A 57101-nucleotide genomic window follows, 5' to 3' on the forward strand; every position below is an offset into this window, starting at 1 on the left:
GCTGCTGTCAACACCTCTTTTTGACCGCTTTCGATCGAGAAGACCGAATCGTTAATAGAGCACTACAACCGCCCCACCAACTGCTTCCCAAGCTTCGATGACCTGAAGCCCTGCGCTGCCTAAAGTCGTTTAACTCATTGAAACTCAAGGAGTTTTTCGTTTCGACTGCGCCGGAAGTGGGGCGAATTATAGACGTCCAGAATTTGCCGTCAAGCGTTAATTACGCTTTTGTTGCAGAAGGTGCTTTGCGACCCATTAAGCGTGGAATCCGGCGCATAACCGGCGGAACTCTCAACATCAGCAGCAGGGCCCCTATAGAAGCGTAAATCGACCATTCCTTCAGATCCGCCCGCACGATCCACAACATATGCAGCAACCCAAGCCCCAGGATCGGATAAACCAGACGATGCAATTTCTTCCAACGCGCACCGAGTCGCCGCTGACTATAGCGATTGGAGGTAGCCGCCAGCGCCAACAGACCGAGAAACCCAAGTGCCCCGACGATAATGTAAGGCCGCTTGCTCAACTCAACACCCAGTTGCGACCAATCGAACCCCAAGATGAACGCCGTATACCCACTCAAATGCAGCACCACATAAGTAAAACACCACAAACCCAACTGGCGCCTGACCGCGATCCACCCCGCCCACCCCGTGAGTTTCTGCAACGGCGTCATGCTCAAGGTGATCAACAGCAAAATCAGCGTGCCCAGCCCAAGCCGATCCACCAGCACCTTGCCCGGGTCAGGCCCCAACTTATTCATCAACGCCTCGTAGAGCCAGAGCAACGGCCAAACCGCCGCCGTGACAAACACGCCGATTCGCCAGACTGGAAAGCGCATCAGTAATCCTTCCTCAAGTCCATCCCTGCATATAAAGAAGCGACTTCATCCTGATAGCCGTTAAACATTAAGGTATCGCGAACATTGGGACTGAACAGCCCGCTCGGCAGACGGCGCTCCCGCGCCTGGGTCCAACGCGGGTGATCGACGGTCGGGTTGACGTTGGCGTAGAAGCCGTACTCGTCCGACGCAATACTTTGCCAGGTCGTCTTGGGCTGCTCGCTGACCAGGCTGATGCGCACAATGGACTTAACACTTTTGAAACCGTACTTCCACGGCACCACCAAGCGCAACGGTGCACCGTTCTGGTTGGGCAATTCTCGTCCGTACATCCCTACTGCCATGATTGCCAGCGGATTCATCGCTTCATCCAGTCGCAAGCCCTCAACATAGGGCCAGTCGATCAAAGCGAACCCCGAACGCTGCCCAGGCATGGTCTTGGGATCCTGCAGGGTTTCAAAACGGATGTACTTGGCCTTGGAGGTCGGCTCGACCTGCTTGAGCAACGCGGAGATAGGAAAGCCAATCCACGGAATAACCATGGACCAGGCCTCCACGCAGCGCAGGCGATAGATTCGCTCCTCCAACTGATAAGGCTTCATGAAGTCTTCCAGAGCATAGCGCCCCGGCTTGCCCACTTCCCCGTCCACCACAACACTCCAGGGCTCGGTTTTCAAAGATCCGGCATTGGCCGCCGGGTCCCCTTTGCCGGTTCCGAACTCATAGAAATTGTTGTAATGGGTGGCATCCTTGAACGGCGTTATGGACTCGTCCTTGACCGTAACCGCCCCCCATTGGGTGGACGGCAGTTTCTCGGCGAACCAGGACGGCGCCTTGCCAGGCTCGACATCCGCATAACGCGCAGCATCGGCAGCACTGGCCCAACGCGGAAGACCACTCACGGCAAGACCTGCCACGGCGGCCCCCAGCATTTGACGACGGGATAGATAAAGGGATTCTGGCGTGACGTCCGACTCGAGGCAGTCAGACGACTTAGGGATCTTGATCAGCATGACAACTCCGCAGTATTGGAGGGCAGATGTACCAATAGACTGCGGAGTATGAGGGAAATTACATCACTCGGCTTTTTTGTGCCGGCGCAGGCGCAACAGGTATTGAATCGGACCGGAAGCGGCATAGGCGAGAAACACCAGCAACAAGATACGCGGTGGATCACTGAAGACCACCGCGAACACCAGCACCACTGCCAGAATCGCAACGAACGGCACGCGCCCCTTGAGATCCAGCTCCTTGAAGCTGTTGTACTTGATGTTACTGACCATCAGCATCCCGGCCGCCGCAACTAACAGCGCCACAAGGAACGACATCTTCGAACCCTGGATACCATAGTCGCTGAAAGCCCAGACAACGCCGGCCACGACACCTGCCGCCGCGGGACTTGCCAAGCCGATGAAGTAGCGCTTGTCGGCCGTACCGACCTGAGTGTTGAAACGCGCCAGACGCAACGCGGCACCGGCGACATAAATGAAGGCGACCATCCAGCCGACCTTGCCCATGTCCCCCAGCGCCCAACCAAACGCCAGCAGAGCCGGCGCCACGCCAAAAGCGACCATGTCCGACAGCGAATCATATTCGGCGCCGAACGCGCTCTGGGTATTGGTCATTCGGGCCACGCGCCCGTCCAGGCCGTCGAGCACCATGGCGACAAAGATCGCAATGGCAGCGAAGGCAAAGTAACGACTCGCCCCGGCACCATCGCCAGCACTCAAGGCAGCCTGGGCGCTCATGGAACTGATGATGGAATAGAAACCGGCGAACAGGTTCGCGGTGGTGAACAGATTCGGCAGCAGATAGATGCCACGGTGCCGGACCTTACGACCTTCAGCGTCATGTCCTTCTTCGACGTGCTCATCGATGGGCAGCAGGCTTTCGGCGTCAGGAGCCTGGTTTGGCTCGTCGGGGCGTTCGCTCATGGACAGTACCTTGCAACGGTGTGAAAAATTCGACAGGTGTCTGGGACGAGGGTTCGACCGCAAACGATGCAGCTTTATACCAGAAGCCACCGCCCAAACGAAAAAACGCGGCCAGGGCCGCGTTTTTCGATCAAGCTCGCGACTTAGTTCTTGGCTTTGTCGACGATCTTGTTGGCACCGATCCACGGCATCATCGAGCGCAGCTGCTCGCCAATGATTTCGATACCGTGGGCGGCGTTGTTGCGACGCTTGGCGGTCATCGAAGGATAGCCGGTAGCGCCTTCGCTGATGAACATCTTGGCGTATTCGCCGTCCTGAATACGTTTCAGGGCGTTGCGCATGGCCTGGCGGGACTCGGCGTTGATCACTTCCGGACCCGTCACGTACTCGCCGTATTCAGCGTTGTTGGAGATCGAGTAGTTCATGTTGGCGATACCGCCTTCGTACATGAGGTCAACGATCAACTTCAGTTCGTGCAGGCACTCGAAGTAGGCCATTTCCGGCGCGTAGCCAGCTTCAACCAGGGTTTCGAAACCGGCTTTGACCAGTTCGACAGTACCACCGCACAGCACGGCTTGTTCGCCGAACAGGTCGGTTTCAGTTTCGTCCTTGAAGGTGGTTTCGATGATGCCGGTACGACCGCCGCCAACACCCGCAGCGTAGGACAGAGCAACGTTCTTGGCGTTGCCGGAGGCGTCCTGATAGATCGCGATCAGGTCAGGGATACCGCCGCCCTTCACGAATTCGGAACGAACGGTGTGACCTGGAGCCTTCGGCGCGATCATGATCACGTCGAGGTCAGCGCGTGGCACTACCTGGTTGTAGTGGATCGCGAAGCCGTGGGAGAAGGCCAGGGTGGCGCCTTGCTTGATGTTCGGCTCGATTTCGTTCTTGTACAGCGCCGATTGGAACTCGTCCGGGGTCAGGATCATGACCAGGTCGGCGGCGGCAACGGCAGAAGCCACGTCGGTGACTTTCAGGCCGTGGGCCTCGGCCTTGGCAACGGTGGCCGAGCCTTTACGCAGGCCGACGGTCACGTCAACACCGGAGTCCTTCAGGTTGCACGCTTGGGCGTGGCCTTGGGAACCGTAACCGATGATGGCGACTTTCTTGCCCTGGATGATCGACAGGTCGCAGTCTTTATCGTAGAAAACTTTCATGAATTTCCCCTATATCCGGCCGTTCAGGCCATTCGCTAATTTGGTTTAGATGCTCAGTACTTTGTCGCCACGGGCAATCCCGGTGACGCCACTGCGTACGGTTTCCAGAATCGAGGCAGTGCCGATCGATTGAATGAAGCTGTCGAGCTTGTCGCTGGTACCGGTCAACTGAACGGTATAGACGCTGGCGCTGACATCGACGATCTGCCCACGATAAATATCGGTAGTGCGTTTGATCTCGGCGCGCTGGGCACCGGTGGCCTTGACCTTGACCAGCATCAGCTCGCGTTCGATATGCGCGCTTTCCGACAGGTCCACCAGCTTGACCACCTCGATCAGCTTGTTCAGGTTTTTGGTGATCTGCTCGATGACTTCATCGTGGCCCACGGTGGTCAGCGTCAGACGCGACAGGGTCGGGTCTTCGGTTGGCGCCACGGTCAGGCTTTCGATGTTGTAGTTGCGCTGCGAGAACAGGCCCACTACGCGAGACAGAGCACCCGGTTCGTTTTCCAGAAGCAGGGAAATAATATGTCGCATGATTAGGTACGCTCCGTCTTGCTCAGCCACATATCGCGCATGGAACCGTCTTTGATCTGCATCGGGTAGACGTGTTCGCTGGTATCGACCTTGATATCGAGGAACACCAGGCGATCTTTCATGGCGAAAGCTTCTTCAAGCCCCGACTTCAAGTCCTTCAAGTCAGTGATGCGGATGCCCACGTGACCATAGGCTTCGACCAGCTTGACGAAGTCCGGCAGCGACTCCATGTAGGAGTGCGAGTGACGGCTGCCATAGCTCATGTCCTGCCACTGGCGAACCATGCCCAGTACGCCATTGTTCAAGTTGACGATTTTCACCGGCAACCCGTATTGCAGACAGGTGGACAGCTCCTGAATGTTCATCTGGATGCTGCCCTCGCCCGTTACGCAGGCAACGTCATCATCAGGGAAGCTCAACTTGACACCCATGGCCGCCGGGAAACCGAAGCCCATGGTGCCCAGGCCACCGGAGTTGATCCAGCGGTTAGGCTTGTTGAACTTGTAGTACTGCGCGGCGAACATCTGGTGCTGACCAACGTCGGATGTCACAAAGGCATCGCCCTTGGTCACTTCGCACAGGGTTTCGATCACGGTCTGCGGCTTGATCACGCTGCCGTCGCCCTTGTCGAAAGGGAACAGGCCACGATCACCGCGCCACTCATCGACCTGCTTCCACCAACTGGCTACGGACTCCTTGTTCGGGGTCTCGCCGATTTCCTTGAGGATCGCGACCATTTCGCTCAGCACGCTCTCCACAGGACCGACAATCGGCACGTCTGCCTTGATGGTCTTGGAGATGGATGCCGGGTCGATGTCGATGTGGATGATCTTGGCGTTCGGGCAAAACTTTGCAGGGCCGTTGATAACACGGTCGTCGAAACGCGCGCCAACCGCCAGGATCACATCGGCATGGTGCATCGCCAGGTTCGCGGTGTAGCTGCCGTGCATGCCGAGCATGCCGATGAACTGACGGTCAGTGCCCGGGTAGGCGCCCAACCCCATCAGCGTATTGGTTACCGGCAGGTTGAGCATTTTCGCCAATTCGGTCAGCGGCGCGGAGCCACCACCGAGGATAACGCCGCCACCCGAGTACAGCACCGGACGCTTGGCCGCCAGCAGCATTTCGGCGGCCTTGCGGATTTGCCCGGAGTGCCCGCGCACAGCCGGGCTGTAGGAGCGCAGCTTGGCTTTCTTGGGGAAAATGTATTCGAACTTCTCGGCCGGGTTGGTCATGTCTTTCGGGACATCGACCACTACCGGGCCCGGACGACCGGATTCAGCCAGGTAGAAGGCTTTCTTCATGACCTCCGGGATTTCCGAAGCGTGCTTGATCATGAAGCTGTGCTTCACGATTGGCCGGGAGATACCGATCATGTCGGTTTCCTGGAACGCGTCGGTGCCGACCATGGTGCTGGGCACCTGACCGGAGATGATCACCATCGGGATGGAATCCATGTACGCCGTGGCGATACCGGTGATGGCGTTCGTGGCGCCAGGGCCGGATGTCACCAGGACCACGCCGGCTTTACCGGTGGCACGGGCATAGCCGTCAGCCATATGGGTCGCCGCTTGCTCATGACGAACCAGGATGTGGGTCACTTCCGGCTCTTTGAACAGGGCATCATAGACATGAAGAAGAGCACCACCGGGGTACCCGTAGATATATTTGACGCCTTCGTCACGCAAAAAGCGGACGAGCATCTCACCGCCAGATAAAAGCTCCACGTTGTTCACCTCTAAAACGCCAGAATACCGGCCCACAAAAAGGGACGGGTCTTAATAGGTTTACTTCTCGGCAGAGCATGAGCGACGGTGGTCGCCGACTACGTCAGCACTGACTGAGCAAGTATTGGGATCGTCCCAAGTGTTGCGGGCCTTTCCCACCCAGCGCGAGGTAACGCGTTGCGGGTGTAACAGGTCGGCGCGGATGTGCGCCTCATGATCTGCTGAGTGGGCCTGCTTCTGGCAGTCCCTCTACAGCGGACTTTGGATTCTTCTGTTTCGCCCTCTGCAAGTCAAGCCGTGAATGTGCTTTATTCGAAGTAAGCGCATGAGAACGCAAGAAAAAACCTTTAAACAGCAACTGTGTTAGCTTCAATTGCGCAACCCATGACAAGGAAACAGCATGCGAATGTTCTTCTTGACTGCCAGCCTGCTGGTTGGCCTGAGCCCGATGTGCATGGCCGGTCAGGTCTACAAATGGGTGGACGCCCAAGGGGTTACCCACTTTGGCTCCCAGCCGCCGCCAGGAGGACAGGCCACGACGGTGATCAAATCGTCCCCTTCCGCCGCCAGGCCAGAAGCCCCCCCGCCTGCCGGGGTCATTGGCGACCAGAAGACGATTGACCAACAGGTGAAGCAGCAGATTGCCGAACAGCAAGCTCAGCTCAAGGCCTTCTGCGAACAGACCCGAACCAACCTCGCGCAACTGCAGAACAACCCGAGGGTCCGCGAGGATGTGGAAGGGGAAATGCGCCGCCTCACAGAAGAGGAGCGGCGCCAGCGCATCGACGAAACCCGCAAGCAGATCGAGGAGCACTGCCAATAAGTGGCTGTCAGTTGACGTCGCTGATCAACTGGTCGAACTGCGCCAACAGTCGCTGCAACTCGATGCCTTGCCCCGGCCGCTGCGCATAGACCATTTCAGCCATCGCAAGGATGCCCGAGGCGTTGGGCAGCGGCAGGTCATTTTCCAGAATGGCTTTCATGCGCGGCAGGAAAATCCATTGCAGCCATTGCTCGAAGTCCAGTGTGTCGACCGCGAACGGCTCGACACTGGCCAACGCTTCGGCCGACGGCGAAACGCTGCTCCACCAGCCCTGGACCCGCAGTTCCCGCTCGATCAGCAGCAACTGATCGGCGATCTTGGGAAAGCGCGTATCCATCAGAGTGAAACCTTGGCCTTCTGACGGGCCAATGCCGCGCCGGCGGAGTCGCCTTGTTTCTCACGGGCCTGAGCGATCAATTCCCACAAGCTGGCCTGAAGCGCCGGACGACCGTTGGCGAATGTCAGGCCACGACGGGCCAATTGCTCGGCTTGCGGCGCATCGCCCTGGGCCATGCGCACCTGGGCCAGGCGATAAAGAACCTGGGGTTCGCGCGGCGCAACACGTTGGGCACGCTCCAGGCTGGAGGAGGCACCGTTGAGGTCACCACCGGCCTGCTGTTGTTGTGCGGTAGTGAGCAGCGCCAGTACTGGACCGTCCAATTGCTCATCGGCGGACAGACCGCCCGAGCTGGTCGACGGGATGCTGCCCGGTGCCGAAGGTATGCTGTAGCTGCCCTGGTCGATTGGCGAAGTATCGATAGGCCCTGGCGTGATCGGCCCCGGCGTGATGGGAGTGCTGCTGATCGGTGCCGACGTCGTGGCGCCGCCACCGGGCACCATCACCACAACCCCGGTGTCACCCTGGGGGATCGCCTGACCCTGTACCGGCCGCTGCACCGTCGTTTGACGGAAACCACCATTGGCCGAGACCCGCTCGCTGTTGGAAACGGCAGTACCGGAATCGACAACCGGAATCGAACCGCGTTGTACGGTAGAACATCCGCTGAGCAAAGCCACGGCAGTTACCGCTGGAATCAACCACTTGTTCACTTGAAACCCTCTTTGCTTAATTCATCCAGTCCTTGACCCAATCCATGACCGATTCGGCGGGATTTGGAATGCCACAGGCTGCACCGGGTGGTGGTTCGCTGCCGCGAATATACGGCATCTGCACCGCACCCGGGCAACTGGCGTCGGACCCTTGGCCGGTGCGCGAATCCACCCAGGCCTGAACGATGTTGTCCGGTTGCGGCATGTCCAGCGGCAACGGATCGGCCTTGCGCATGAAACTGGTCCAGACCTGCAATGCACCGGTGGCGCCAGTGAACGGGGTCTTGCCATTGTCGTCACGGCCGAGCCAGACCACTGCCAGCAGGTCCTGGCTGAAACCGGCAAACCAGCTGTCGCGCGAGTCGTTGCTGGTACCGGTCTTGCCCGCCAGCGTCAGGTTGCGCGGCAGTACGTTATAAACCGAACTGCCGGTGCCTTCACGCATGACCCGTTGCATGGCGCTCTGGATCAGATAAATGGACGCCGGGTCGAAACGCTGCTGGATCTGGAATGGGTAGCGCTTGAGCGGCTCGCCGTCGGCGGTGAGCACGCTGCGAATCCCGCGCATCGGCGTGTTGAAGCCGCCGTTGGCCAAGGTCTGGTACATGGCAGCCACTTCAATCGGCGTGAGGCCACCGGCTCCCAGCAGCATCGACGGGAACGCCGGGAATTCACGACTGACGCCCAGGCGGGCCAGGGTCTTGAGCACGTTCGGCACGCCGATCTCAAGCCCGAGACGAGCTGTCGACAGGTTGTAGGAATGCGCAAGCCCCTGATACAGGAACACCGTCCCGTGAGACCTGCGATCATAATTCTGCGGCTTCCACACCTGGCCGTCCGCGCCCTTGACCGAGAACGCCTCGTCGGACAGCCAACTGGTCAGCGTGTACTGGCTCGGCTTTTCCAGGGCGGTGAGGTAGACCGCCGGCTTGATCAGGGAGCCGATCGGGCGCACCGCATCCAGCGCCCGGTTGAAACCGGCATAATTGGCCTGTCGACTGCCGATCATGGCCTGGACTTCGCCGGTTTCCGGGTTGGTCACCACCATCGCAGCTTCAACTTCATCAGAGCCCTTACGCCCAGCCAACCGCTTGAAGGTGTCATTGACTGAGGCTTCGGCCTTCATCTGCAGGATCGGGTCGAAGCTGGTGAAGATCCGCAGGCCTTCTTCGGTCAAGTCTTCGTCGCGGTAGTCCTCACGCAGTTGACGCTTGACCAGGTCCATGAATCCAGGAAACGAGCTGTCTGCCAGACTGCCGCGCTTGGTCACGCCCAAAGGCATTTTTTTCGCCGCTTCGACTTGCTCGGCCGTCGCCACGCCTTGCTGTTGCAGCAAGTCGAGCACCAGGTTGCGCCGCTCAAGGGCGCGCTCCGGATGACGACGCGGGTTGTAGGAGGACGGCCCTTTAACCATACCCACCAGCAACGCCACCTGATGCAGCTTGAGCTCGGACAGCGGCTGGCTGAAGAAGAACTGGCTGGCCAGGCCGAAACCGTGCACCGCTCGCTGACCGTCCTGGCCGACGAAGACTTCATTGAGGTACGCCTCAAGAATCTCCCGCTTGTCGTAGTGCAGCTCCAGCAACAGCGCCATCATGGCTTCGGTAAGCTTGCGGCTGAGGCTGCGCTCATTGGTCAAATAGAAGTTCTTGACCAATTGTTGGGTCAGGGTACTGCCGCCCTGGCGCATACGGCCCGAGGATGTGTTGACCCAAATGGCTCGGGCAATCGACTTGGGCGAGACGCCGAAGTGATGGTAGAAATCGCGGTCCTCGACGGCGATCAGCGTATCGAGCAGGAACGGCGGCACCTGGTCGATCTTGATCAGGATCCGGTCCTCGAGGTTCTTGGGATATAGGCCACCGATCAACAGCGGTTCGAGGCGCACCACCGACAGCTTCGCATTGCTGGCACCGGTCAGCGCTGCCACGTAGTCGCCGGAGAAACGCACGCGCACCGCCTGCGCCTGCTCCATGCCTTCATAAAACTGGAAACCACGGGTATTGAGATCAACGGTATTGCCATTGACGGACGCGGCACCCGGGCCATTGGCAACGCTTTCACGACGATAGCCCAGGGCATCGAGCTCGGTCAGGAAATCATCCCGACTCAGCTTTTGTCCGACGAACAGCTCCAGAGGCCTGGCGTAGACCTTGGCCGGAATGGTCCAGCGCTTGCCGGAGAACTTCTCCTGGACCACGGCATCGAGGTAGACCGCAAAGCCAGCGAGCACGACGAGGCCCACGAGGCTGAGTTTAAGGGCCCAGCCCAGCCAGGGCCGCAGGCGACTGGCGGGTGGTTTCTTGGGGGTACGGGGGGATCGGGTACGAGTCATGGCGGCGGATTATACGCACTTTGCCGCGGTTCAACATGACCACACAACGGGCCCTCCTGTTTGCGTTAACGCGGCTTGCCGCCATAATGACGGCCTTGAATTTTTCCAGTCTCTGAAGGATCGCCCGTGAGCCAGTCCCTGATCGCTGCCCTGCAAAACCCGGCCCTCTATCCGCATCCCGTCGAAGGGTTCCAGGTCATCGAGACCCACATTTCCTGGGTATTGCTCACTGGGCCGTATGCCTACAAATTCAAAAAGCCGGTGAATTTCGGTTTCCTTGATTTCACCAGCCTCGACGCACGCAAGTATTTCTGTGGGGAAGAACTGCGTTTGAACCAGCGCCTGACCCAGGACCTGTATCTGGAGGTCATGCCGATTACCGGTACCCTAGAAGCGCCGCAACTGGGTGGCGAAGGCCCGGCTATCGAATACGCCCTGAAGATGCGCCAGTTTCCCCAGAGCCAACTGCTCAGCACACTCCAGGCCAATGGCGAACTGACCACGGCGCACGTCGACGAAATGGCCGCGCAGATCGCCCGTTTCCATCTCTCCACGCCCACAGTGCCCGCCGAAAACGACGCCGGCACCCCGGACAGCGTAATGGCACCGGTACGGCAGAACTTCGAACAGATTCGTCCGTTCCTCAGCGACAAGGCTGACCTGCTGCAACTCCAAGCCCTGCAAGCCTGGGCCGAAAGCAGCTTCGAACGCCTCAAACCACTGCTCAGTGAACGTAAAACCGAAGGTTTCATCCGCGAATGCCACGGTGACATCCACTTGGGTAACGCCACGGTGATCGATGGCAAGGTGGTGATTTTCGATTGCATCGAATTCAACGAGCCGTTCCGTTTCACCGATGTCTATGCCGACACTGCTTTCCTGGCGATGGACCTGGAAGACCGTGGTCTCAAGTCGTTGGCGCGACGTTTCGTCAGTCAATACCTGGAACTGACCGGCGACTATCGGGGCCTGGAACTGCTGAACTTCTACAAAGCCTACCGCGCCCTGGTCCGGGCCAAGGTCGCGCTGTTCAGCATGCCGGCCGAAGCCGACCCGGTGCAGCGCGCCACGACCCTGCGCCAGTACCGCAACTACGCGAACCTGGCCGAAAGCTACAGCACCATTCCCTCGCGCTTCCTGGCCATTACCCTTGGCGTTTCGGCCGTTGGCAAGAGCCATGTCGCGATGCGCCTGGTAGAAGCCCTGGGAGCCATCCGCTTGCGCTCGGACGTTGAACGCAAGCGTCTGTTTGGTGAGCAGCAAATACCCAACGATCCACAAGCCGGCATCTATAGCAGCGACGCCAGCGCTGCCACTTATGCCCGCCTGCATGAAATCGCCGGTGTCATCCTGCATGCCGGGTTCCCAGCAGTGATCGACGCCACTTACCTCAAGCACGATCAGCGCGCTACCGCGGCGCAGGTTGCCGAAGCCACAGGCGCTCCGTTCCTGATCCTCGATTGCAATGCGCCACAAGCGGTTATCGAAAGCAGGCTTGCGCAACGCCAGGCCGATCAAACAGATCCGTCCGACGCAAACCTGGCCGTCATCGCTGCACAACAGGCCAGCCGCGAAGCACTCACTCCTGCAGAGATCCTGTGCAGCAAACGGGTCCAGACCAATGAAAGCGGCACGCTCGACATCGTGGTCGCGCAGATTCGCCAGCGCTTGCCTGGCTTGTAAAAAACTATTTCGGCCGTGAGGTCTTCCCAGCCTTCACGGCCGCCAAATGGTGGCAGTATACTGGCGTCATAAAACCAACAGGTAATATGAAATGAGCCAACCCAAGCTTCTCGGTACCCCGCTGTATGCTTTGCTGCGCGAAGACGACATTGCCGGTTTCAACAATGAACGGCCTCAAGGCCCAGTTGATATGCGTGGTGGCGATTTTCGCGGACTTGATCTGCGAGAGCTCGATGCCGACGACGTGGATTTCACCGACGCTTACTTCCGCTCCGCAGATTTGCGCGGCATCGATTTTCGCAAGTCGTCCCTGGAAGGCGCGAGCCTGGCCCATGCGCAGATATCGGGCGCCTATTTCCCAGCGGAACTGTCTGCCGACGAGATTTTGATGTCGATGAACTTCGGCACCCGGCTGCGTTACCGCACTCGCTGAGCCAAGCCAGGCCTGTCGCAAACCGAATAGATCTCCAGCGCCCCCGCCTGCGCTGGACGATGCAGCTTGCCGCGCGCTCGCGCCTATCGTGCGTAATGCATTAGAAGCTTTTGCTTCAAATCCCACCAAAGAATCACACTTTTCCTACTGACCGCTACACTGCTGAGAAGCTTGCCCCACTGCACCAGTCGGCCGTCGCAAGGAGGCTCGATGAATGATGAACTGCAACATCTGAAAAACCTGGGCAAGACATCAGCCCAGTGGCTGCATGCCGTAGGCATCCACAGCGCCTCGGATTTGCGCCGCCTCGGAGCGGTTGATGCCTATCGCGCGGTACGCACCCGCGGTTTCCGGGCTTCGAAGGTATTGCTCTATGCCATAGAGGGCGCGTTGATGGATGTGCACTGGAATGACATCCCAGCCGAGCGCAAGGAAGCCTTGAACAAACAATTGGACGCCGTTTCGACGCGCCACAAAGCCTGACGATTCCCCTTGTTTGGCGCCGCGCGGCTTAGCCTGATAGTTATTTCAGCAAAACCAAAAAACAATGTTTGACTTGGTAATGAGAATCGCTATGATTACCACATCCGGTCGCGAGACTGGTCGATATTTGAAAAGCCCTTGGTTCGGACTCTCAGATATCTCCTCATCAGGCTAATCACGGTTATTTGACCCGGCTTTTGCCGGGTCTTTTTTTGTCTGCTCGTCAGCCCTTGGAATGTTCACGCATCTGCGCGCAGTAATCCTGAGGCGGCGCGGCCTTGGTGTACCACACGTAATCCGCCATGGCCGCGGTAACGTCGCTGCCCTCCTCGGCCAGCATCAGGACTGTCGGCGCCTCACTGGCGCCCAGATCCAGCACATGCAGCGGCACACCGACATCCTTTCGCCCATGCCAGGCACCGGCGAACAACAATGCAGGTAATGGCGCACCCAACAAACGTTCGGCCATGCGTCGGTCACGTTGTTGCTGGACGGCGAGCATCGCCGGCATCTGTGATTCGGGTAGCAGGCCGCAATGGGATTGGCGGATCTGCTCCAGCAACTGATCCTTCACACTGGCCGCCTTCGCACGAGCGCCTTGCAAGTCCGGCGCTTGCCGGTAGACGCGCTGGATCTCGGCGGTGTCCAGATTGGCGGCCAATAATGGATAGTCTTGCGCCAAGGCGAACTCGACGACCGGACCATACAGACTCCAGTCCCATCCCGGCGACCAATCCAGGGCACCGGGCAGATCGGCTGGCACGGCAGGTAGCTGGCGGACCACGTCAACCCGAGGCTGCTGGTGGGGCGTCAGCATTTCCAGCAGCAGGCTGCCTTGGGCCCGTTGTGCGGCCAAGGCTTTAAGCAGCCATAGCTGCAGCGTGTGGTGATCGCGATTGTCATGCTGTTCGCCCACCACCACTCGCGGCGCCCGCGCCAGGCGCTCGACCAACGCTTGGGGCGTGATGGCCCGGCCATTGTGCAAATCACGGATCTGCCCGTCGACCGGCGGCGGCACGGTGCTCTGACAGGCCGTCAGCACACTCAATGCCAGAATCAGAATCAGGCGCACGTCTACATCCTCAAGGAACCCTCAGCGGGCGATGATCAATGGATGTCCGCGCTCCGGATGAGGTTGCACCAACACTTCCAGGCCAAATACCGCTTTGAGCGGTTCCGGGCGCAGCACTTGCTGCGGGGTGTCCAGGGCCACCGGCCGACCAGACGCAAGCAACAGCAGGCGATCACAATAACGCGCAGCCAGGTTCAGGTCATGCAGGATCACCAACACGGCAGCGCCGTGATCGGCAAACTCACGCACCGCCTGCAGGATGGTGTGCTGATGCAGCGGATCAAGCATCGAGGTCGGTTCGTCCAGCAACAAGGTCTGCCCCGCCTCCCCTGGCCACAACTGCGCCAACACCCGCGCCAGATGCACTCGCTGGCGCTCGCCCCCGGACAGCGCCAGGTAACTGCGACCGTGCAGATGCGCCGCGTCTGAGGCGTGCAATGCCAAGGCAACGATTTGCTCGTCACGCACTCGACCACTCTGATGAGGCAGGCGTCCCATGCCGACCACTTCTTCGACGCGGAAGGCAAAATCCAGGGTCGATGACTGCGGCAATACCGCCAGGCGACGGGCACGCTCGGAGCCCTCCCACTGAATCAATGGCCGATCATCGAGCCAGACTTGCCCCTGGGCCGGTCGCAATTCACCGCACAGGCCCGCCAGCAACGTACTTTTACCTGCACCGTTGGGACCGAGTACACCCAACACTTGGCCGGGGCTGAGCTCAAGATCAACACCCGCCAACACCGTCTTGCGGCCACGTTGAATGTGCAAGTTCTGCGCTCGTAACATCAGGCGCGCCCTCGCAGCAATAGATAGAGGAAGAACGGCGCCCCGATGAATGCCGTGACGATGCCGATCGGCAATTCCGCCGGAGCCAGTGCCAGGCGCGCCACCAGGTCGGCGAACAGCAGCAGGCTCGCCCCCGCCAGCACCGAAGCTGGCAACAGAACTCGATGATCGGGACCGGCCATCAACCGTACCAGATGCGGTACCACCAGTCCGACAAACCCGATCAGGCCCGCCGCCGCCACTGCCGCGCCAACCCCCAGGGCCGTGCAAAACACCAGCTCACGCTTGAGCCCTTCGACATTAACGCCCAAATGGGCGGCCTCGGACTCACCCAGCAACAGAGCATTGAGCGCCCGGGCCCGACGTGGCAGCCAGAGTGCTACGCCAGCGCTGACCAGCAACAGCGGCCACAACCGCGCATAACTGGCCCCGTTCAGGCTCCCCAGGTTCCAGAACGTCAAGGTGCGCAGGGTCGCGTCGTCAGCCAGGTAGGTGAACAGACCCACCGCCGAACCGGACAGCGCGGTCAGGGCGATACCCGCCAGGAGCATGGTCGCGACATGGGTCTGGCCATTGCGCCGGCCGAGGCGATAAACCAGTGCCGTGACCCCAAGCCCGCCGAGAAATGCACAGAACGACAACAGGTAGGGACCGAACGCTTCGGGCAAGCCACCCAGCGCTGAGCCGCCAACAATGGCGAACGCCGCGCCCAGTGCCGCACCGCTGGACACCCCCACCAGCCCTGGGTCGGCCAGCGGGTTGCGGAACAGCCCCTGCATCGCCACCCCGGATAACGCCAATACCCCGCCCACCGCCAACCCCAGCAGCGTGCGCGGCAGACGGATCTGGCCGAGGATCAGTTCGGCCTGCTCCAGACCATCGGCGGCCACCGGCAACCCCATCAGGCGCAACGCGGCGCGCAAGGTATCGAACAGTGGCAAACTCACCGGCCCCAGGGCCAGGGACAGCCAGATCGCCAGCAGACACAACAGGCCCAGGCCAATGAACAAGGTGCGCGGCTTGACCAACGAGGTCATGGTGTCTTGGCCGGCTCGGTCGGGTAAAAACCGGCCGTCAGCTTCACCAGGCTTTGTGGCAACCGCGGGCCTAGCCCGCCGACCAGCAATGTCGGGTCAAGCTCGATAACACGCCCGGCCCTGGCGGCCCGGGTGGAGGAGAGAATCGGGTTTTCCCTGAACAACGCCGCACGTGCTTCTTCGCCACTTAACGCGCGATCGGCGAACACCAGCACTTCGGGATTCAAGCCGGCCAGGGTCTCCACCGAAAATGACTTGTAACCATTATGGGTCGCCAGGTTGTGACCGCCGGCCTGCTGCAACAGCCAATCGGCGGAAGTGCCGAGGCCTGCGACCAGTGGCTTGCCGCCAGCGCTCCCCACCAGCAGTAACACGCCGGGCGCCTTTTGCTTGAGCTGGATTTTACTCACCCGGGCTTTTTGCTGGCTGAGCTGCTGTTGATAACTGTCGAACAACTGCGCGGCCTGGGCCTCGGCGCCCAGCAGTTGCCCCAGGTGCCGCAGATTGCCCTGGAGGGTCGGCAGGTCGGGCGTGGCCGAGAACAGTTCAACCTGTACCCCGGCGCTGCGGATCTGCGACAGCACCGGTGGCGGCCCCATTTCCTCGGTACCCACAAGGATCTGCGGACGCAGACTCAATACCCCCTCGGCCGACAGCTGTCGCTGATAACCGATGCTGGGCAAATCCCGCAAGGCTTCGGGATGCTGACTGGTGGTGTCCACACCCACCAGTTTCGACTCACCGCCCAGCGCGCTGACCCACTCGGACACTGCTCCGCCGGCACTGACCCAGCGTTGCGGTAGTTCAGCCGCCGCCACGCCCTGACTGGCCAACATGACGACACAGAGCGTGACAACACGGATATTCAGGCGCATAGGGCAGTTTCCTCAAAGAAATATTCACAGGGCCGGGCAACAACCCGTCAGGCAAAGTATCCTCAGCCCTCAGCGAAGGAAGCGCCATTTGATAATTGTTTTCATTTGGACGTCAAGCGTGAACCTTTGGAGTGTGCCCTCTGTGGGAGCGAGCCTGCTCGCGATTAGCGGTGTGTCGACCCCACCGCTGCTGACTGATCGACCGCTATCGCGAGCAGACTCGCTCCCACATAAACTCGCTCACTCATAACCCTATGGGACCCACATGAAGTTTCTTTGTACCAGCGCGGAATTGCCCGACAGCAGCAGTCGCGGTTTCGACATCGATGGGCGCAAGCTACTGGCGGTGCGTCGCGCAGGTCAGGTTTATGTTTATCTCAACCGCTGCCCGCACCGCGGTGTGCCGCTGGAATGGCGCCCCCATGAATTTCTCGACCCCAGCGCCAGCCTGATCCAGTGCGCCACCCATGGCGCACTATTTCTGATCGAAAACGGTGAATGCGTCGCCGGCCCCTGCGCCGGGCAGTTCCTCGCTGCGCTAGATAGCCGGGAGGACGAACAAGGCGTCTGGGTCGAGTTGGAGCGGCTCGAGCAACACCGGTAACGGACGGTCCACCCACATCTGCTCAGGCGTCAGCCTCACCCCGTAGGCCAGCACTTCCACGCCAGCAGCCACAGCGTCGCGCAACGCCGCCGCGTACACCGGGTCGATTTCCTGTGCCGGACGCACTGCGTCGATGCCGCTAAGGTTGACACAATACAACTGCACCGCCCGCACGCCGTCCCGGGCCAAGTGAGCGAGCTCGCGCAGATGCCTGGCTCCACGCAAGGTCACCGCATCGGGAAACGCCGCCACGGTCGTGTCGTCAAAACCCAACGTGACACTTTTGACTTCGACCCAGGCAGAGCCGTCGTCATAGTCCAGGCGAAAATCGATACGACTGTTTTCCTGACCGTAAGCCACTTCACGCTTGAGCCCGGTAAAACCGTTCAGTTCGCTGATGACCCCGGCACGCAGGGCCTCCTCGATCAACGGGTTGGCTCGCGCGGTATTGATGCAGGCCAGCCGCCCCTGCGGGGTTTCGCCTATTTCCCAGGTGCCTGGCAATTTGCGCTTGGGGTCGCTGGAACGACTGAACCAGACTCGCGCGCCTTCGGCCATGCAATTGAGCATTGAGCCGGTGTTAGGGCAGTGAATAGTCAACAGTTCGCCTTGAACGGTCTCGATATCGGCGAGAAAACGCTTATAACGTCGAATCAGCCGACCTTCTTCCAGCGCAGGTGAAAAATCCATCAGCCTTGCCAGCTCCGCAGTCCGCGCTCGATTCGTTCCACCGCCTCCTGGAGCCGCGGCAGGCTCTGGGTGTAGGCGAAACGCACATGGTGCCCAGCCTGGTGGCGACCGAAATCCAGCCCCGGTGTGAACGCCACGTGTTCGGTTTCCAGAAAGTGCTGGCAGAACGCAAAAGCGTCGCCGCCGAATGCACGAATGTCGGCATACAGGTAAAACGCGCCTTCTGGTTCCACCGCAATGCCGAAACCCAACTCACGCAAGGCCGGCAGTAGAAAGTCGCGACGTAGCGCGAACTCGGCCCGACGTTGCTCGAATATCTCGATGGTCGCCGGTTCGAAACAGGCCAGCGCCGCATACTGGGCCATGCTCGGCGCACTGATGTAGAGGTTCTGCGCCAGTTTTTCCAGCTCACCGACAGCCGCCGAAGGGGCCACCAGCCAGCCAAGCCGCCAACCGGTCATGCCGAAATACTTGGAAAAACTATTAAGGACAAAAGCCTCGTCGTCGACTTCCAGCACGCTCGCAGCATCGGTGCCATAAGTCAGGCCGTGATAGATCTCATCCACCACCAGGTGACCGTTGTGGCTTTTGATGGCTTTGGACAGCCCGGCCAACTCGTCCCGACTGAGAATCGTCCCGGTCGGGTTGGCCGGCGACGCCACCAGCGCGCCTACGCTGTTCTGGTCCCAGTGGCGGTTTACCAGGTCCGGGGTCAATTGGTAACGAACGTCGGGGCCTACCGGCACCAGTTGCGCCGCACCTTCCACCAGCCGCAAGAAGTGACGGTTGCAGGGGTAACCGGGATCAGCCAACAGCCAGTGCTTGCCCGGGTCGACCAGCAAAGCACTGGCCAGCAGCAACGCGCCGGATCCACCCGGCGTGACCAGGATGCGCCTTGGGTCAATTTCCACGCCGTAGCGATGCCCATAAAAACCCGCGATGGCTTCGCGCAACTCGGGGATGCCACGGGCCGCCGTGTAACGGGTCTTTCCCGCCGCCAACGCGGCCTGGCCGGCCTGGATGATCGGCTGCGCCGTGGTGAAGTCCGGCTCGCCGATCTCCAGATGGATGACGTCGTGTCCGGCGGCCTGCAGTTCATTGGCACGGGCCAGTAGCGCCATCACATGGAACGGTTCAATGGCGCGGCTACGCGCACTGTAGGGCTGAGCCATTAGCCTTGCTTCTCACAAAAAGAACCGATTCTACCCAACTCTCTGGCCAACACAGAAACAACTGCGGGAACGCGCCCGAACTCAGGGGACCGGCGGCGTTGCAGGAAATGACTCCGGCGATTGGCCCAGGCTTGACTAGAATCAAGCATTGAGCAGGTTTGCTGCCCCACCGGACCGAACCCGACCACCCGTCGCAAGCCCCGGCCACCGCAGGCTCGACAACCGGGAGTAGCGCGGCCCGATTTGATCTGGTAAGTTCGCCCGCTTGCAGCCGCAGGGCCGGCAGGTGTCGGTGATGGAGCAATCCTGCGTAGTGGATTACAAGAGTAGAGGCGGTCCATTCATGCCCACCCAAGCAAAGCAGAATCAAAATCAGTCGCTCAGCGGGTTTGAGCCATATGTCCCGCAAGCCGGCGAAGAGTACATGGGCGCCCCCATGCGCGCGCACTTCACCAAGATCCTGAACAAGTGGAAACAGGACTTGATGCAGGAAGTCGACCGCACCGTTGATCATATGAAAGACGATGCCGCCAACTTCCCCGACCCGGCCGACCGAGCCAGTCAGGAAGAAGAATTCAGCCTCGAACTGCGCGCCCGCGACCGTGAGCGTAAGCTCATCAAGAAAATCGACAAGACATTGCAACTGATCGAAGATGAAGAATACGGTTGGTGCGAGTCCTGCGGCGTCGAGATCGGCGTCAAACGACTGGAAGCACGTCCGACCGCCGACATGTGTGTCGACTGCAAGACGCTGGCGGAAATCAAGGAAAAACAGGTCGGCAAATAAATTGTCGGGGCTGTAACCGAAAACGGAGCGTTCACACGCTCCGTTTTTTGTTTCTGATTACGTCCCACACGCCTGGTTCCCTTGTGGGAGCGAGCCTGCTCGCGATCGCGGTGGGTCAGTCACAGCAATGCCGACTGATGAGACGCTATCGCGAGCAGGCTCGCTCCCACAGAGGGGTGAGAGTGGTCATCAAGATATGTATTCCCACCGCGTAGACCCAGTAACATTTACCTTATGATCCCCAGCCCCCCCTACATCGGCCGCTTCGCCCCCACGCCCAGCGGCCACCTGCACTTCGGCTCACTGGTCGCCGCGCTGGCGTCCTATCTGGATGCCCGGGCCGTGGGCGGGCGCTGGTTGTTGCGCATGGAGGACCTCGACCCGCCACGGGAAGAGCCTGGCGCACAAGCGGCAATCTTGAAGGCACTGCAAAGCTACGGGTTTGAATGGGACGGCGAGATGGTCCGCCAGAGTGAGCGCCATGAGGCCTACGACCAGGTCATCAATCGCCTGCTCAGCCAGGGTCTGGCCTATGCCTGCACCTGCTCGCGCAAACAACTGGAACCGTATCAGGGCATTTATCCGGGACTGTGCCGCAACGCCGGCCACGACGCCAAAGACGCGGCCATCCGCCTGCGCGTCCCTGAGCTGGCGTATCACTTCAGCGATCGCGTACAAGGCCAGTTCCGCCAACACCTGGGCCGGGAAGTCGGCGATTTCGTGATTCGCCGTCGCGACGGACTCTATGCTTATCAACTGGCGGTGGTGCTGGATGACGCCTGGCAAGGGGTGACCGATATCGTGCGCGGCGCCGACCTACTGGACTCCACGCCACGCCAGCTCTACCTGCAAGAGCTGCTCGGTTTGCCACAACCGCGCTACCTGCATGTACCGCTGATCACTCAGCCGGACGGGCACAAGCTCGGCAAATCCTACCGCTCGCCTCCGCTGACGCCCGACCAGGCCACGCCGCTGTTGTTGCGGGCGTTGCGCGCGCTGGGACAACAGCCGGGCCCCGAACGGGTCGACGTCAGCCCCCAGGAGCTGCTGGACTGGGGCATTCGCCACTGGGATGCGGGCAAGATCCCGCGCACATTGACCCTGCCAGAGGCGCAAATCCGTTGACGGCGCTTGCAGCTTGGCGCTCATCCGTTACCATCGCCGCACGTTTTCGGGCACGCGCTTAAAAAAGAGAGGCCGGGATGTACATCTATCGCTTGGTCCTGCTCCTGGTAGTGGGGATTTATCTGTTCTCCCCGGCCATCATGGATTGGTGGATCGACGCCACGGGTGCCTGGTATCGGCCGTATCTGCTTTGGCTGATCCTGATCGTCGTGACCTTCATCCTGCAGAGCCAAAAAGATGCCGATGAGCTTTAGCCTGACCCAGATGATCCTGATCAGCGCCGCCTACCTGGCGGTGCTGTTCGGTGTAGCCTGGATCAGCGAACGGGGCATGATCCCCCGGGCGATCATCCGCCACCCGCTGACCTACACCCTGTCGCTGGGGGTCTACGCCAGCGCATGGGCGTTCTATGGCACGGTCGGGCTGGCCTATCAGTACGGCTACGGCTTTCTGTCCAGCTATCTGGGTGTATCGGGGGCCTTCCTGCTGGCGCCGGTGTTGCTCTACCCGATCCTGAAAATCACCCGCACCTACCAGCTATCATCCCTGGCCGACCTGTTCGCCTTTCGCTTTCGCAGCACCTGGGCCGGCGCGCTGACCACGATTTTCATGCTGGTGGGCGTACTGCCGTTGCTGGCCCTGCAGATCCAGGCAGTGGCCGACTCCATCAGCATCCTCACCCGCGAACCGGTGCAACATCGGGTGGCGCTGAGTTTCTGCGCGCTGATCATCCTCTTCACGATTTTCTTCGGTTCCCGCCACATCGCCACCCGGGAGAAACACGAAGGCCTGGTGTTCGCCATTGCCTTCGAATCGGTGATCAAACTGATCGCCATCGGCGGCGTCGGCCTCTATGCCCTGTACGGCGTATTCGATGGCCCGCAACAACTGGAGTTGTGGCTGCTGCAGAACCAGACCGCCCTTGCCGCCCTGCACACACCTCTGCAGGAAGGCCCGTGGCGCACGCTGTTGCTGGTGTTCTTCGCGTCAGCGATCGTCATGCCGCACATGTACCACATGACCTTTACCGAAAACCTCAATCCACGCTCGCTGGTGAGCGCGAGCTGGGGCCTGCCGCTGTTCCTGCTGCTGATGAGTCTGGCGGTGCCGCTGATCCTGTGGGCCGGGCTAAAGCTGGGGGCCAGCACCAATCCTGAGTATTTCACCCTCGGCATCGGCATCGCCGCCAACAGCAAGGCCCTGGCGTTGCTGGCCTACATCGGTGGCCTGTCGGCGGCCAGCGGCCTGATCATCGTCACCACGCTGGCGCTGTCAGGCATGGCCCTCAACCATCTGGTGCTGCCGCTCTACCAGCCGCCGGCCGAGGGCAATATCTACCGCTGGCTGAAATGGACCCGCCGGGCACTGATCGTCGCCATCATCATGGCCGGCTACGGCTTTTACCTGATGCTGGGAGAAGGACAGGACCTGGCCAACCTCGGCATTGTCGCGTTCGTCGCCACCTTGCAGTTCCTGCCCGGCGTACTGTCGGTGCTGTATTGGCCAACCGCCAACCGCCGTGGCTTTATCGCCGGTCTGCTGGCGGGGATCCTGGTGTGGCTGGTCGCCATGCTGTTGCCACTGCTGGGCAACATGCAAGGGTTCTATATTCCGCTGCTGAACATGATCTACGTGCTCGATGACACCAGTTGGCACATGGCGGCCATCGCTTCCCTGGCGGCGAACGTGCTGATGTTCACCCTGATTTCACTGTTCACCAACGCCAGCAGCGAAGAGGCCAGCGCCGCCGAAGCCTGCGCGGTGGACAACGTCCGCCGTCCGCAGCGTCGGGAATTGCACGCTGCCTCGCCCCAGGAGTTCGCCACGCAACTGGCCAAACCCTTGGGCGCCAAGGCCGCGCAAAAAGAAGTCGAACAGGCTCTGCGCGACCTCTACCTGCCCTTCGATGAACGCCGTCCATATGCCCTGCGTCGCCTGCGGGACCGGATCGAAGCCAACCTGTCCGGCCTGATGGGCCCCAGCGTTGCCCAGGACATGGTCGAGACGTTCCTGCCCTATAAGGCCGGCGGCGAGAACTATGTCACTGAAGACATCCACTTCATCGAGAGCCGTCTGGAAGACTACCACTCGCGCCTCACCGGCCTTGCCGCTGAACTCGACGCCTTGCGCCGCTACCACCGCCAGACCTTGCAGGAACTGCCGATGGGCGTGTGCTCCCTGGCCAAGGACCAGGAAATCCTGATGTGGAACAAGGCCATGGAAGAACTCACCGGAATCGCCGCCCAGCGTGTGGTCGGTTCACGCCTGAGTACCCTGAGTGAGCCGTGGAAAGGCCTGCTGCAAGGCTTCATCGACCTGCCGGATGAGCATTTGCACAAGCAGCACCTGGCCCTCGACGGCCAGACTCGCTGGCTTAACCTGCACAAGGCGGCGATCGACGAGCCGCTGGCACCGGGTAACAGCGGCCTGGTGTTGCTGGTGGAAGACCTCACCGACACTCAGATGCTCGAAGACAAGCTGGTTCACTCCGAACGGCTGGCCAGCATCGGTCGGCTGGCCGCCGGGGTGGCCCACGAAATCGGCAACCCGATCACCGGTATCGCCTGCCTGGCGCAAAACCTGCGCGAAGAGCGCGAGGACGATGGTGAGCTGACGGAAATCAGCGGCCAGATCCTCGAACAGACCAAGCGTGTGTCGCGTATCGTCCAGTCGCTGATGAGCTTCGCCCATGCCGGTGGCCACCAGCACAACGACGAACCCGTCTGTCTGGCCGAAGTGGCCCAGGACGCCATTGGTCTGCTGGCCCTTAACCGGCGCAATTTCGAGGTGCAATTCTTCAACCTGTGCGACCCGGACCATTGGGTCGACGGCGACCCCCAGCGGCTCGCCCAAGTACTGATCAACCTGCTGTCCAACGCCCGCGACGCCTCACCTGCGGGCAGCGCGGTGCGGGTCAAGAGCGAAGCCAGCGAACACACGATCGACCTGATCGTCGAAGACGAAGGCAGCGGTATTCCACAGAACATCATGGACCGATTGTTCGAACCTTTCTTCACCACCAAGGACCCGGGCGAAGGCACCGGTCTGGGCCTTGCACTGGTCTATTCCATCGTTGAAGAGCATTATGGACAAATCACCATCGACAGCCCGGCCGATGTACAAAGCCAACGCGGCACCCGTATACGGGTGACCTTGCCGCGTCATGTCGAAGCGACGTCCGCTGTGAACTGAGACCGTCGAGAGAATCGAATCAATGCCGCACATTTTGATCGTCGAAGACGAAACAATTATCCGCTCCGCCTTGCGCCGTCTGCTGGAACGCAATCAGTACCAGGTCAGCGAAGCCGGTTCAGTGCAGGAAGCACAAGAACGTTTCAGCATCCCCACGTTTGACCTGATCGTCAGCGACCTGCGCTTGCCAGGCGCCCCCGGGACGGAGCTGATCAAGCTCGGCCAGGGCACGCCAGTGCTGATCATGACCAGTTACGCCAGCCTGCGCTCGGCGGTCGACTCCATGAAAATGGGCGCGGTGGACTACATCGCCAAGCCGTTTGACCACGACGAGATGCTCCAGGCCGTAGCCCGCATCCTGCGCGACCGACAGACAGCAACCAGCAATGCGCCGGAACCGGCGAGCAAGACGACAGCCTCCGCCAAAGGCGGCGCCGGCAACCACAACGGCGAAATCGGCATCATCGGTTCCTGCCCGCCCATGCAGGACTTGTACAGCAAGATCCGCAAAGTGGCGCCCACCGACTCCAATGTCCTGGTCCAGGGCGAATCCGGCACCGGCAAGGAGCTGGTCGCCCGGGCGCTGCATAACCTGTCCCGGCGGGCCAAGGCCCCGATGATTTCGGTGAACTGCGCGGCGATTCCGGAAAGCCTGATCGAGTCCGAACTGTTCGGTCACGAAAAGGGTGCGTTCACCGGTGCCAGCGCCGGTCGCGCAGGGCTGGTGGAAGCGGCGGATGGTGGGACGCTGTTCCTCGATGAAATCGGTGAACTGCCCCTTGAAGCCCAGGCCCGTTTGCTGCGGGTGCTTCAGGAAGGCGAGATCCGTCGTGTCGGGTCGGTGCAGTCGCAGAAAGTCGATGTGCGCCTGATCGCAGCCACGCACCGCGATCTCAAGAGCCTGGCGAAGATCGGCCAGTTCCGTGAAGACTTGTATTACCGTTTGCACGTCATCGCCTTGAAGTTGCCGGCCCTGCGCGAGCGTGGCGCCGACGTCAACGAAATCGCCAATGCTTTCCTTGCCCGCCAGAGCGCGCGGGTCAACCGCACCGATCTCACGTTCGCCCCGGATGCTGAACAGGCCATTCGCCACTACGCTTGGCCAGGTAACGTTCGGGAGCTGGAAAACGCGGTAGAGCGAGCAGTGATTCTGTGCGAGAGCCCGGAAATCTCGGCCGACCTGCTGGGTATCGACATCGAGTTGAGTGACCTGGACGATGAAGAGTTCATCGGCCTGGCCCCACAACAGGGTGGTGCCAATAACTCCAGCCACGAGCCCACCGAAGATTTGTCCCTGGAAGATTACTTCCAGCATTTCGTCCTCGAACATCAGGACCACATGACCGAGACCGAACTGGCGCGCAAGCTGGGGGTTAGCCGCAAATGCCTGTGGGAACGCCGGCAGCGCCTGGGTATCCCACGCCGCAAGACCGGGGTCGCCAGCGAAAGCTAAGGCGCGCGGGTAACACCGCCAAATGTGAAAAAACTGTTACCTCAGCTTTTTCACGTAACAAAAGCCGGGGTTTACGGTAACGAAACCCCGGCTTTTTTTCGCCCCGAGAAAACCGAAAAACCCATAATCCCCCCGGTTTTGCTGGGGTTCGCAAAAGTTGGCACGCACCCTGCTATAGCTTTGGTACAAGAACAATAACAAGCCATGTAAACGATAATAAAAATAAGACGAATCGACTCACGCACAATAAAAACAAGACGGCGAGAGGCGCAGCTAACTGATTCTTTTGGAGAGGCGTTGTATTTGGGGCTTGCCCCACGACCAGGCCGAGAACAATAAAACTGTCTCAAGACAGGTGCCTGAACTGGTTGGATCGATTGATCACTGCAGCACAGCGACCAAAGCAATCCGTTTGCTCTTGACTCCCGGATGGGAGTGTCACGAAGGGAAAACCTCGTGGCGCGGGCACTCAACAAAAACAAGAAGCCCGAAACCAATAATAAAAATAGAGCACGCAACTAATTCTGGGGGAGCTTCGGCTCCCCCTGTGGTTTCTGTCGTTCCGCCTCCCCGCAGCCTACAAGGCTTGTCGCTTGAAGCTTGCAGCTCAAAACGCCTGCGTCCTACACCATCCCTCGACTAAATGCTAGAATCCCCGCCCATCATGCGGTCACTCTTCGTTTTTGGCCGAATATTCCTTCAAACAGTGCATCCCATGCTGAAGAAGCTGTTCCAGTCATTCCGTTCTCCCTTGCGTCGTACGCAACACATTCGCAGCACGCCTGAAGTGCTCAACAGTGGCCAGCATTCATTGCAAAAGGCCCAGTTCAGCCGTTACGCGGTGAACATCGTCGAACGCCTGCAGAACGCCGGTTACCAGGCTTATCTGGTGGGCGGGTGTGTGCGTGACATGCTGCTCAATATCACGCCCAAGGATTTCGATGTCGCCACCAGTGCCACGCCGGAACAGATCCGCGCCGAATTTCGCAACGCACGGATCATTGGCCGGCGCTTCAAGCTGGTCCACATCCACTTCGGCCGCGAAATCATCGAAGTGGCAACCTTCCGCGCCAACCACCCGCAAAACGATGAAGAAGAAGACAGCAACCAGTCTTCGCGCAACGAGAGCGGGCGCATCCTGCGCGATAACGTCTACGGCACGCTGGAAGAAGACGCGCAACGCCGCGACTTCACCATCAACGCCCTGTATTACGACCCGGTCAGCGAACGCATCCTCGACTACGCCAACGGCGTACATGACATCCGTAACCGCCTGATCCGCCTGATCGGCGACCCCAAGCAGCGTTACCAGGAAGACCCGGTGCGCATGCTTCGGGCCGTGCGTTTCGCCGCCAAACTGGATTTCGGCATCGAAAAACACAGCGCCACACCGATCCGCGAACTGGCTCCGATGCTGCGGGAGATCCCGTCGGCGCGTTTGTTCGAGGAGGTGCTCAAGCTGTTCCTGTCGGGCAACGCAGCGGACACCTTCGAAATGCTGGTGGACCTGCAGCTGTTCGATCCGCTGTTCCCGGCCAGCGCCGAAGCGCTGGAGTACAACCCGACCTACACCCACACCCTGATCAGCGAAGCGCTGATCAACACCGATTTGCGCATCAAGCAGAACAAACCGGTGACCCCGGCCTTCCTGTTTGCTGCATTGCTCTGGCCTGCCCTCCCGGCGCGGGTCCTGCGTCTGCAGGAGCGCGGCATGCCGCCGATCCCCGCCATGCAGGAAGCCGCCCACGAGCTGATCAGCGAACAGTGCCAGCGCATCGCGATTCCAAAACGCTTCACGATGCCGATCCGCGAAATCTGGGACATGCAGGAACGCCTTCCACGGCGCAGCGGCAAACGTGCCGACCTGCTGCTGGACAACCCGCGTTTCCGCGCCGGTTACGACTTCCTGCTGCTGCGTGAAAGCGCCGGCGAACAAACCGATGGCCTTGGTGAATGGTGGACCGACTACCAGGACGCCAACGACAGCGAGCGCCGCGACATGATCCGCGAGCTCAGCGGCAAGGACGACGGCGCCAGCGGCCCGCGCAAGCGTCGTCGCAGCAGCGGTGCCAAGCGCAAACGTGCCGGTGTCCCGAGCGCTTCGGACGAGTAACGATGGAACGCATCTACATCGGCATGGGCAGCAACCTCGCCGAGCCCGCCGAACAATTGCGCAGCGCTGTCCAGGCGCTGGCGCAACTGCCCGACACGCAACTGACGGGCGTGTCAGCGTTCTACCAAAGCGACTCCCTGCTGCCCGGCCAGCCACGCTACACCAATGCGGTCGCGGCGCTGGACACTCGCCTGGCGCCGCTGGACCTGCTCGATGCACTGCAAGCCATCGAAACCGGACAAGGTCGCGAACGCCTGGAGCACTGGGGTCCGCGCACCCTGGACTTGGATATCCTGCTGTTCGGCGATCGCCTGATCGACGAACCTCGCCTGAAAGTCCCCCACTACCATATCCAGGCCCGGGCCTTCGTGCTCTACCCTCTGGCGGAACTGGCACCCGCCAATCTGCGCCTGAGCGATGGACGCTTGCTCACGGACCTGCTTGCAGCGTGCCCGTTTGTCGGCCTGGAACGCTTGCCCCCGAATTGACGTAGCGATTCTGTGGGAGCGAGCCTGCTCGCGATAGCGGTGATTCAGCCAATGTAAATGTCGACTGACCCGCCGCTATCGCGAGCAGGCTCGCTCCCACAGGATTCGGACCCGGCAGTCACTTTCGAGACTCTCCCCCCACGCTGAAACGCATCAGTAACCCCGGTAACACCCGGCGGTAACACATCCAATTGACTTCCCGGGTACTCCTCACGACTATAGGCGTCCCGTTGCCGCCCACGCGGCGCTAAAGGGCGCAATCCAGGCCTTACAAGCACCACGCGTAGAAGGTGCGCCTGTATAAATGACGAATCATGCGCGTTACTCGCAGTAGTTCACGAGCGCCTAATGAGGACTTTTTCATGCCAGCTATTACCCTGACCACGCTGCAAGGTCTCAAGCAAAAAGGTGAAAAAATCACCATGCTGACCTGCTATGACGCAACCTTCGCCCACGTCTGCAATGAGGCCGGTGTCGAAGTGCTGCTGGTGGGCGACTCCCTCGGCATGGTGTTGCAAGGCCACGACAGCACGCTGCCGGTAAGCACCGCCGACATGGCCTATCACGTGGCCGCGGTCAAACGCGGTAACACCGATGCCCTGATCCTCGCCGACCTGCCATTCATGGCCTATGCCACCCTCGAACAGACCATGACCAACAGCGCCCAACTGATGCAGGCCGGCGCTCATATGGTGAAAATCGAAGGCGCGTTGTGGCTGGCCGATTCCATTCGCCTGCTGGCCGAGCGCGGTATCCCGGTGTGCGCACACCTGGGTTTGACGCCCCAAGCGGTGAATATCCTCGGCGGTTACAAGGTCCAGGGCCGCAATGAAAACCAGGCCCGTCAAATGCGCGCCGATGCGATTGCGCTGGAGCAAGCTGGCGCCGCGATGTTGCTGCTCGAATGCGTGCCCAGCGAACTGGCGGAGGAAATCACCCAGGCGGTGAAGATTCCGGTCATCGGCATCGGCGCCGGCAGCGCCACCGACGGCCAGGTACTGGTGCTGCACGACATGCTCGGCTTGTCGATCACCGGTCGCGTGCCCAAATTCGTGAAGAACTTCATGGCCGGGCAAGCGAACATTCAGGCCGCCCTGGGCGCCTACGTTGCCGAAGTCAAGGCGGCGACCTTCCCTGGCGTCGAGCACGGATTTTCTGCATGAACACCGTCAAAACCGTACGCGAACTGCGGGCCGCCGTGGCCCGCGCTCGCAGCGAAGGCAAACGCATCGCTTTCGTGCCGACCATGGGTAACCTGCACAGCGGCCATATGGCGCTGGTCACCAAAGCGGCGCAGCGGGCCGACTTCGTGGTGGCGAGCATTTTCGTCAACCCGCTGCAATTCGGTGTCGGCGAAGACCTGGACAAATACCCGCGCACTCTGGCGGCCGACCAGGAAAAGCTGCTCCAGGCCGGTTGCCATCTGCTGTTCGCGCCAACCGTCGAAGAAATGTACCCCGACGGCATGTCCGGGCAGACCCGGGTCAGCGTCCAGCAATTGTCCGAAGGCCTGTGCGGCGCCAGCCGTCCGGGGCATTTCGAGGGCGTGGCGACGGTGGTCAGCAAACTGTTCAACATGGTCCAGCCTGACCTAGCGGTGTTCGGCCAGAAGGACTTCCAGCAACTGGCAGTGATCCGCGCGCTGGTCCATGACCTGAACATGCCGATCCAGATCATCGGCGAGCCGACCGTTCGCGCCGAAGACGGCCTGGCGCTGTCGTCGCGCAACGGCTTCCTCAGCCCTGAACAACGCGCAGTGGCGCCCGTGGTCTATCGCAGCCTGAGCCAAATTGCCGAGGCGATCAGGCTGGGGCGGCGAGATTTTCCGGCGCTGGTGGCCGAGCAGATCAAGCAACTGGAAACTGCCGGCCTGCGTCCTGATTATCTGGAGGTTCGCCACGCCCGTACCTTGCAGCCGGCCACCGCCGAGGACCGCGACCTGGTGATTCTGGTTGCCGCTTTCCTGGGCACCACTCGGTTGATCGATAACCTGCACCTGGACCTCGACGCAAGCGCCTGAACCAACACCCGTCCCAGTCTGGGGATGGGCCTTGTAGGAGCAAACCTGTGGGAGCACAGCCTCGCTCCCACAAGGGATAGACGGTGTTTTTTACTGACTGCATTCTCACATCCCTTGCATATTGCCGCCTCCAGAGCCTTCGGGCAAACTGCCCGCCGTTCGGACCCGACCATAGGAAACATTCATGCACGCCATCATGCTCAAGGCCAAGCTGCACCGCGCCGAAGTCACTCACGCCGTGCTCGACTACGAAGGCTCCTGCGCCATTGATGGTGAGTGGCTGGACCTGTCGGGTATCCGTGAATACGAACAGATCCAGATCTACAACGTCGACAACGGGGAACGCTTCACCACCTACGCGATCCGTGGCGAAGAAGGCTCGCGAATGATTTCGGTCAACGGCGCTGCGGCGCACAAGGCCAAGGTGGGTGACCGGGTGATCATCTGTGCCTACGCCCATTACAGCGAAGCCGAACTGGCCAACTTCAAACCCCGCATGTTGTACATGGCCCCAGGCAACGAACTGAGCCACACCAGCAACGCCATCCCGGTTCAGATCGCCTGACCGAACCCCGGCCAGCGTGCGAGCCTGTGGGAGCAAAGCTTGCTCGCGATAGCAGTATGCCAGGCGACATCCATGCAACGGGTCCATTGCAGTCCCGAGCAAGCTTGGCTCCCACAGTCCGTCTGTCGGACCAATCCCGCCCCTGTTGTATAAAAAAGTACCGGGAAACGGTCTGACAAAGTCAAGACAGATCGCAACGCGAGGTTTACTGTAGTCGCCCTGTGCCCATAGATCGTGTCGACGTAGTTGTCCGGACGCCTCCTGAGGCCATGCCGGAATTTTTAGTGTACAAAAGGTCGTTCAAGTAAAAAGGAAACCCGCAGCGATGGCGTATTACCGAACCCCTCACGACGTGACCGCTCTGCCTGCCTGGCAAGCGCTGAATGACCACCGCAAAGCCATGCAGGATTTCAGCATGCGCGAAGCGTTCCATGCCGATCCGCAGCGTTTCAATCAATTCACCCTGTCGAGTTGCGGCCTGTTTCTCGACTACTCAAAAAACCTGATCAACGCCCAGACCCGTGACCTACTGGTGTGCCTGGCCAATGAAGTCGACCTCAAGGGTGCGATCAAGGCGCTGTTCGAAGGCGAAATCGTCAATGCCTCCGAGAACCGCCCGGCCCTGCACACCGCACTCCGCCGGCCGGTGGGCGACAAATTGCTGGTGAGCGGCGTCGACGTGATGCCGGACGTACACAAGGTGCTGAACCAGATCACCGATCTGGTAGGTCGCATTCATGACGGTCTGTGGCGCGGCTACACCGAGAAACCGATTACCGACGTGGTGAACATCGGCATCGGCGGCTCTTTCCTCGGCCCGGAACTGGTCTCCGAAGCGCTGTTGTCTTACGCGCAAAAAGGCGTGCGCTGTCACTACCTGGCGAACATCGACGGCAGCGAGTTCCATGAACTGACCATGAAGTTGCGCGCCGAGACCACGCTGTTCATCGTCTCGTCGAAATCCTTCAACACCCTCGAAACCCTGAAGAACGCCCAGGCTGCCCGTGCCTGGTACCTGGCCCAGGGCGGTTCCGAAGCGGAGCTGTACCGCCACTTCATCGCCGTATCGAGCAACAACGCAGCCGCCGTGGCCTTCGGCATCCGCGAAGAAAACATCTTCCCGATGTGGGATTGGGTCGGCGGACGCTACTCGCTGTGGTCGGCCATCGGCTTGCCGATCGCCCTGGCCATCGGCATGTCGAACTTCAAGGAATTGCTCTCCGGCGCCTACTCCATGGACCAGCATTTCCAGAGCGCGCCGTTCGAACAGAACATGCCGGTTCTGCTGGCGCTGCTGGGCGTGTGGTACGGCAACTTCTGGGGCGCGCAGAGCCACGCGATCCTGCCGTACGACCACTACCTGCGCAACATCACCAAGCACTTGCAGCAACTGGACATGGAATCCAACGGCAAGAGCGTGCGCCAGGACGGCACGCCGGTGTCTACCGACACAGGTCCTGTGATCTGGGGCGGCGTCGGTTGCAATGGCCAGCACGCCTATCACCAGTTGCTGCATCAGGGCACCCAACTGATCCCGGCGGACTTCATCGTGCCGATCGTCAGCTTCAACCCGGTTGCCGATCACCACCAGTGGCTGTACGCCAACTGCCTGTCCCAGAGCCAGGCGCTGATGCTGGGCAAGACCCGCGCAGAAGCCGAAGCGGAACTGCGTGACAAAGGCGCGAGCGAAGAAGATGTGCAGAAGCTGGCCTCCCACAAAGTGATCCCGGGCAACCGTCCGAGCAACACCCTGGTGGTCGAACGCATCAGCCCGCGTCGCCTTGGCGCATTGGTAGCGCTGTATGAACATAAAGTGTTCGTGCAAAGCGTGGTCTGGGGCATCAACGCTTTTGACCAATGGGGCGTGGAGCTGGGCAAGGAACTGGGCAAGGGCGTCTACAACCGCCTGGTGGGCAGCGAAGAAAGTGCGGCCGAAGACCCTTCGACCCAGGGTTTGATCAACTACTTCCGCGGGCGTCATCGCGGGTGATAGTCTGACAGGGCGGCTCACCCGCCCTGTCACCTTTCGTTCAGGACAGTTCCTACGGCTCGGGTCGCCCGCAAACCGTGGAGTACACGGTACTGTAGGAGCTGCCGAAGGCTGCGATCTTTTGATCTTGATCTTTCACTTGACGCTCAAGTGGCATTGAGAAAAAAGATCGCAGCCTTCGGCAGCTCCTACGAGGGTCGTGCAGCTCCCCTCTTGTCGCAAAAACAAGAATAAGGAACCGTCATGTTCGATATCAGCCAGTACCCCCAAGCCGATGCCGTCCGCCGGGCTGCGCAACTGAGTCAGGACGAGTACACGCGGCTCTACAAAGAATCCATCGAACACCCGAGCGCTTTCTGGGCCGAGCAGGCCACGCGCTTTCTCGACTGGATGACGCCCTGGCAAACCGTCCAGCGCTATGACCTCAAGATCGGCGACGCCAGCTGGTTCGCCGGGGGCAAGCTGAACGTCAGCGCCAATTGCATCGACCGCCATCTGCAGACACGTGGAGACCAGACGGCGATCATCTGGGAAGGCGACAATCCCGCCGAATCGGCAGAAATTACCTACAAGAAACTTCATCACCATGTTTGCCGCCTGGCCAACGTGCTGAAAAGCCGCGGCGTGAAGAAAGGTGACCGGGTCTGCATCTACATGCCGATGATCCCGGAGGCAGCCTACGCCATGCTTGCCTGCACCCGCATTGGCGCGGTGCATTCGGTGGTGTTCGGCGGCTTTTCGCCGGATTCGCTGCGCGACCGGATTCTCGACGCTGATTGCCGCACCGTGATCACAGCCGACGAAGGCGTGCGCGGAGGACGATTCATACCGCTCAAGCGCAACGTCGACAAGGCCCTGGAAAGTTGCCCGGACGTCAGCACCGTGCTGGTGGTCGAGCGCACCCAGGGCGAAGTGGCCTGGGTCGAAGGTCGCGACCTGTGGTACCACCAGGCCATGCATGACATGAGCGACGACTGCCCGCCGGAACCGATGGACGCCGAAGACCCGCTGTTCATCCTCTACACCTCCGGCAGCACCGGTAAACCCAAGGGTGTGCTGCACACCACTGGTGGTTATCTGCTGCAAGCGGCGATGACGTTCAAATACGTACTGGACTACCGCGACAACGAAGTGTTCTGGTGCACCGCCGATGTCGGCTGGGTCACCGGCCACAGCTACATCGTCTACGGACCGCTGGCCAACGGCGCCACCACGCTGATCTTCGAAGGCGTGCCGAGCTACCCCAGCAGTTCGCGTTTCTGGCAGGTGATCGACAAGCATCAAGTCAATATTTTCTACACGGCCCCGACCGCCCTGCGGGCGCTGATGCGCGAAGGTGCCGGACCGTTGCGGGAAACGTCGCGCAAAAGCCTGCGATTGCTCGGCAGCGTCGGTGAGCCGATCAACCCGGAGGCGTGGGAATGGTACTTCAACGTGGTGGGCGAACAGCGCTGCCCGATTGTCGACACCTGGTGGCAGACCGAAACCGGCGGCATCATGCTCAGCCCGCTGGTGAGTGCGCCGCGGCTCAAGCCGGGCTGCGCCACCCGACCGATGTTCGGCGTGCAACCGGTATTGCTGGATGAAACCGGCAAGGAAATCCACGGTGCGGGCAGCGGTGTGCTGGCGATCAAGGCAAGCTGGCCGGGGCAGATTCGCAGCGTTTATGGCGACCACCCACGCATGGTCGACACCTACTTCAAGCCCTATCCCGGCTATTACTTCACCGGCGACGGCGCCCGTCGAGACGAAGATGGCGATTACTGGATCACCGGGCGCATCGACGACGTGATCAACGTCTCCGGGCACCGCATTGGCACCGCCGAGGTGGAGAGCGCCCTGGTGCTGCACGACAACATCGCCGAAGCGGCAGTGGTCGGTTACCCCCATGACCTCAAGGGCCAGGGCATCTACGCTTTCGTCACGCCGATGGATGGAATCGAGGCCAACGACGCATTGAAGAAGGAATTGCTGGACCACGTCAGCAAGGAAATCGGCAGCTTCGCCAAACCGGAACTGATCCAGTGGGCGCCGGCACTGCCCAAGACCCGGTCAGGCAAGATCATGCGGCGCATCCTGCGCAAGATCGCCTGCAACGAGCTCGACAGCCTCGGCGACACCTCGACCCTGGCCGATCCGAGCGTGGTGGAGGGGCTGATCGACAAGCGCCTGAATCGCTGAGCCAAACGACTCGGTTCCCCTGAGGGATCGAGTCCTTGCGCCGCTGGACTGTGGGATAAGCTTGCTCGCGAAACAGGCACCTCGATTTCTGAAAGACCGCATCGCCTGCATCGCGGGCAAGCCTTGCTCCCACAAGGCCCTTCGCCATGGAAACTGCTAAACTCCCGCGCCTCATTTCCTTAAGGCGCGCCCGGCATGTCTTCCTTGAATCAGGCGCTGCGCGCCGCCCTCGATCAGCGTCAGGACCTGCTCGCCCAATTGCACCAGCAAGGCACCGACTGCTATCGCCTGTTCCATGGCAGCCAGGAAGGCGCCCCCGGCCTGACGGTCGACCGTTACGGCCCACAATTGCTGGTGCAGAGTTTCCACCAGTCACTGGAACGCGATGCCTTGTTGCAGTTGCACGGCAGCGTCAACAATCGCCTGGGCCTGGACACCCTGCTGGTCTACAACGATCGCGCCCGGGGCAATTCGCGCATCGACCGCCAGGACACTGTTTACCAGGCTGACGATGCCGCCCTGCAAGACCTCGTCGGCCATGAATGGGGCCTGAACTATCGCGTTCGCGGGCGCCATGCCGGGCAGGATCCTTTGCTGTTTCTCGACCTGCGCAACGCCCGGGGCTGGGTCAAGGAACACAGCCGTCACAAAAGCGTGCTGAACCTGTTCGCCTACACCTGCGGCGTCGGCCTGAGCGCCGCGGCCGGTGGCGCGCGAGAGGTGTGCAACCTGGACTTTGCCGAAGGCAACCTGGCGGTGGGTCGCGAGAACGGTCTGCTCAACCCCGACTTAGCACCCATGGATTTCGTGCAATCGGATTACTTCCCGGCCATCCGCCAACTGGCCGGCCTGCCCATCAGTCAGCGACGCGGGCAGAAACTGCCAGGTTATGTACGTCTGGAGCAACGCCAGTACGACCTGGTGCTGCTCGACCCGCCCGCCTGGGCCAAGAGCGCGTTCGGCACTGTCGACCTGTTGCGCGATTACCAGAGCCTGCTCAAGCCGGCGCTGCTCACCACCGCTGAAAATGGCGTGCTGATCTGCTGCAACAACCTGGCAAAAGTCTCCATGGACGACTGGCGCGAGCAGGTGCTGCGCTGCGCGGAAAAGGCCGGGCGCCCGGTGCGCGAATGGAAAACACTGACACCCGGCAGCGATTTTCCCTCGCTGGACCAGCAGCCGCCACTCAAGACGTTGATCCTCCAGCTCTGAACCAGCGGTTAACTCCTACACTGAAAACGGACAAATCTGATAAATCACAGTGGCTTCGGAACCGTAAACGCATGCCATACTCCAAGGCATTCCGAATTCACACCAGATGAAGCCGCACATGCCCAAAGGATTGATTCGCGCTTTCGGCGCCCTGTTGACCATACTGGCCCTCTACAGCCTGCTGGGTTTTCTGATATTGCCCGGCGTCGCCTTGCGGATCGCCAATCAACAACTGGCCGAGCATGCAACCGTGCCGGCCCGGATCCAGCGTATCGAACTCAACCCCTTCAGCCTTGAAGTCACCCTTTGGGGCCTGAATGTCGGCGAACCGGGCAAGGAGCAGGTCGCCTTCGAACGGCTGTACACCAACCTGCAGCTCGACAGCCTCTGGTCCGGCGCCCTGCACCTGACCGATATCGAGCTGGACAAGCCCAAGACCGAGATCCTGTTCGCCAAGGACGGTCAGCTGAACCTGCTGGGCCTGTTCAAGCTGCCGGCCAGCGAACCCACCCCGGCCGACCCTGACGCCAAGCCGTTTCCCCTGCGAGTCGACCGGATCAAACTGGCCGGCGGTTACGTACACTTTCAGGACCTGCGCCCCAGCGAGCCCATCGAATTTCTGTACGACACCCTTGATTTCGAGCTGAAGAACCTCAGCACACTGCCCGACGACAACGCCGACATGACCCTGGTGGCCGTCAGCCCTCAAGGAGGCCGGGTCGACTGGACCGGCAACTTCAGCCTCACGCCGATCGCCTCCGAGGGCAAGATCAAAGTCACCGACGGCCAGATGAAAGTCTGGTGGCCGTATGTACGCGACGCGGTACCGCTGGTGCTGGAAAACGGCGTGCTGAACCTCAGTACCGACTACAAGCTCAACCTCGCCAAGGGCACCGAACTGCTGCTCAACAACGTGGCCGTGAGCGTGGCCCCCTTCTCCATCAAGGCGCCCGATGGCCGGCCATTGGCGAAACTCGAACGCCTGGATGTGAGTGAAACAACCGTCGACCTGGCCAAGCAACAAGTCATCGTCGGCAAGATCCGCAGCCAGAAGCTGGAAACCTGGGCCGCTCGCGAGGCGGATGGGCAACTGGACTGGCAAAAACTCTTCGCCAGCCAGCCGGCCAAACCGCAGGTCAAGGTCGAACCGGCGTCGGCCCCGGCAGCCGCCGATTCGCCCGAGCCTGAACCCCAGGCACCGAGCAAGCCCTGGCAGGTGCTGTTGAAGGACGTGCAACTGCGCAATTACCAGGTGCATCTGGCCGACCGTCAGGCGCAACCTACCGTGGCCCTGGAGGTCGGCCCGCTGAACCTCGACCTGCAGAACTACGACACCCTCAACGGCTCACCCTTTACCCTCAAGCTGGATACCGGGGTGGGCAAACAGGGCAAGATCCTGGCTGACGGCGAGGTCAACCTGAACCCGGTCACCGCCCGCCTCAAGGTCAAGACCCAAGACATCGACTTGCGGGTCGCCCAGGCGTACATCAACCCGTTCATTCGCCTGGAACTGCGCTCCGGGATGCTCGGCAGCGACCTGGCGGTGGACCTCAAGAGCACCGAGCCGCTGGCGTTCGCCGTCACCGGACGCGCCCAGGTCGATCAACTGCACACCCTCGATACCCTCAGGACCCGGGATTTCATCAAGTGGAAGCAGTTGGTGCTCGAAGGGCTCAACTATCAGCACGGCGACAGCCTGTCGATCGACAAGGTCAACCTGTACCAGCCTTACGCACGATTCATGATCAACAGGGACCGCACCACCAACGTCGATGACCTGCTGATCCCGCAACCGCCCGACAGTGGTGCGAACAACAGCCCGGCAAAACCGGCATCCCAGGACAAACCGCTGGGCATCCACGTCGGCGGCATTGCCATCAACGACGGTTCGGCCAACTTCGCCGACTTCAGCCTGACGCCGAATTTCGCCACGGCCGTCCAGCAGCTCAACGGCCAGATCGGCACCATCGACAGCCGCCAGGCCAAGCCGGCCACCGTGGACATCAACGGCAAGGTCGACCGCTACGCGCCTGTCACCATCAAGGGGGCGCTCAACCCCTTCGACCCGATGGCCAGCCTCGACATCGCCACCAGCTTCAAACGGGTCGAGCTGACGACTCTGACGCCCTATTCCGGCAAATTCGCCGGCTATCGCATCCGCAAGGGCCGACTCAATCTCGACCTGCATTACCGGATCACCAAAGGCCAGTTGCAGGCCGACAACAAAGTGGTGGTCGAGCAACTGCAGCTGGGGGAAAAGGTCGACAGCCCGGACGCCGTGAGCCTGCCGCTCAAGCTGGCCGTCGCGCTGCTGAAGGACTCCGAAGGCAGGATTTCCATCGAGCTTCCGGTTTCCGGCGACCTCAATGACCCGCAATTCAGCGTGATGCCGATTGTCTGGCAAACCCTGCGCAACCTGGTAGTACGGGCGGCCCAGGCGCCATTCAAACTCATCGGCGGGCTGGTGGCCGGTGGTGCCTCGCAAGACTTGGGCAGCGTGTCATTCGCCCCGGGCTCAAGCGAACTGAATCCGGAAAACGAAGGCACGCTACTCAAGTTGTCCGAGGCCCTTGGTAAACGTCCGGAGTTGCGCCTGGAGATTGAAGGCACCGCCGCCCAAAGCAGCGATGGTCCGTTGCTCGCCGCCCAGCGTCTGGAACGCGAATACCAGTACAACTACTACAAGATGCTGCAGCGTCGGGGCGACAAGGTCCCTGCCAAGGCCGCGCTGCTGGAGGTGCCCGAGGATGAAAAGGCACCGCTGCTCGAAGGCATCTATCGCACCCGCCTCAAGACCCAGCCACCGGTCGAATGGACGCAACTGGATAAAAAGGCGCGCACGGAAAAACTGCGCGAAGGCGTGATCACCTTCTGGAGTGGCAACGAAGTGCTGTTGCGCCAGCTGGGGCAGGAGCGCGCCAGCAGCATCAAGGACTTCCTGGTGGACAAAGGGCAATTGGCCGATGACCGTGTGTATTTCATCGACGCCAGCCTCGGCCAGGCCGAAAGCGACGGGCGCGTGATCACCGCCATGCATCTGGATGCCGAATAAGATGAAGCGTCTGTGCGGGCTCAGCCTGGTCTTGCTGCTCGCCAGCGGCCAGGCGGCGGCCGACACATTGCGTTGTGGCAGCCAATTGATCAGCGTCGGTGACCGTTCCAGCGAAGTCCTGCAAAAATGCGGGCAACCCGCAGCGCGGGATGACCTGGGCTACAAACGCAGTGTCAATCGCCGGGAAGAATACCCGGTGGAAGAATGGACCTACGGCCCCAACAGCGGCATGTACCAGTACTTGCGCTTCGAAGGTAACCGGTTGGTGCAGATCACCAGCAAGCGGGGGCGCTGAGCGGTCCCCTGCTCATTCCGTTGGCACGGCGTGGGATGTGCCGCCGCTAATCGCGAGCAGGCTCGCTCCCACATTCGAACGCATCTTGCCGAAGAAACTCGTCCATTGTGGGAGCGGGCTTGCTCGCGAAAAGGGCAACTCGATTTCCCAGGCCGATCCCTGAATACTTTTCCATCGCGCAATAGAACAGGCCCCCGGCACGAATGCCGGGGGCCTGTAATGGCCACGTCCGTGTGGCCTTTCGCATGAACTCCAAAGCAACGGCAAACGTATGTCTCAGCCCGCTTGCCGTGCCTTCTCCCGGTCCAGGCGAGAAGCCTTGAGTCTTACTCGGATTTCAGGCCGTCAGCCGAAACGTCTCTGACGCCTTTGATTTTCTTGGTGATCGCCACGGCGGTATCTTTTTGCGCGTCGGTCAGGACGGTAGTCGACGACAGCGACACTACGCCTTTATTGGTTTCTACCTTGATATCGGAACCTGGAATGCCGTCTTCAGTGACCAGATCGGCTTTGACCTTGGTGGTGATCCAGGTATCAGAAACGTCTTCCTTGGCTTCTGTCACTTCACCAGCAGCCAGCATCATCGGAGCCTGAGTTGCTTGAGTGGTCTCGGCGAAAGCGCTAGCCATGGTCAGAGTCAGGGCGGTGGCAGCTGCGGCAGTGATAGCGAACTTCTTCATACGAGTAACTCCTGTTTTTCTCAAAAACTGCCGGAGGTGTTTCCCGGCAGGGTTATCAGGAGTAGTGCGAAGGCTGTGCCAGTTTTCGCCGATGAATTAATTCGTTTTAAATCAACATGTTAAGCGAAACGGTGATTTTCACAATCATGCAAAATGCATGGCTTGCTGATTTGGGACATGCAAGTTGCGGGTTTTCGGCGCTCGCTAAGTTTATGAATTGTTAAGGTTTTCCGTGGCAAGGGGAAAGCGCCCTCGCCACATGCTCAGCCAGACCCGAAATCAGGGTGCAGCAGCTGCACCCGTGCAACCGGCGGGCAAGAATTCCTGGACCGCCGTCGAGCCACACGTCCAAACACCTGCTGCTGAACGGGAAAGGGTGATCGCCTTGCCAAGAACGGGAGCTGGCGCGTTCAACAGGGTGCAGGCAATGGTTCCGGTTCCGTCCGCTGCAGTACCTGAAGCGGTCAAGGTGCAATTGCTGGTGGGCGATGTTCCACCGATGTTGGCTAACGTCGGGTTGGTTCCCTGGTTCATGACGTCCTCGAACGGCACTTTCAATGCGGAGACTTCCGCAAGCCCCGCCGTAGCCTTCGCCCGCGCCTGATACTTGGAATACTGCGGCAACGCAAACGTCGCCAGGATGCCGATGATCGCCACAACGATCAGCAACTCGATCAAGGTAAAACCGTTTTGCTTATTCATAGAGAATCTCCAAAGCATGAGGTGGAATCTCATGACCTGAACAGACCATTGCATGGCATGTGCCAAGCCTGACGCGCCCGCTGGCAAGGGACTTCACTGCGCACCGGCCCCGTGTCCTACCCCAACAACCGCACTATCTGACGTTTTTTGTCACCCCGCCCCGCTGGTTTGGTCTGGATGCTTGACTAGGCTATAAGTCATGAACTGTCCGCGTCCGGGATTCCCATGAATGACATCGCCTTAAGCGGTCTGGCCAAGCAATTGGTGCTGGCCGAACTGATCACCGAGCAAAGTGCGCAGCAGGCGTACCAACAAGCCCAAAGCAGTCGCATGCCCCTGGTCAGTTACCTGGTGCAGAACAAACTGGTCCAGAGCCGCCAGGTGGCGGAAATTGCCTCGGAGCATTTCGGCGTGGCGTTGCTGGATCTCAACAGCCTGGACAAGGAAACCCAACCCACCGGCCTTGTCAGCGAAAAACTGGTACGTCAGCATCACGCCCTGCCGCTGTGGCGGCGTGGCAACAAGCTGTTCGTGGGCATCTCCGACCCCACCAACCACCAGGCCATCAATGACATTCAGTTCAGCACCGGCCTGACCACCGAAGCGATCCTGGTGGAGGATGACAAGCTCAGCGATGCCATCGAGAAGTTTTTCGAATCCACCAGCACCGGCCTGGAAGGCATGGGCGATGTCGACCTCGACGGCCTGGACATCGAGTCGATCGATGATCACAAGCAGGACTCCATCGCCGGCCAGGATACCGACGACGCGCCCGTGGTGCGGTTCGTCAACAAGATGCTGCTGGACGCGATCAAGGGCGGCTCCTCCGACCTGCACTTTGAACCCTATGAAAAAATCTACCGGGTGCGGGTGCGTACCGACGGCATACTGCGGGAAGTGGCCCGCCCGCCGATCCAGTTGGCCACCCGCATCGCCGCGCGCCTGAAGGTCATGGCCAGCCTCGATATTTCCGAGCGGCGCAAACCCCAGGACGGGCGCCTGAAAATGCGCCTGTCGAAAAACAAGTCCATCGACTTCCGGGTCAACACACTGCCCACGCTCTGGGGTGAAAAAGTGGTGATCCGGATCCTCGACCCCTCCAGTGCGCAGATGGGTATCGATGCCCTGGGCTACGAGCCGGACCAGAAAGAGCTGTACATGGCCGCTCTCAAACAACCACAAGGGTTGATCCTGGTGACCGGGCCCACCGGCTCCGGCAAAACCGTGTCGCTCTATACCGGGCTGAATATCCTCAACACCGTGGACATCAATATTTCCACCGCTGAGGACCCCGTGGAGATCAACATGGAAGGCATCAACCAGGTCAACGTAAATCCACGCCAGGGCCTGGATTTCGCCCAGGCCCTGCGCTCGTTCCTGCGCCAGGACCCGGACGTGATCATGGTGGGCGAGATCCGCGACCTGGAAACCGCCGAAATTGCCATCAAGGCCGCCCAGACCGGACACATGGTGCTCTCCACCCTGCACACCAACAGCGCCGCCGAAACCCTGATCCGTCTGCACAACATGGGCATTCCCGGCTTCAACATCGCCACCGCGGTCCACCTGATCATCGCCCAGCGGCTGGCGCGCAAGCTGTGTCCCCATTGCAAAAGGGCCATCGAGATTCCCGAGGAAACCCTGCTCAAGGAAGGCTTCCCCCGGGAACGCATCGGCTCGTTCACGATCTATGAGCCGGTCGGTTGCGAACAGTGCAACAACGGCTACAAGGGGCGCGTGGGGGTTTACGAAGTGGTCAGGAATACGCCCGAGCTGCAACGGCTGATCATGGCCGAGGGCAACTCGTTGGAAATCGACCTGCAAATGCGCAAGGACGGTTTTAATGACCTGCGCGCGTCGGGACTGCTCAAAGTGATGCAAGGCATCACCAGTCTCGAAGAAATCAACCGGGTCACCAAGGATTGAACATGGCGGTCAAGGCAATAAAAACCGACGTTTACACGTGGGAAGGCAAAGACCGCAAAGGCACGAAAATGACCGGCGAACTGACCGGTCAGAGCCCGTCCCTGGTCAAGGCCCAGTTGCGTAAACAGGGCATCAATCCAGGCAAGGTACGCAAGAAGTCCACCTCGATATTCAGCAAGGGCAAGCGCATCAAACCGCTGGATATCGCCCTGTTCACCCGTCAGATGGCAACCATGCTCAAGGCCGGAGTGCCCTTGTTGCAGGCGTTCGACATCATCGGTGAAGGCTTCGACAACGCCAACATGCGCAAGCTGGTGGACGAGGTGAAACAGGAAGTCGCCGCCGGCAACAGCTTTGCCGCGTCGTTGCGCAAATGCCCGCAATACTTCGACGAGCTGTATTGCAATCTGGTGGACGCCGGTGAACAGGCTGGCGCCCTGGATACGCTGCTGGAGCGGGTCGCGACCTACAAGGAAAAAAGCGAAGCCCTCAAGGCCAAGATCAAGAAGGCCATGACCTACCCGGCAGCCGTGGTGCTGGTCGCCGCCGTGGTCACGGGGATTCTGCTGGTCAAGGTCGTGCCACAGTTCGAATCGGTGTTCTCCGGGTTCGGCGCCCAACTGCCGGCCTTCACGGTGATGGTCATCGGCCTGTCGGAATTCATGCAACAGTGGTGGTGGATGCTGCTAGGTGGCGCGGTGGCTGCGTTCTTCGGTGTCAAACACGCACTCAAGCGCTCCCAGGGCTTGCGTGACTGGCGCGATAAATGGCTGCTTAAACTGCCGCTGATCGGCACCTTGATGTACAAATCCGCCGTGGCCCGCTATGCCCGGACCCTTTCCACGACTTTCGCTGCCGGCGTGCCGCTGGTGGAAGCCCTGGACTCGGTCTCTGGCGCCACCGGCAACGTGGTGTTCAAACGTGCAGTACAGCGCATCCGGCAGGATGTCTCGACCGGGATGCAGTTGAATTTTTCCATGCGAGCTTCAGGCATATTCCCGAACATGGCGATCCAGATGACCGCCATCGGCGAGGAGTCCGGCGCGCTGGACGACATGCTCGACAAAGTGGCGAGCTTTTATGAAGCCGAGGTGGACAATCTGGTAGACAACCTCACCAGCCTGATGGAACCCTTCATCATGGTGGTCCTGGGGGTGGTTGTCGGCGGCCTGGTGGTCGCCATGTACTTGCCCATCTTTCAACTCGGCTCTGCGATCTGACATGCCCCTGACTGACTTTTTCGCGCTTTACCCCCTGGCCTTCGTGCTCGCCGCGTTATTGCTCGGACTGATCATCGGCAGTTTCCTCAACGTCCTGGTGTGGCGCCTGCCCAAGATGCTCTCGCGCGAATGGCGGCTGCAAGCCCATGACTTGCTGGGCCTGCCCGCCGAAGCCCCTGGTCCGGTCTACAACCTGATGCTGCCCCACTCCCAATGCCCGCACTGCGGCCACCGCATCCGGGCCTGGGAAAATATTCCGCTATTGAGTTACCTGGCGTTGCGCGGTCGTTGCTCCAGTTGTGCCGCGCCCATCGGCCGACGTTATCCCTTGACCGAGCTGGCCTGCGGCATCCTGTCGGCGTTCGTCGCCTGGCATTTCGGCTTTGGCTGGCAGGCCGCAATGGTGATGGTGCTCAGTTGGGGCCTGCTGGGCATGAGCCTGATCGATGCCGAGCATCAATTGTTGCCCGATACCCTGGTGCTGCCGTTGTTGTGGCTGGGCTTGATCGTCAACAGCTTCGGGTTGTTCGTCTCCTTGAGTCAGGCGATGTGGGGCGCCGTGGCCGGCTATCTGACGCTGTGGACGGTGTTCTGGGTGTTCAAATTGATCACTGGCAAGGAAGGCATGGGCTACGGGGATTTCAAGCTGCTGGCGATGCTGGGCGCTTGGGGTGGCTGGCAGATCCTGCCACTGACGTTGCTGTTGTCATCGCTGGTGGGCGCCGTTATCGGGGTCATTGTGCTGCGCCTGCGTGATGCACCGACGTCGACGCAAATCCCCTTTGGGCCCTATCTGGCCATTGCCGGCTGGATTGCCTTGCTCTGGGGTGGTCAAATAACCGACTTCTATTGGCAATCTGTCGGTTCCTAATGTCGATTCTAATGAATAGCCCCGCAGAAAAACCCTGGATTCTCGGCCTGACTGGCGGTATCGGCAGCGGCAAAAGCGCGGCGGCCCAGCACTTTATCGACCTGGGCGTGCATGTCGTCGACGCCGATCACGCGGCGCGCTGGGTGGTTGAGCGCGGACGCCCGGCGCTGGCTAAAATCGCCGAACACTTTGGCCCCGGGGTATTGCAGGCCGACGGCACACTGGACCGAGCGGCGCTGCGCCAACTGATCTTCGAAAATGCCGAGCAACGCCGCTGGCTCGAGGCGCTCCTGCATCCGTTGATCGCCGAGGAAATCGCTCATCATCTGGCCCAGGCACAATCGCCCTACGCGATTCTGGTGTCGCCGCTGTTGATCGAGTCGGGACAGTACGCCATGACCCAGCGGATCCTGGTGATCGATGTGCCGGAACAACTACAGATCGAACGCACCTTGCAACGCGACAAGACCAGCGAGCAACAGGTCCAGGCGATCCTCAAGGCCCAGTCCAGCCGTCAGGATCGCTTGAGCCATGCCGACGACGTGGTGGTCAATGACCGCGACCTCGCCTGGCTGCACAGCGAGGTTGAACGTCTGCATCACTTTTACCTTACTTTGCGTGGAGGCCAGTCATGAGCCAAACCCCAACCGTTGATTGCCCAACCTGTGGCGCCCCCGTGGAATGGAGCCCGGAAAATACCTTCCGGCCCTTCTGCTCCGACCGCTGCAAACTGATCGACCTGGGCGCCTGGGCGTCGGAAGAACACAAGATCCCGGTCAGCCCCGATGCCGAGGACGACCTGTTCAGCGAGGATTTCGAGCCTCGCCATTAAGGCCACATCGTTCACTCAGAAGCGGTCTGAATCATTGTGGGCAGCATTCACCCACTAAGGCCGCATGAAACCGTAGTCCTGTTCATCGTCGAGGTTTTCCGCGAGGAAACTCAACTCATCGGCCAGGTCTTCAGGGCTGCGCACCGCCTTGCTCTGCTGCACGATCGCACTGAGCAAGGCACGCAAGCTCAAGCCCGGGTCAAAGCCGATCTCCACCGCCGCATCGTGGCTGCGCCTGATCTCTTGTCTCGCCCACTCATAAACACTCATGGCTGTGCTCCTGGAAGTTTTCCAGAGCATGAAGCGCGCCCGGCTGGTCAGCCTTGATGTGAATCAAGGCTTGTCGTCATCCTTCCAGGGGGCCGACAAATAGCGCGTACGGTTGAAGGTCTCCAGCCATTCGGGGCTGAACACCACCAACGCACTGACCACCATGCCGTTGATAAACGCCTCGGGAAAGATGATCAGCCAGAGGTAGCCGATGAAATCTTCCAGCCAGTAAGGCATGGCGAACACCCCGTCGTACCACAGCAGACCAAGCCCCACCAGAAGGCACAACAACGCCGAAAGCGCGGCGGCGAGAAATCCCGAACAGAAGATATACACAAACAGATTGCGCGGCTGGGCGCGCTCCACCAGGATCGCGCAGCACTCGGTAACCAACACCGGCAGCAAAATCAGCAACGCACCGTTGATACCCACCGCCGCCATGTCCTGCCGCCCCAGCAGCACCAGGGCAAGCTGGGCGCAAAGGCCGCCGAGAATCGCCAGTGGCCAGTCCAGCAGCAGTGTCACGGCAGTCATGCCGATGAAGTGATACGAGACGCCGGTATCGAAATCCCGTCGCACCAGCCACAACATGAACAGGGCCAGGACCGTACCGAACAGCAAGTGCTGACGACGGCTGTCGGTGAACAGCTCCACCCATGGCGCCCGCGCTACGGCCCAGGCCAGCACCGGCACATAAATCAGCCAGCCGGCCGTCAGCGTCTGCGAGGACAGCAGTTCGGCACCGATCATGGCGTTACTCCTCTGGCTTGCCCTTGCATCAAAGACTCCATGATCACCTCAAGACTCAAGCCGGCAGTCTACACCCCGCCCTGAAAGCCCATAAATCAACGCAGCGCTTTCAGCTTGTTGCAATTGAACGCTAAGCTTGGGCTCATGGATGATTCAGATTATTTACGCCTGCTGACCATCGCGGCCGAGCAAGCCAACGCCTTTCTCTCCAATGCCCGCAAATGGGAGCGCGAGCGTTGGGTCTGCCAGCGGCTGTTACAAGGGCTGAACGTGCCCTATCGCGCCGACGAGTTCGCCCCCGCGGGAGAGCCGCCGGACGTATTGTTTCGCGATGCCAACTTCGAGGTGTTTTTTGTCCTCGACGAAGGCCGTCGCCTCAATGACGAATGGCGCGACGAGCTGCAACGCCGCCGTAGCGCTTTCTCCCTGAGCCAACTGGTACGCCGCGAAGCCAAGCCCCGACGCATCCCGGCCAATGAGTTCCTGCTGCGGCTGGCCCCGACCCTGCGCAAGAAAGCCCACAACTACACCGAACGCGGCATGGATCTGGGGGAGCTGGACATCATCGCCTTCGCCAGCCTCAAGCGTGAAGTGCTGGACCTCAACAGCCATTTTCCGCCGCCTACCGAATACCTGCGCCAGGGTTGGCGTTCGCTGTCGTTGGTAGGGCCGACGTTTGCCCGGGTGCTGTTCGCCCATCCCGATGCGCCGGATTTCCTGCGCAGCAATCTGGGGCGCAGCATCGTGTTCGATGTCGGGATCAGCCTGTGAGCCCACTGCAGGAGCTGATTGCCGCGGTGCCTCAGCAAGGCCGCGTGCGCTGGATAGGGGTGCGACCCCAGGGCCATGCGCCAATGATTGAACTGGACGTCGTGGAGGCACGCCTGGAAGCCGGCCTGACGGGCGACCATGCCCGTCCCGGCGTGCGTAATGCACGACAAGTCACCTTGATTCAGTGGGAACACCTGGCCGTGATCGGTTCGCTGATGGGCCGCCCGGCGGATCAACCGGTGCTGCCGCAAGAGCTGCGACGCAACCTTGTAGTCAGCGGCATCAATCTGTTCAGCCTCAAGGGCCGACGCTTTCGCATCGGCCAGGCCATCTTCGAAACCACCGGCTGGTGCCAGCCGTGTGCGCGACTGGAGCGCAATCTCGGCGAAGGGACGTTCCAGGCCGTGCGCGGCCATGGCGGAATCACCGCACGGGTGTTAAAAAGTGGAATCATTCGCCTGGACGACAGTTTGAGTGTCGAACCTGTTCCGGCCAGCGGCTACGCTGCTTTCAATGCCGGATAGCCAGACGCTGTAGCGTCTATACCTTTCGCAACGTCTACCTGCCGAGGCCTTTATGACCAGCCGCCTGAACCCGGAAGACCAGAAGCATGTCGAAGAGTACCTGCAACTGTCCCAGCACCGAGTCGAGCGCCGGCCTTTCCGGCCGTGGATGCTCCTGGTGGTGGTACTGGCCATCACCATCGGCCTGGGCCTGTTGAGCCGAATGATCAGTTACCTGACGCTATGAGTTGCGTGGCACTCGCTCGGGTAACGGCACCGATTTCCTTTAGCCTTGCGAGATATCCCCATGACTCATCGTATTGTCATCGTTGGCGGCGGCGCCGGCGGCCTGGAGTTGGCTACCCGTCTGGGTAAGACGCTGGGCAAGCGCGGCACGGCCAGTGTGATGCTGGTCGACGCGAACCTGACCCATATCTGGAAACCGCTGTTGCACGAAGTGGCGGCCGGTTCCCTGAACTCCTCCGAAGACGAACTCAACTACGTCGCCCAGGCGAAATGGAACCACTTCCAGTTCCAGCTCGGGCGCATGAGTGGCCTGGATCGTGAGCGCAAGAGCATCCAGCTGGCCGCCACCTATGACGAGACGGGCCTGGAGCTGTTGCCGGCCCGGGAACTGGGTTACGACACTCTGGTAATCGCCGTCGGCAGCACCACCAACGACTTTGGCACCGAAGGCGCGGCGCAGCATTGCCTGTTCCTCGACACCCGCAAACAGGCCGAGCGTTTCCATCAGCAATTACTCAACCATTACTTGCGCGCACATGCCGGGCAAACCGACGTGGTCGAGCGCATCAGCGTCGCCATCGTCGGCGCCGGTGCGACGGGCGTTGAACTGGCCGCCGAACTGCATAACGCCGCCCATGAGCTGGCAGCCTATGGCTTGGACCGGATCAAACCGGAGAACATGCACATCACCCTGATCGAAGCCGGGCCGCGGGTCCTGCCGGCATTGCCAGAGCGCATCGGCGGACCGGTGCACAAAACCCTGGAGAAACTCGGGGTCGATGTCATGACCAACGCCGCTGTTGACCGGGTGACAGCCGACAGCCTGATCACCGTCGATGGCAAGGTCATCGACGCGAGCCTGAAAGTCTGGGCCGCCGGGATTCGCGCACCGGATTTCCTCAAGGAAATCGACGGTCTGGAGACCAATCGCATCAACCAGTTGCAAGTGCTGCCGACCCTGCAAACCACCCGTGACGAGGACATCTTCGCCTTCGGCGACTGCGCCGCCTGCCCGCAACCGGGCACCGACCGCAACGTCCCACCCCGCGCCCAGGCAGCGCACCAGCAGGCGTCGCTGCTGGCCAAATCCCTCAAGCTGAGGATCGAAGGCAAGGCGCTGCCGCATTATAAATACACCGATTACGGCTCGCTGATCTCGCTGTCGCGTTTCTCGGCGGTGGGCAACCTCATGGGCAACCTCACCGGCAGCGTGATGCTCGAAGGCTGGCTGGCGCGGATGTTCTATGTATCGCTCTACCGCATGCACCAGATGGCGCTGTACGGCATGTTCCGCACGGCGATGCTGATGCTGGGCAGCAAGATCGGACGCGGGACCGAGCCTCGGCTTAAGTTGCACTGAGTCAGCAGAACAGAGGTTGAATGATCCATCGCTTCGCGAGCAGGCTCGCTCCCACAGTTGATTGCGTCATCCTGTGGGAGCGAGCCTGCTCGCGAAGACGGCAGTGCAGTCAATATTTATCTAAACGATAAAACTCGATCTGCGTAGCCACCGATCAAACCTGAAACCGCTGCACCATCGTGCGCAGCGAATTCGCCAGCTGCGACAACTCATGGCTGGACGCGCTGGTCTGGCCCGCGCCGGAAGCCGAGCGCACCGACAAATCGCGAATGTTCACCAGGTTGCGATCCACCTCACGGGCGACCTGCGCCTGCTCCTCTGCGGCGCTCGCGATCACCAGGTTGCGTTCGTGGATTTCATTGACCGACGCCGTGATGGTCTGCAACGCGTCCCCCGCCCGCTCGGCCATGGCCAGGGTACTGGCGGCGCGACTGGAGCTGGCCTGCATGGAGTCGAGTGCCTGGGTGGCACCGCTGCGCATGCCCTGGACCATTTGCTCGATTTCCTGGGTCGATTGCTGCGTGCGATAAGCCAACGCCCGCACTTCATCCGCCACCACCGCAAACCCACGTCCGCTCTCACCCGCCCGGGCCGCTTCAATGGCCGCGTTGAGGGCCAGCAGGTTGGTCTGCTCGGCGATGGCCCGAATCACGTCCAGCACCTTGCCGATATCCTGCGACTGGTTGGCCAAAGATTGCACCAGGCCTCCGGTCACTCGCACATCGCTGGCGAGGGCGCCGATGGCATCGACCGTGGCGCTGACCCGCTGCTGCCCAAGGGATGCCGACTCACTGGACTGACGCGTGGCATCGGAGGTGGAAACCGCATTGCGCGCCACCTCCTCCACGGCAGTGGTCATTTCGGTGACGGCGGTGGCCGCCTGTTCAATTTCGTTGTTCTGTTGTTGCAGGCTGTGGGTGCTGTCGAGCGTGACGGCGTTCAGCTCATCGGCCGCGGTGGCCAGTTGCGCGGCCGAACCGCTGATGCCCTGCAACGTCTCACGCAGATTCTGCTGCATGGCCGCCAACGCCTTGAGCAAGCGGCTCACTTCGTCATTGCCATGGGTCTCGATGGGCCGAGTCAGGTCACCCCGAGCGACGTTCTCCGCAGCGTTCAGCGCCTCCCCCAAGGGTTTGACAATACTGCGCGTGAGCAGCATGGCCAGGGCCACCGTGGCCAGGGCGGCGAGCACAATGAACAGACTGACGATCATGCGGGAATTGGCGTAGTGCTCCTGGGACTTCTGGCTCTCGATGGACACCTGCTTGGAGAACAACACTGCCAGATCGTTGAGCTGCTTGCCGGAACCGTCCACCACGGTCTTCATGTCCACCAGCAGCAGCTTGATCAGCTCGTCCCGACGCCCCTGCTCCGCCAGGGTGAAGGATTGCGCGATACCGGTACGGTAAGCGGCGAATGTCTGCTTGAACTGCTCGTAGAGGGCCTTGCCTTCAGGCGTCACGACAAGTTTTTCGTAGGCGGCGATTTTTTCGCTCAGCTCCTTGTCGCGCGTGTCCATTTGCCCACGGTACACCGGGATGTTCTTCGGGTCTTGGTCCAGGGCCATGCGCAGGGAAATGGTGCGGATCCGCAGCATCCACTCGCGGATCTCGCCCCCCTCGCGAATGCTGGGCAGCCATTGGGTTTCCACTGCAACTTCGCTGTCACGAATGCTCGACATTTGTCCCAGCGCAAACACCCCGAGCAATGCCACCAGCACGGCGATCAAGGCAAAACCCAACGCGGCACGAGGGGCGATATTCAACTGACGAAGAACCATAGGGAATGCCTTTTTATTGTTGGCCTGAAGTGGGGCCAGGCCCCTGTCGGCGTGTTATCGGCAGGTTGTACGATGTCTTAAGTCCTATCCACTTTATCGCAGGCAAAAAAAATCCCCGTATCTTTCGATACGAGGATTTTTAATATGGTCGGGGTAAGGGGATTCGAACTCCTGACATCCTGCTCCCAAAGCAGGCGCGCTACCGGACTGCGCTATACCCCGGTAAAAAAAAGGCGACCTTCGCAAGTCGCCTTCCTCGATCAGCGCTTTTGGCCTCTGATCTTAAGATTCGATTCCAGCGAGCTGGTTTCAAAAATGGTGGGTCGTGTGGGATTCGAACCTACGACCAATTGGTTAAAAGCCAACTGCTCTACCAACTGAGCTAACGACCCAAATATGGTCGGGGTAAGGGGATTCGAACTCCTGACATCCTGCTCCCAAAGCAGGCGCGCTACCGGACTGCGCTATACCCCGATTGAAATGGCTCCGTGACCAGGACTCGAACCTGGGACCCAATGATTAACAGTCATTTGCTCTACCGACTGAGCTATCACGGAACTGATATTTCAAGTTACTACTATTTGAAGCTACAACGTTGAAGCTAGCTTCACCTCTTTTACCCGTTCGCATCGCTGCGTTCGTGTGTCTGAGGCGCGCTATTCTACAATCTTAAAAACCTCTGTCAACCCCTTAAATTGCTTTCAAGACAATGATTTGCAACTTATTTTGGATTGCTTCTCAGGGAGAAGTGACCCTTGGGGGTGACGTACTGCGGGGCGCACTTTACAAGCCTTTTCCTTTGAGTTCAACGGCCTGATGAAAAAAATGGCCTCGCGCTGCGAGGCCATTCCAATCACCCGATACATGGGCCTTCAGTTGAAGACGATTTCGTCGTTCTCCACAGTGCCGGTCACGGTTTCGCCCGGCATGAAGCGCCCGGACAGAATCAACTGCGCCAACGGGTTTTCGATCCAGCGCTGGATCGCCCGTTTGAGTGGCCGTGCGCCATAGACCGGGTCGTAACCCACCGCGATCAGCTTATCCAGCGCCTCGCCACTCAATTGCAGCTTCAGCTCGCGCTCGGTGAGGCGGCTGCGCAGACGTCCCAACTGGATCTCGGTGATGCCAGCGATCTGATCACGGGCCAGCGGCTCGAAGATCACCACTTCGTCCACCCGGTTGATGAACTCCGGCCGGAAGTGGGTGGAGATCGCGTCCATCACGGCGGCGCGTTGCGCCTCGCGGTCGCCCACCAGTTCCTGGATCTGCGCCGAGCCCAGGTTGGAGGTCATCACGATCACGGTGTTGCGGAAATCCACCGTGCGTCCGTGGCTGTCGGTCAGACGACCATCTTCCAATACCTGCAGCAAGATGTTGAACACATCCGGGTGGGCCTTCTCGACCTCATCAAGCAGGATCACCGAGTACGGCTTGCGCCGCACAGCCTCGGTCAGGTAACCGCCCTCTTCATAGCCGACATAGCCCGGCGGCGCACCGATCAGCCGCGCCACCGAATGTTTCTCCATGAACTCGGACATGTCGATGCGTACCATGGCCTCTTCGGTGTCGAAGAGAAACTCGGCCAGCGCTTTGCACAGCTCGGTTTTACCGACACCGGTCGGGCCGAGGAACATGAACGAGCCGCTCGGACGATTCGGGTCCGACAGCCCGGCTCGAGACCGGCGCACGGCGTTGGAAACCGCCACCACCGCTTCTTCCTGACCGATCACCCGCTGGTGCAGCAGGCTTTCCATCTTCAGCAACTTGTCGCGCTCGCCTTCGAGCATCTTCGACACCGGAATACCGGTCCACTTGGACACTACTTCAGCAATTTCTTCTTCGGTGACCTTGCTGCGCAGCAACTGGTTTTCGCTCTTGCCGTGCTGGTCGACCATTTGCAGGCTGCGCTCCAGATCCGGGATCACCCCATACTGCAGCTCCGCCATGCGGTTGAGGTCGCCTTTACGGCGAGCCGCTTCCAGTTCCTGGCGGGACTGTTCGATCTTTTGCTGAATCTGCGCCGAGCCCTGGACTTCAGCTTTCTCCGAATTCCAGATTTCCTCGAGATCGGAATATTCGCGCTCGTGGCGAACGATTTCTTCCTGCAATTTTTCCAGGCGTTTCTTCGCCGCTTCGTCGCTTTCTTTCTTCAACGCCTGGGATTCGACCTTGAGTTGAATCAGGCGCCGCTCCAACCGATCCAGCACTTCAGGCTTGGAGTCGATTTCCATGCGGATGCGGCTGGCGGCTTCGTCGATCAGGTCGATGGCCTTGTCCGGCAATTGACGGTCGGTGATGTAGCGGTGGCTGAGCTTGGCCGCGGCGATGATCGCGCCGTCGGTGATCGCCACCTTATGGTGGACCTCATACCGCTCTTTGAGGCCGCGCAGGATGGCGATGGTGTCTTCTTCGCTCGGCTCCTCCACCAGCACTTTCTGGAAACGCCGCTCAAGGGCCGCATCCTTCTCTATGTACTGACGGTACTCGTTGAGCGTGGTCGCACCGACGCAATGCAACTCGCCACGGGCCAACGCAGGCTTGAGCATGTTACCGGCGTCCATCGAGCCTTCGCCCTTGCCAGCACCGACCATGGTGTGCAATTCGTCGATGAACAAAATGATCTGCCCTTCCTGCTTGGACAGCTCATTGAGCAGGGATTTGAGGCGCTCTTCGAACTCGCCGCGGTACTTGGCCCCAGCGATCAGCGAGCCCATGTCCAGGGACAACAGCCGCTTGCCCTTGAGGCCGTCCGGTACTTCGCCATTGATAATGCGCTGGGCCAAGCCTTCGGCGATGGCGGTTTTACCCACGCCAGGCTCACCGATCAGCACCGGGTTGTTCTTGGTGCGGCGTTGCAGCACCTGGATCGTGCGGCGGATTTCGTCGTCGCGGCCGATCACTGGGTCAAGCTTGCCTTCCTCGGCGCGCTTGGTCAGGTCGACGGTGTATTTGTCCAGCGCCTGGCGGGATTCCTCGTGGTTGGCGTCGTTTACCGCTTCGCCGCCACGCAGGTTGTTGATGGCATTTTCCAGGGCTTTCTTGCTCACGCCCTGGCCAAGCAACAGCTTGCCGAGCTTGCTGTTCTCGTCCATGGCGGCGAGCAACACCAGTTCGCTGGAGATGAACTGATCGCCCTTCTGCTGGGCCAGGCGGTCGGCCTGGTTGAGCAGCCGCGCCAGATCCTGGGACATGTTCACGTCCCCTGTCGGATTCTGGATCTTGGGTAGCTGGTCGAGCTCCTTGGCCAGTTCTTTGCGCAGGCTGCTCACGTCAAAGCCCACCTGCATCAGCAGTGGTTTGATGGAGCCGCCCTGCTGTTCGAGCATGGCTTGCATCAAATGCGCCGGTTCGATGCCGGGATGGTCCAGGCCGACGGCCAGGGACTGGGCATCGGACAGGGCCAACTGTAATTTACTGGTTAAACGGTCAATACGCATGGGTCACCTTCCTTTTGAGCAGGCCGGACCTAAAAAACATCCTGAATGAAGAAACCTGCCAGATACCGCTATAGATGTGGACGATTCTGGAAGATTCAAGCAATGCGCTATTGATACAGATCAGAGAAGTCTAGCGTTCGAGCCAGATCAGGGAAGCGAAGCGACCGGTACGCGGGTTGCGCCGGTAGGAAAAGAAACGTGGATCGCTCACGGTGCAGAGGCCACCACCGTACACCGCAGTGACACCGCGCGCGGCCAGCCGCAAGCGGGCCAACTGATAGATGTTGGCGAGGAACTTGCCGGGATTGGGGCTCGCGGCAAAGGCTTTTCCTGCTTCAGGCAGTTGCACGACGAAGGCTTCACGCACTTCCGGCCCGACTTCGAACGCTTGCGGGCCGATGGCCGGGCCGAGCCAGGCCAGGGTTTCATCCGCGGGCACGGCAAGGCTGTCGAGGGTGGCTTCCAGCACGCCGTTCGCCAGCCCGCGCCAACCGGCATGGGCTGCCGCGACGCGGCTGCCGGCACGGTTGCAGAACAGCACCGGCAGGCAGTCCGCCGTCATCGCTGTGCAGGCGATACCCGGCGTGGCGGTCCAGCTCGCATCGGCGGTGGCCACCTGAGCCGGATCAGCCTCGACCACGGTAATACCGTGGACCTGCTGCAACCAGGCCGGACGGATGGCAAATCGATCGGTGAGGCGGCGACGATTCTCAGCGACAGCCATAGGCTCATCGCCCACATGGTCGCCCAGATTGAGGCTGTCGAACGGCGCCAGGCTGACGCCGCCGGTACGGGTAGTGACGCAGGCCTTTACCCAGGCCGGCGCGGGCCAGTCGGGTATCAGCCAGTCATTCATCCGATGAACGCCTCGCGGTCCTGCTTGAGCAACGTCAGCAGCCAGACGAAGTCATCCGGCAGTGGCGACTCCCAGCTCATGCGTTTGCCGGTGGTCGGATGATCCAGCTCCAGGAAACGCGCGTGCAGCGCCTGGCGCGGGAAGCTTTTCAATGACTCGACCATGGTGATGCTCGCGGCCGGCGGAATGCGGAAACGTCCGCCATAGGCCGGGTCGCCCACCAACGGGAAGTTGATATGAGCCATGTGCACGCGGATCTGGTGGGTACGACCGGTCTCCAGCTTCACTCGCACATGGGTGTGGGAACGGAAACGCTCCAGCACGCGATAGTGGCTGACCGCCTGCTTGCCGCCTTCCATCACCGCCATGCGCTGGCGCTGCTGGCCGTGACGGCCGATGGGGGCGTTGATCTTGCCACCGGCAGTGACCACACCGATCACGATGCATTCATAAATGCGGCTGACGCTGCGACTTTGCAGCTGTGTGACCAGTTGTGTCTGCGCCTGAATGGTCTTGGCCACCACCATCAGACCGGTGGTGTCCTTGTCCAGGCGGTGCACGATGCCGGCGCGGGGCACATTGACGATGTCCGGCACGTGGTGCAACAAGGCGTTGAGCAGGGTGCCATCGGCATGACCGGCGGCGGGATGCACCACCAGGCCCGCAGGCTTGTTGATCACCAGGATGTCGTCATCTTCATAGACGATGTCCAGGGCAATGTCCTGGGCGACCCATTCTCCCTGGGCCTCCTGCTCGGCAGTCAGTTCGAGGATGGCGCCGCCATGGACGATGTCGCGCGGGCGGATCACCGCCCCATCCACAGTCAGGTGGCCGTCCTTGATCCAGGCGGAAAGGCGCGAGCGCGAGTGCTCGGCGAAGAGTTGTGCGGCGACTTGATCGAGGCGTTGGCCGCCCAATTCGGACGGCACCTCTGCGCGAAGTTCTATTTTATCGGACATGCTCGGACTGGGCGTCGGCACAGCCTTTGGTTTCGGCTGCGCGCTTGTGGTTAAATACGGCGTCTTTTGCCCCGAGGCTTTTCAACGGGGCGCTCATCATAACAGGACGGCCCCGCCCAAGACAGCGGCCGTCATAGGGACGCAAGCCGCCATGCAAGTGAAACACCTGCTGCTGATCGCCATCCTCGCATTGACTGCTGCTTGCTCGTCGAAGGAAGTC

At 60.5% G+C, this 57101-nt stretch carries 53 protein-coding genes, 4 tRNA genes and 1 pseudogene (1 of these 58 running past the window's edge); 30 read left to right on the forward strand and 28 right to left on the reverse strand.

Features of this window, described 5'->3' with window-relative positions; all coding sequences use genetic code 11:
* Positions 1 to 220 precede the first annotated feature (220 nt).
* The 6 genes from msrQ to MA884_RS25355 form a co-directional block, all read right to left on the reverse strand.
* On the reverse strand, positions 221 to 841 hold the full coding sequence (gene msrQ / locus MA884_RS25330) for a protein-methionine-sulfoxide reductase heme-binding subunit MsrQ (protein ID WP_256233082.1): 621 nt from the start codon (positions 839 to 841) through the stop codon (positions 221 to 223).
* Positions 841 to 1854 (reverse strand): protein-methionine-sulfoxide reductase catalytic subunit MsrP, encoded by a 1014-nt coding sequence (gene msrP, locus MA884_RS25335; protein ID WP_256233083.1) that lies wholly within the window; start codon positions 1852 to 1854, stop codon positions 841 to 843. The genes msrQ and msrP overlap by 1 nt, the downstream gene beginning before the upstream one ends.
* A 63-nt stretch (positions 1855 to 1917) precedes the next feature.
* Complete coding sequence (pssA, locus tag MA884_RS25340) at positions 1918 to 2775, reverse strand: CDP-diacylglycerol--serine O-phosphatidyltransferase (RefSeq protein WP_256233084.1); 858 nt, start codon at positions 2773 to 2775, stop codon at positions 1918 to 1920.
* Between the two features lie 143 nt (positions 2776 to 2918).
* Positions 2919 to 3935 carry a ketol-acid reductoisomerase gene (gene ilvC / locus MA884_RS25345; RefSeq protein ID WP_256233085.1) on the reverse strand — a complete coding sequence of 339 codons (1017 nt, stop codon included), beginning with the start codon at positions 3933 to 3935 and terminating at the stop codon, positions 2919 to 2921.
* 45 nt (positions 3936 to 3980) lie between these two features.
* On the reverse strand, positions 3981 to 4472 hold the full coding sequence (ilvN, locus tag MA884_RS25350; RefSeq protein ID WP_003176102.1) for an acetolactate synthase small subunit: 492 nt from the start codon (positions 4470 to 4472) through the stop codon (positions 3981 to 3983).
* A gap of 2 nt (positions 4473 to 4474) precedes the next feature.
* Positions 4475 to 6199, reverse strand: a complete 1725-nt coding sequence (locus MA884_RS25355; RefSeq protein ID WP_256233086.1) for an acetolactate synthase 3 large subunit — start codon at positions 6197 to 6199, stop codon at positions 4475 to 4477.
* A gap of 400 nt (positions 6200 to 6599) precedes the next feature.
* On the opposite strand from MA884_RS25355, the gene MA884_RS25360 reads away from it, so the two are divergent.
* Entirely contained in the window at positions 6600 to 7022 is a 423-nt protein-coding gene (locus MA884_RS25360; protein ID WP_371134827.1) for a DUF4124 domain-containing protein, read from the forward strand.
* Between the two features lie 7 nt (positions 7023 to 7029).
* Here MA884_RS25360 and MA884_RS25365 read toward each other — a convergent pair whose 3' ends face one another.
* Genes MA884_RS25365 through mrcB form a run of 3 tightly spaced genes read right to left on the reverse strand, consistent with a single transcriptional unit; the run spans position 7030 to position 10407 of the window.
* Entirely contained in the window at positions 7030 to 7359 is a 330-nt protein-coding gene (locus tag MA884_RS25365; RefSeq protein ID WP_092403051.1) for a YqcC family protein, read from the reverse strand.
* A complete protein-coding gene (locus MA884_RS25370) occupies positions 7359 to 8072 on the reverse strand; it encodes a hypothetical protein (protein WP_256233087.1) in 714 nt (237 codons plus the stop codon). Before MA884_RS25370 ends, MA884_RS25365 begins: the two co-directional genes overlap by 1 nt.
* Positions 8073 to 8088: 16 nt before the next feature.
* Positions 8089 to 10407 carry a penicillin-binding protein 1B gene (gene mrcB / locus MA884_RS25375; protein ID WP_256233088.1) on the reverse strand — a complete coding sequence of 773 codons (2319 nt, stop codon included), beginning with the start codon at positions 10405 to 10407 and terminating at the stop codon, positions 8089 to 8091.
* 126 nt (positions 10408 to 10533) lie between these two features.
* On the opposite strand from mrcB, the gene MA884_RS25380 reads away from it, so the two are divergent.
* The 3 genes from MA884_RS25380 (at position 10534) to MA884_RS25390 (ending at position 13006) form a co-directional block, all read left to right on the forward strand.
* Positions 10534 to 12090, forward strand: a complete 1557-nt coding sequence (locus MA884_RS25380; RefSeq protein ID WP_256233089.1) for a bifunctional aminoglycoside phosphotransferase/ATP-binding protein — start codon at positions 10534 to 10536, stop codon at positions 12088 to 12090.
* A 91-nt stretch (positions 12091 to 12181) separates the two neighbouring features.
* Positions 12182 to 12523: a pentapeptide repeat-containing protein gene (locus MA884_RS25385; RefSeq protein WP_256233090.1), complete on the forward strand. Its 342-nt coding sequence runs from the start codon at positions 12182 to 12184 to the stop codon at positions 12521 to 12523.
* A 210-nt stretch (positions 12524 to 12733) separates the two neighbouring features.
* Positions 12734 to 13006: a TfoX/Sxy family protein gene (locus MA884_RS25390; RefSeq protein ID WP_047229837.1), complete on the forward strand. Its 273-nt coding sequence runs from the start codon at positions 12734 to 12736 to the stop codon at positions 13004 to 13006.
* Between the two features lie 223 nt (positions 13007 to 13229).
* Here MA884_RS25390 and MA884_RS25395 read toward each other — a convergent pair whose 3' ends face one another.
* The 4 genes from MA884_RS25395 to MA884_RS25410 are packed head-to-tail and all read right to left on the reverse strand — an operon-like array spanning position 13230 to position 16779.
* Complete coding sequence (locus tag MA884_RS25395) at positions 13230 to 14078, reverse strand: ChaN family lipoprotein (protein WP_256233091.1); 849 nt, start codon at positions 14076 to 14078, stop codon at positions 13230 to 13232.
* Between the two features lie 21 nt (positions 14079 to 14099).
* Positions 14100 to 14867 carry a heme ABC transporter ATP-binding protein gene (locus MA884_RS25400; RefSeq protein WP_256233092.1) on the reverse strand — a complete coding sequence of 256 codons (768 nt, stop codon included), beginning with the start codon at positions 14865 to 14867 and terminating at the stop codon, positions 14100 to 14102.
* Positions 14867 to 15850, reverse strand: a complete 984-nt coding sequence (locus tag MA884_RS25405; RefSeq protein WP_256233130.1) for an iron ABC transporter permease — start codon at positions 15848 to 15850, stop codon at positions 14867 to 14869. Before MA884_RS25405 ends, MA884_RS25400 begins: the two co-directional genes overlap by 1 nt.
* A gap of 50 nt (positions 15851 to 15900) precedes the next feature.
* A complete protein-coding gene (locus MA884_RS25410) occupies positions 15901 to 16779 on the reverse strand; it encodes a hemin ABC transporter substrate-binding protein (protein WP_256233093.1) in 879 nt (292 codons plus the stop codon).
* Positions 16780 to 17044: 265 nt separating this feature from the next.
* Here MA884_RS25410 and MA884_RS25415 point away from each other — a divergent pair, with 265 nt between their 5' ends.
* Positions 17045 to 17383, forward strand: coding sequence for a Rieske (2Fe-2S) protein (locus tag MA884_RS25415; protein ID WP_256233094.1), 339 nt, complete (start codon positions 17045 to 17047; stop codon positions 17381 to 17383).
* Here MA884_RS25415 and sfsA read toward each other — a convergent pair.
* Together sfsA and MA884_RS25425 are read right to left on the reverse strand one after the other, a co-directional pair.
* Positions 17318 to 18073 (reverse strand): DNA/RNA nuclease SfsA, encoded by a 756-nt coding sequence (gene sfsA / locus MA884_RS25420; RefSeq protein ID WP_256233095.1) that lies wholly within the window; start codon positions 18071 to 18073, stop codon positions 17318 to 17320. The two genes, MA884_RS25415 and sfsA, sit on opposite strands and share 66 nt — an antisense overlap.
* The gene (locus MA884_RS25425) at positions 18073 to 19245 is read right to left on the reverse strand and encodes a pyridoxal phosphate-dependent aminotransferase (protein ID WP_256233096.1); all 1173 of its coding nucleotides are present in this window, start codon (positions 19243 to 19245) and stop codon (positions 18073 to 18075) included. Before MA884_RS25425 ends, sfsA begins: the two co-directional genes overlap by 1 nt.
* 343 nt (positions 19246 to 19588) lie before the next feature.
* Here MA884_RS25425 and dksA point away from each other — a divergent pair, with 343 nt between their 5' ends.
* The 15 genes from dksA to MA884_RS25500 all read left to right on the forward strand — a co-directional run bounded on the left by dksA (position 19589) and on the right by MA884_RS25500 (position 39718).
* A complete protein-coding gene (dksA, locus tag MA884_RS25430; RefSeq protein WP_018609331.1) occupies positions 19589 to 20032 on the forward strand; it encodes an RNA polymerase-binding protein DksA in 444 nt (147 codons plus the stop codon).
* A 234-nt stretch (positions 20033 to 20266) separates the two neighbouring features.
* Positions 20267 to 21157, forward strand: coding sequence for a tRNA glutamyl-Q(34) synthetase GluQRS (gene gluQRS, locus MA884_RS25435; RefSeq protein ID WP_256233097.1), 891 nt, complete (start codon positions 20267 to 20269; stop codon positions 21155 to 21157).
* 77 nt (positions 21158 to 21234) lie between these two features.
* Positions 21235 to 21411 (forward strand): hypothetical protein, encoded by a 177-nt coding sequence (locus MA884_RS25440; protein ID WP_003176118.1) that lies wholly within the window; start codon positions 21235 to 21237, stop codon positions 21409 to 21411.
* Entirely contained in the window at positions 21395 to 24349 is a 2955-nt protein-coding gene (locus MA884_RS25445) for a sensor histidine kinase (RefSeq protein WP_256233098.1), read from the forward strand. The genes MA884_RS25440 and MA884_RS25445 overlap by 17 nt, the downstream gene beginning before the upstream one ends.
* A 22-nt stretch (positions 24350 to 24371) precedes the next feature.
* Entirely contained in the window at positions 24372 to 25802 is a 1431-nt protein-coding gene (locus MA884_RS25450; protein WP_256233099.1) for a sigma-54 dependent transcriptional regulator, read from the forward strand.
* 715 nt (positions 25803 to 26517) lie between these two features.
* Positions 26518 to 27915, forward strand: coding sequence for a polynucleotide adenylyltransferase PcnB (locus MA884_RS25455; protein ID WP_256233100.1), 1398 nt, complete (start codon positions 26518 to 26520; stop codon positions 27913 to 27915).
* 2 nt (positions 27916 to 27917) lie between these two features.
* A complete protein-coding gene (gene folK, locus MA884_RS25460; RefSeq protein ID WP_256233101.1) occupies positions 27918 to 28403 on the forward strand; it encodes a 2-amino-4-hydroxy-6-hydroxymethyldihydropteridine diphosphokinase in 486 nt (161 codons plus the stop codon).
* Between the two features lie 362 nt (positions 28404 to 28765).
* Positions 28766 to 29566 (forward strand): 3-methyl-2-oxobutanoate hydroxymethyltransferase, encoded by an 801-nt coding sequence (gene panB, locus MA884_RS25465; RefSeq protein ID WP_256233102.1) that lies wholly within the window; start codon positions 28766 to 28768, stop codon positions 29564 to 29566.
* The gene (gene panC / locus MA884_RS25470) at positions 29563 to 30423 is read left to right on the forward strand and encodes a pantoate--beta-alanine ligase (protein ID WP_256233103.1); all 861 of its coding nucleotides are present in this window, start codon (positions 29563 to 29565) and stop codon (positions 30421 to 30423) included. Before panB ends, panC begins: the two co-directional genes overlap by 4 nt.
* Positions 30424 to 30607: 184 nt before the next feature.
* Entirely contained in the window at positions 30608 to 30988 is a 381-nt protein-coding gene (gene panD, locus MA884_RS25475) for an aspartate 1-decarboxylase (protein ID WP_256233104.1), read from the forward strand.
* 325 nt (positions 30989 to 31313) lie between these two features.
* The gene (pgi, locus tag MA884_RS25480) at positions 31314 to 32978 is read left to right on the forward strand and encodes a glucose-6-phosphate isomerase (RefSeq protein WP_256233105.1); all 1665 of its coding nucleotides are present in this window, start codon (positions 31314 to 31316) and stop codon (positions 32976 to 32978) included.
* A 243-nt stretch (positions 32979 to 33221) separates the two neighbouring features.
* Positions 33222 to 35159, forward strand: a complete 1938-nt coding sequence (gene acs, locus MA884_RS25485) for an acetate--CoA ligase (RefSeq protein ID WP_256233106.1) — start codon at positions 33222 to 33224, stop codon at positions 35157 to 35159.
* A 195-nt stretch (positions 35160 to 35354) separates the two neighbouring features.
* Positions 35355 to 36371, forward strand: a complete 1017-nt coding sequence (locus MA884_RS25490) for a class I SAM-dependent rRNA methyltransferase (protein ID WP_256233107.1) — start codon at positions 35355 to 35357, stop codon at positions 36369 to 36371.
* A gap of 118 nt (positions 36372 to 36489) precedes the next feature.
* Positions 36490 to 39423, forward strand: a complete 2934-nt coding sequence (locus tag MA884_RS25495) for a DUF748 domain-containing protein (protein WP_256233108.1) — start codon at positions 36490 to 36492, stop codon at positions 39421 to 39423.
* Position 39424: 1 nt separating this feature from the next.
* Positions 39425 to 39718 (forward strand): DUF2845 domain-containing protein, encoded by a 294-nt coding sequence (locus MA884_RS25500; protein ID WP_256233109.1) that lies wholly within the window; start codon positions 39425 to 39427, stop codon positions 39716 to 39718.
* 326 nt (positions 39719 to 40044) lie between these two features.
* On the opposite strand, the gene MA884_RS25505 is transcribed toward MA884_RS25500, so the two are convergent.
* Complete coding sequence (locus tag MA884_RS25505) at positions 40045 to 40398, reverse strand: BON domain-containing protein (protein WP_256233110.1); 354 nt, start codon at positions 40396 to 40398, stop codon at positions 40045 to 40047.
* A gap of 279 nt (positions 40399 to 40677) precedes the next feature.
* The gene (locus tag MA884_RS25510) at positions 40678 to 41100 is read right to left on the reverse strand and encodes a pilin (RefSeq protein WP_256233111.1); all 423 of its coding nucleotides are present in this window, start codon (positions 41098 to 41100) and stop codon (positions 40678 to 40680) included.
* A gap of 225 nt (positions 41101 to 41325) precedes the next feature.
* Here MA884_RS25510 and pilB point away from each other — a divergent pair, with 225 nt between their 5' ends.
* The 5 genes from pilB to yacG are packed head-to-tail and all read left to right on the forward strand — an operon-like array spanning position 41326 to position 45949.
* Positions 41326 to 43026: a type IV-A pilus assembly ATPase PilB gene (gene pilB, locus MA884_RS25515; protein WP_256233112.1), complete on the forward strand. Its 1701-nt coding sequence runs from the start codon at positions 41326 to 41328 to the stop codon at positions 43024 to 43026.
* Between the two features lie 2 nt (positions 43027 to 43028).
* Positions 43029 to 44246 carry a type II secretion system F family protein gene (locus tag MA884_RS25520; RefSeq protein WP_256233113.1) on the forward strand — a complete coding sequence of 406 codons (1218 nt, stop codon included), beginning with the start codon at positions 43029 to 43031 and terminating at the stop codon, positions 44244 to 44246.
* 1 nt (position 44247) lies between these two features.
* Positions 44248 to 45117, forward strand: coding sequence for an A24 family peptidase (locus MA884_RS25525; protein WP_256233114.1), 870 nt, complete (start codon positions 44248 to 44250; stop codon positions 45115 to 45117).
* Positions 45118 to 45128: 11 nt separating this feature from the next.
* Positions 45129 to 45752, forward strand: coding sequence for a dephospho-CoA kinase (coaE, locus tag MA884_RS25530; RefSeq protein ID WP_256233115.1), 624 nt, complete (start codon positions 45129 to 45131; stop codon positions 45750 to 45752).
* Entirely contained in the window at positions 45749 to 45949 is a 201-nt protein-coding gene (gene yacG, locus MA884_RS25535) for a DNA gyrase inhibitor YacG (protein WP_214918202.1), read from the forward strand. The genes coaE and yacG overlap by 4 nt, the downstream gene beginning before the upstream one ends.
* Positions 45950 to 46003: 54 nt before the next feature.
* Here yacG and MA884_RS25540 read toward each other — a convergent pair whose 3' ends face one another.
* Both MA884_RS25540 and MA884_RS25545 read right to left on the reverse strand, forming a co-directional pair.
* Entirely contained in the window at positions 46004 to 46219 is a 216-nt protein-coding gene (locus tag MA884_RS25540; protein WP_256233116.1) for a hypothetical protein, read from the reverse strand.
* Between the two features lie 63 nt (positions 46220 to 46282).
* Positions 46283 to 46969: an energy-coupling factor ABC transporter permease gene (locus tag MA884_RS25545; protein WP_256233117.1), complete on the reverse strand. Its 687-nt coding sequence runs from the start codon at positions 46967 to 46969 to the stop codon at positions 46283 to 46285.
* 144 nt (positions 46970 to 47113) lie between these two features.
* On the opposite strand from MA884_RS25545, the gene MA884_RS25550 reads away from it, so the two are divergent.
* The 4 genes from MA884_RS25550 to MA884_RS25565 are packed head-to-tail and all read left to right on the forward strand — an operon-like array spanning position 47114 to position 49849.
* The gene (locus tag MA884_RS25550) at positions 47114 to 47740 is read left to right on the forward strand and encodes a DUF1780 domain-containing protein (protein WP_047229866.1); all 627 of its coding nucleotides are present in this window, start codon (positions 47114 to 47116) and stop codon (positions 47738 to 47740) included.
* Complete coding sequence (locus MA884_RS25555) at positions 47737 to 48264, forward strand: MOSC domain-containing protein (RefSeq protein WP_256233118.1); 528 nt, start codon at positions 47737 to 47739, stop codon at positions 48262 to 48264. Before MA884_RS25550 ends, MA884_RS25555 begins: the two co-directional genes overlap by 4 nt.
* A gap of 52 nt (positions 48265 to 48316) precedes the next feature.
* Positions 48317 to 48490 carry a DUF3094 domain-containing protein gene (locus MA884_RS25560; RefSeq protein ID WP_214918225.1) on the forward strand — a complete coding sequence of 58 codons (174 nt, stop codon included), beginning with the start codon at positions 48317 to 48319 and terminating at the stop codon, positions 48488 to 48490.
* 60 nt (positions 48491 to 48550) lie between these two features.
* Positions 48551 to 49849 carry an NAD(P)/FAD-dependent oxidoreductase gene (locus MA884_RS25565; RefSeq protein WP_256233119.1) on the forward strand — a complete coding sequence of 433 codons (1299 nt, stop codon included), beginning with the start codon at positions 48551 to 48553 and terminating at the stop codon, positions 49847 to 49849.
* Between the two features lie 154 nt (positions 49850 to 50003).
* On the opposite strand, the gene MA884_RS28135 is transcribed toward MA884_RS25565, so the two are convergent.
* The 9 genes and pseudogenes from MA884_RS28135 to rluD form a co-directional block, all read right to left on the reverse strand.
* On the reverse strand, positions 50004 to 50867 hold the full coding sequence (locus MA884_RS28135) for a methyl-accepting chemotaxis protein (protein ID WP_371134829.1): 864 nt from the start codon (positions 50865 to 50867) through the stop codon (positions 50004 to 50006).
* Positions 50859 to 51629, reverse strand: a pseudogene (locus MA884_RS28140) (MCP four helix bundle domain-containing protein); the annotation flags it as partial. The gene MA884_RS28135 and the pseudogene MA884_RS28140, both read right to left, overlap by 9 nt.
* A 145-nt stretch (positions 51630 to 51774) precedes the next feature.
* Positions 51775 to 51851 (reverse strand) — tRNA-Pro (locus MA884_RS25575).
* 94 nt (positions 51852 to 51945) lie between these two features.
* Positions 51946 to 52021: transfer RNA gene (locus MA884_RS25580), tRNA-Lys, on the reverse strand.
* Between the two features lie 5 nt (positions 52022 to 52026).
* Positions 52027 to 52103, reverse strand: a tRNA-Pro gene (locus MA884_RS25585).
* A gap of 7 nt (positions 52104 to 52110) precedes the next feature.
* Positions 52111 to 52186 (reverse strand) — tRNA-Asn (locus MA884_RS25590).
* Between the two features lie 315 nt (positions 52187 to 52501).
* Positions 52502 to 55066: an ATP-dependent chaperone ClpB gene (clpB, locus tag MA884_RS25595; RefSeq protein ID WP_256233121.1), complete on the reverse strand. Its 2565-nt coding sequence runs from the start codon at positions 55064 to 55066 to the stop codon at positions 52502 to 52504.
* 130 nt (positions 55067 to 55196) lie between these two features.
* Positions 55197 to 55922, reverse strand: a complete 726-nt coding sequence (pgeF, locus tag MA884_RS25600; RefSeq protein ID WP_256233122.1) for a peptidoglycan editing factor PgeF — start codon at positions 55920 to 55922, stop codon at positions 55197 to 55199.
* Positions 55919 to 56881 (reverse strand): 23S rRNA pseudouridine(1911/1915/1917) synthase RluD, encoded by a 963-nt coding sequence (gene rluD / locus MA884_RS25605; protein WP_256233123.1) that lies wholly within the window; start codon positions 56879 to 56881, stop codon positions 55919 to 55921. Before rluD ends, pgeF begins: the two co-directional genes overlap by 4 nt.
* A 151-nt stretch (positions 56882 to 57032) precedes the next feature.
* On the opposite strand from rluD, the gene MA884_RS25610 reads away from it, so the two are divergent.
* Positions 57033 to 57101: the 5' portion of an outer membrane protein assembly factor BamD gene (locus MA884_RS25610; protein ID WP_256233124.1), read on the forward strand. Its footprint extends 948 nt past the window's final position; 69 of the gene's 1017 nt are visible here — the first part of the coding sequence; its start codon is at positions 57033 to 57035; the stop codon falls past the right edge of the window.

This window comes from Pseudomonas sp. Q11 (assembly GCF_024494355.1).
GTDB classification, from domain to species: domain Bacteria; phylum Pseudomonadota; class Gammaproteobacteria; order Pseudomonadales; family Pseudomonadaceae; genus Aquipseudomonas; species Aquipseudomonas hefeiensis.

Excerpts from the sequence above, each read along its gene's own strand:
- MA884_RS25455 (WP_256233100.1), top strand. The coding sequence starts at position 26,518 with ATGCTGAAGAAGCTGTTCCAGTCATTCCGTTCTCCCTTGCGTCGTACG.
- MA884_RS25505 (WP_256233110.1), bottom strand. The coding sequence starts at position 40,398 with ATGAAGAAGTTCGCTATCACTGCCGCAGCTGCCACCGCCCTGACTCTG.
- acs (WP_256233106.1), top strand. The coding sequence starts at position 33,222 with ATGTTCGATATCAGCCAGTACCCCCAAGCCGATGCCGTCCGCCGGGCT.
- panB (WP_256233102.1), top strand. The coding sequence starts at position 28,766 with ATGCCAGCTATTACCCTGACCACGCTGCAAGGTCTCAAGCAAAAAGGT.
- sfsA (WP_256233095.1), bottom strand. The coding sequence starts at position 18,073 with ATGGATTTTTCACCTGCGCTGGAAGAAGGTCGGCTGATTCGACGTTAT.
- ilvC (WP_256233085.1), bottom strand. The coding sequence starts at position 3,935 with ATGAAAGTTTTCTACGATAAAGACTGCGACCTGTCGATCATCCAGGGC.
- MA884_RS28135 (WP_371134829.1), bottom strand. The coding sequence starts at position 50,867 with ATGCAGCAGAATCTGCGTGAGACGTTGCAGGGCATCAGCGGTTCGGCC.
- ilvN (WP_003176102.1), bottom strand. The coding sequence starts at position 4,472 with ATGCGACATATTATTTCCCTGCTTCTGGAAAACGAACCGGGTGCTCTG.
- MA884_RS25360 (WP_371134827.1), top strand. The coding sequence starts at position 6,600 with ATGCGAATGTTCTTCTTGACTGCCAGCCTGCTGGTTGGCCTGAGCCCG.
- yacG (WP_214918202.1), top strand. The coding sequence starts at position 45,749 with ATGAGCCAAACCCCAACCGTTGATTGCCCAACCTGTGGCGCCCCCGTG.
- MA884_RS25365 (WP_092403051.1), bottom strand. The coding sequence starts at position 7,359 with ATGGATACGCGCTTTCCCAAGATCGCCGATCAGTTGCTGCTGATCGAG.
- MA884_RS25550 (WP_047229866.1), top strand. The coding sequence starts at position 47,114 with ATGGATGATTCAGATTATTTACGCCTGCTGACCATCGCGGCCGAGCAA.
- coaE (WP_256233115.1), top strand. The coding sequence starts at position 45,129 with ATGAATAGCCCCGCAGAAAAACCCTGGATTCTCGGCCTGACTGGCGGT.
- MA884_RS25545 (WP_256233117.1), bottom strand. The coding sequence starts at position 46,969 with ATGATCGGTGCCGAACTGCTGTCCTCGCAGACGCTGACGGCCGGCTGG.
- pilB (WP_256233112.1), top strand. The coding sequence starts at position 41,326 with ATGAATGACATCGCCTTAAGCGGTCTGGCCAAGCAATTGGTGCTGGCC.
- MA884_RS25415 (WP_256233094.1), top strand. The coding sequence starts at position 17,045 with ATGAAGTTTCTTTGTACCAGCGCGGAATTGCCCGACAGCAGCAGTCGC.
- pgi (WP_256233105.1), top strand. The coding sequence starts at position 31,314 with ATGGCGTATTACCGAACCCCTCACGACGTGACCGCTCTGCCTGCCTGG.
- MA884_RS25385 (WP_256233090.1), top strand. The coding sequence starts at position 12,182 with ATGAGCCAACCCAAGCTTCTCGGTACCCCGCTGTATGCTTTGCTGCGC.
- MA884_RS25560 (WP_214918225.1), top strand. The coding sequence starts at position 48,317 with ATGACCAGCCGCCTGAACCCGGAAGACCAGAAGCATGTCGAAGAGTAC.
- rluD (WP_256233123.1), bottom strand. The coding sequence starts at position 56,881 with ATGTCCGATAAAATAGAACTTCGCGCAGAGGTGCCGTCCGAATTGGGC.
- MA884_RS25510 (WP_256233111.1), bottom strand. The coding sequence starts at position 41,100 with ATGAATAAGCAAAACGGTTTTACCTTGATCGAGTTGCTGATCGTTGTG.
- pgeF (WP_256233122.1), bottom strand. The coding sequence starts at position 55,922 with ATGAATGACTGGCTGATACCCGACTGGCCCGCGCCGGCCTGGGTAAAG.
- msrP (WP_256233083.1), bottom strand. The coding sequence starts at position 1,854 with ATGCTGATCAAGATCCCTAAGTCGTCTGACTGCCTCGAGTCGGACGTC.
- MA884_RS25445 (WP_256233098.1), top strand. The coding sequence starts at position 21,395 with ATGCCGATGAGCTTTAGCCTGACCCAGATGATCCTGATCAGCGCCGCC.
- folK (WP_256233101.1), top strand. The coding sequence starts at position 27,918 with ATGGAACGCATCTACATCGGCATGGGCAGCAACCTCGCCGAGCCCGCC.
- MA884_RS25520 (WP_256233113.1), top strand. The coding sequence starts at position 43,029 with ATGGCGGTCAAGGCAATAAAAACCGACGTTTACACGTGGGAAGGCAAA.
- MA884_RS25450 (WP_256233099.1), top strand. The coding sequence starts at position 24,372 with ATGCCGCACATTTTGATCGTCGAAGACGAAACAATTATCCGCTCCGCC.
- clpB (WP_256233121.1), bottom strand. The coding sequence starts at position 55,066 with ATGCGTATTGACCGTTTAACCAGTAAATTACAGTTGGCCCTGTCCGAT.
- MA884_RS25425 (WP_256233096.1), bottom strand. The coding sequence starts at position 19,245 with ATGGCTCAGCCCTACAGTGCGCGTAGCCGCGCCATTGAACCGTTCCAT.
- MA884_RS25400 (WP_256233092.1), bottom strand. The coding sequence starts at position 14,867 with ATGTTACGAGCGCAGAACTTGCACATTCAACGTGGCCGCAAGACGGTG.
- dksA (WP_018609331.1), top strand. The coding sequence starts at position 19,589 with ATGCCCACCCAAGCAAAGCAGAATCAAAATCAGTCGCTCAGCGGGTTT.
- MA884_RS25390 (WP_047229837.1), top strand. The coding sequence starts at position 12,734 with ATGAATGATGAACTGCAACATCTGAAAAACCTGGGCAAGACATCAGCC.
- MA884_RS25410 (WP_256233093.1), bottom strand. The coding sequence starts at position 16,779 with ATGCGCCTGAATATCCGTGTTGTCACGCTCTGTGTCGTCATGTTGGCC.
- pssA (WP_256233084.1), bottom strand. The coding sequence starts at position 2,775 with ATGAGCGAACGCCCCGACGAGCCAAACCAGGCTCCTGACGCCGAAAGC.
- panC (WP_256233103.1), top strand. The coding sequence starts at position 29,563 with ATGAACACCGTCAAAACCGTACGCGAACTGCGGGCCGCCGTGGCCCGC.
- mrcB (WP_256233088.1), bottom strand. The coding sequence starts at position 10,407 with ATGACTCGTACCCGATCCCCCCGTACCCCCAAGAAACCACCCGCCAGT.
- MA884_RS25540 (WP_256233116.1), bottom strand. The coding sequence starts at position 46,219 with ATGAGTGTTTATGAGTGGGCGAGACAAGAGATCAGGCGCAGCCACGAT.
- MA884_RS25440 (WP_003176118.1), top strand. The coding sequence starts at position 21,235 with ATGTACATCTATCGCTTGGTCCTGCTCCTGGTAGTGGGGATTTATCTG.
- MA884_RS25525 (WP_256233114.1), top strand. The coding sequence starts at position 44,248 with ATGCCCCTGACTGACTTTTTCGCGCTTTACCCCCTGGCCTTCGTGCTC.
- MA884_RS25490 (WP_256233107.1), top strand. The coding sequence starts at position 35,355 with ATGTCTTCCTTGAATCAGGCGCTGCGCGCCGCCCTCGATCAGCGTCAG.
- MA884_RS25495 (WP_256233108.1), top strand. The coding sequence starts at position 36,490 with ATGCCCAAAGGATTGATTCGCGCTTTCGGCGCCCTGTTGACCATACTG.
- msrQ (WP_256233082.1), bottom strand. The coding sequence starts at position 841 with ATGCGCTTTCCAGTCTGGCGAATCGGCGTGTTTGTCACGGCGGCGGTT.
- MA884_RS25565 (WP_256233119.1), top strand. The coding sequence starts at position 48,551 with ATGACTCATCGTATTGTCATCGTTGGCGGCGGCGCCGGCGGCCTGGAG.
- MA884_RS25500 (WP_256233109.1), top strand. The coding sequence starts at position 39,425 with ATGAAGCGTCTGTGCGGGCTCAGCCTGGTCTTGCTGCTCGCCAGCGGC.
- gluQRS (WP_256233097.1), top strand. The coding sequence starts at position 20,267 with ATGATCCCCAGCCCCCCCTACATCGGCCGCTTCGCCCCCACGCCCAGC.
- panD (WP_256233104.1), top strand. The coding sequence starts at position 30,608 with ATGCACGCCATCATGCTCAAGGCCAAGCTGCACCGCGCCGAAGTCACT.